The sequence below is a fragment of the Variovorax flavidus genome (assembly GCF_030317145.1).
Taxonomy (GTDB): domain Bacteria; phylum Pseudomonadota; class Gammaproteobacteria; order Burkholderiales; family Burkholderiaceae_C; genus Variovorax; species Variovorax flavidus.
Genome location: NZ_JASZYE010000018.1, coordinates 1 through 42,183, shown reverse-complemented (window position 1 = coordinate 42,183; position 42,183 = coordinate 1). Strand labels below are relative to the sequence as shown.

Here is a 42,183-nt window from a genome sequence, read left to right as displayed (position 1 = left end):
AGCGCCTTCTGGCTGTCCGTGTAGTAGGTCCGCGTTCGATACTTCATCTGCAACATCCTTCTGCCTACGGCAGTTTTCAGTGTGTTGCATCGACCGGTTGAATCCGCAGCCATTTACGGCTCTACGGCAATGCCTTGAAACTTCATGGCGGCCGCGAAGTTCGCGCGCATCTGAGCTTGCTTCTCCGGGGAATTGGTCAAGCGCAGGTTGTCCCAATGGGCGAAGGCGCCTCTTTCGATGCTCACCAACTGCCCTCCACCATACGAGCCATGTTCCACGTAGACCGTCACAGTTTGCGAGCCCTCTCTCTATAGCAAGGAGAACCTGTCGATGCTCTGCACCTCGAAGCCCTCGCTGCTTCGCACTCCTTGTTTGCCAATCCAAGTGAACATCTGGGCTCCATCGTCGAATGACTGGTTCTGGCCGACTGTAGCCTGTCGGCTAGCAGGCGCTTCAGGCCCGCTTACGTCATTTACCCTTGATCGCCAAGTGGCGGCCGTGCGAACGACAGGGGTCGAAGATGCCGGAGCTACCATTCGGACTGCACAGCATGGGAGCTCCTGGCCGCGACGAGTACGTACAGCATGGTCGCGCGGCTCATCGCTCTTGTGGCAGCGGAGCCAACGGTCAGGGGAGCTGTCACCCGCCTGTCGCCGAAAGCCCGACGACCTACCAGCGCACACGTACGCCGAGCGAGCCCTGCACCGAATTCTTGAGCCTGGCGTCCCCACCCGAAGCCCACAGCTTGCCAACCTCGCCGTACACGCTCACGCGTTCGTTTGTTGCCAGCGTGAAGCCACCGGCGAGTTCGGTGGAGGTGTGCCCGGTCGGGCTCTGGAGCTCAGTCAATGCGCTGGGCGTGCTGAAGCGTAGAACATCCGTCTGGTTGGAGGCCCAATAGACGTTCACGCGACCGTAGGGCTGCAGCATCCCGGCGCCGGTTGCGATCTGTCCTTTCAAGCGCACGCCAGCGCGCGCGAGCCAGTTGCTGTCGGCGTCCTGCACGATCCGCGTGAAGGCGACCCCCAGGTCGTCAATGTCGAGCTTCTGGTAGGCGATCTGCAACTGCGGTTCAATGCTCCAAGTGCCCCCGAGCGGAAAAGACTTCCCGCCTTCCAGCGAGTTGATCAGGCTGGTGCCTTTTCCATTCAACCGCAGGCCACCCAACGGCTGAAGCGTGTACCGATGGCGCCCTGCCTGCAGCACCGCATCTGCATACCACCCGTCCTGGTTCGTGTACGTGCCGTAAGCGGCGAAGAACTGATTGCGCAGATCATTGCTTCCCACAGAAAGTCCTTGAATGCCGCGTGCGAAGCCGCTGACGTCTACGTCACCGTCAAGCTGTCCGACGTATAGGCCGACGCGCCAGTTCGGATTGGCCCAGACATCCGTACCCGCTTGGACGCCATTCAGGCGACCGTCGCTGGTCGGACTGACGGTGCCCTCTTGGCGGATGTTCATGTCCGTCGTGATCACCCGCGCCCAGGCGCGACGATCCGAAAGGCCTGGGTCTGCCGATACCGGCCCAGAACCCTTTACGTCGTCGTCGCCGATGCGCTGATGCAGATTACCGATCATCGCCACGGCGCTTTGCCGCATCTGGCTCGGCAGTGCAGCCAGCAAAGGAGCTTCGACGCGGTAAGTCGGGATCGGGAGCGGGACGAACCCTGGATTGGGTGAAGGAGGCGTCGGTCCTGGCGTTGGGCCGGGAGAAGGCGACGGTTCGGGAGGCGGCTGGATGGTCGAGCGGAGGTACCAGTTCTCGCCGGCGCCCGAAGCGTCAGCCGGATAGAGCTTGTATTCGAACGCACCAGCATCCACGTGTCCCCCGTAGGCAGTAAACGCGTTGCGAGTGGTCTGTGCGGTCGTATTCGCGCCATTGATGCCGGTCACTACCTCGACGCCGTTGCCGACCGTAATGCCGCCGAGTCCGGCGACGTTGGTGAACTGCAGGTTCGTCACTCCACTCGCCACCGCCGCCGCCCCATCAAGCACCAGCCGATCCGCGACGCCACCAGGACCCACACCGACCGCCACCACCCCGCCGCTACCCACCACCGGGCCTGCGATGGTCAGCGTGTTGCCCGTCCCGGCGCCGACCGACACGGTGCCGGCGTTGTTCAGGCCGGCGATGCGTTGCGGCAAACCGGCGAGATCCAGCGCGGCGCCGCTGGCGATGCTATGCGCTGAGCCGCTGCTGAAAGTATTCGCCGCCCCGGCGCGCAACGTCCCGGCGGCTACGGTCGTCGCGCCACTGTACGTATTGGCCGCCGTGAGTGTGAGCACGCCGGCCCCGTCCTTGCTCAATGCACCGGTACCAGAAATCTGACCATTGATCGTTTCGCTGAATGCGCCGGTGTCGATCACGGGGTCATTCCTGCCCGTCAATTCGATGTTGTTTGCAAGCGCCAGGCCGTCGACCGTGAAGCCGAGCGTGGTGCCATCGTCCATGCGTAGCGCGCCGCTTCCGAGCGCGCCGGCATTGCCGATGTCCAGCCGGCCTCCTTTAAGCGCAGTGCCGCCGGTGTAGGTGTTCGCACTGGGCAGCGTCAACGTCCCCGCACCTGACTTGGCTAGGATGCCGTCACCCGACAGCAGGCCAGTCCAGGTCACGCCGAGGCCGTTGCTGTCGATGGTCGAGGTCGTTCCGGCCACGAGCGTCGCGTTGACGTCGGTAGACAGTGCCGTTCCGAAAGCCTGGATCGTTCCACCACCCAGGTTGAATGCGTAGGCGCCGGTTGTGCTCTCGAAATTGCGCCGCAATGAACTGCCACCCACCTGCAGGGTACCTCCGTTCAAGTTGTATGTACCGCCACCGCTTCCCGCGAGATAGAGGTTGGCATTGTTCGCGATCGTCAGGGTGCCGCCGGTTTGCTGAATCGTGCCTGTGCCTTGGGCCGCGGCAGTCGCCAGGTGATTGCCGATGATGAGATCGGCACCGTTCACTGTGACCTGCCCAGTGCCGCCGATGTTCAAGGTACCGGTGCTTGGCGTCAGCACTCCAGCGCTCTCGTTGCGACCGATCACCATCTGCCCCGGCCCATTGAACGCGAGCGAACCGCCGGTGATGTTGTAGACGCCGGTGCCACCTTGATTGCCGATGCTGAAGGCAGCGCAGTGAGCTATGTCACCGCAGAAATTGATGGCGACGTTGCCGCCAGTCTGGTTGACGGTCCCAGTGCCGCCGAACGATCCCAGCGTCAGGCTCTGGCCTAGCGTGAGGCTGCCGCCGCTGACGTTGAGAGAGCCGACATTGGTCGCCGGATCTGCGCCGAGGCCTAGCACCAGCGAGCCCGCATTCGTAGCTCCGCTTGTCTGAGCAAGCGCACCCCCGCCGCCGACGATCAGTTCGCCGCCGGCTGCAGCGCTTCCAAAGGTCGCGTTGTCGATCGTGAGCGTGCCGGTGCCGGCCTTGATGAAAGTGCCGTGCGGGGTATCCCACGCGTTTCCGATGAACGACACAGTTCCAGAGTAGCTTTGGTGGCCATTGTCGGCACCGACCACCAACGTTCGTGTACCGGCATTGACGGCGCCCGCGCCAGTAAGGCTCGGAAGACCCACTCCAGGAATACCGAGGCCCGGAATCGGTGTCGTGACCGCCGCTAAGTCGAAAGTGGCTCCGCTGGCCACGTTCACAGGCCCTACGACCAGTCCGCCCGGCCCGAGTGCCAAGGTCCCGGCGGCAATGTTGGTCAGGCCCGCGTAGGTGTTGATGGCGCCCAGGTTCAAGGTGCCTGCGCCGGCCTTGATCAAGCCGCCGCTGCCCGATAACACCCCGGACCAAGTCGCGCCGAGACCAGCGGTGTCGATGGTCGAGTTCGTGCCAACGGCCAGCGTCGCATTGACGTCGGTGACCAGCGGGCTGCCGATGACCTGGATGGTTCCGCCGCCCAGGTTGAACGCATAGGTGCCGGCGCCGCTAAGGTAGTTGTGTCCGAGGGAGGCGCCGCCAATCTGCAGCACCCCGCCGTTCAGGTTGTACGTCGCTGTGCCACTGCCCGCAAGATAGAAGCTGGCGGAGTTGTCGATGGTCAGCGTGCCGCCGGTCTGATTGATTGTTCCGCTTGCTGGACCAACTCCGGGGGTAACGACGTTGTTGCCGACGACCACGGTTCCGCCACCGTTTACGAGCATCTGCCCACCAGCGATGTTCAAGATCCCGCTGGTGGCGCCTTGGTTGACGTTCCGACCGAGCACGACGAAGCCGGGACCCGTGAAGCTCAACATGCCGTTGGACAAGTTGTAGACCCCGGTGCCCCCCTGATTTCCGATGTTGAAGCCTATGCAGCGGGCTACGTCACCACAGCCCGGTGCGAGTGCCACGGTGCCACCGCTTTGCGTCGCAGTGCCGCTGCCTCCGAAGGAGCCCATGGTCAAGGTCGTATCGATATTGAGCGTGCCGCCACTCACATTCAACGCTCCCGCGTTGCCGGTCGTCAGACCAAGAACGAGGACAGCGACGCGAGTCTCCTGGCCGGCCTGCGCGATCGCGATCGCGCCGCCGTTCACGACGAACTCGCCCTCTTGTACCGGGTTCACCCGGCCGATGGTGGCGCGGTCGATGGTCAATGTGCCGCTGCCTGCCTTGACGAACAGGCCGTGGGCCGCAGCCGACGAGATGCCGTCGAGTGCAATCTGCCCGGAGAAGCTCGTGGAGGTTCCGTCACCACCGACGACCACGGCGTTGGTCCCTTGGACGATGGTGCCGGAGCCCGACAGGTTCTGGAGCACGAAGACTGCGGGATTGGGCGCGACGCCCGTCGCGGCGGCGAGATTGAAGAGTCCGCCAGCGCCGATGTTGAGCCCGAAGCCGGTGATTTGGCCTGTACCCGATGCCGTCAGCGTGCCATTGCCACCGTTACCGAGTTGAATGATCGGAGCGGGCGGACCCGCTGGCGTGGCGTTGAGGTTACCGCCGGTAATGACATTGACAATGCCAGCGCCCGAAGGGCTGCCAATGTTCACGACGCTCTCGTCCCTGGGAGCGGAGACGTTGACCGTCGATCCGTCCGTGACATTCAGTTGAGCGCCCGCAGGCATTGGAGCAAGGAGTTCGACGCCACACAGCACCGCGATAGCCGTGCTGATTCGTCGGCGCCTTAGTCGCGGAAGGCTGGTGCGCGCGAGCGCTGCCTGGTTGAAGGAGGTGACGACGGCGGAGGTCGAGAGCATGTTGCGTTCCTTCTTTTTCGATGACACGCACTGCTTATTGCATCGCTGCGAGCAGATGCGTGCCGGTTGGGTGACGCGCTAACGGAGCTCTGGGCTGCTTCGACTGCAATTGAAAGTCAGTTCGGAGTCAGCCAGCTTGATGACGGCGGAGCATCCTCCTGTCTACTGCCGGTGGCAAGCGCGGCCATGGGGCAAGGTCCCCGTTGATGTTTCAAATTGAAAGCGCCACGCTTAAGGCTGCGAACTTGTGGTCCAAAGACCTACAAGGCATTCTTGGTCCCTAGCCCTTTTTTTGCCCAGGTCGGGGCGCTCGATCACGTCGCTGCAGAAGCGCGCGCTCTGGTTGTTGTCTCCTTGTGATCATTGGCGGGTACGCCGGACGGAACTCCTGTCGCAGTCCAAGGCGGTCGAGGGGGCGACGGGCACGAGGCCGTGGCACTCGGTGCTCACGGGGGTGCCCTCGGCCGTGGGGGTCATGTCATGCTCCTTGAAGAAGATCGCCATCTCGGCGAGGAAGGCATCGGCGATCCGACGCGCGCAATCAGTCATGGCGCGAGCTCCCCGTGGGCCATCAGTGCATGGCCGCTGTTACCAGCGTTTCGCTAGCAGCGGGAAGGCGGCCGGTCTTGCGCAGGCCACGCGCGGCCAACCAGAAAAGCAACCCCGACGCAAGGCCATGATGTCCAACACCGGAAGCACGGTGGTCGGTGGCATTGCCGAGCCGCCCTGGGCGAGCCGGTCGCTCGCGAAGCCGAGCGCAAAGTTGCCGATCGCGCTCGCGAACAGGTTGATCAGGAACATGTTGAAGCCCGCGACGGTCGAGCGCATGCGAACCGGCACCAGTCCCTGGATCACCGCGTTCGCCGGACCATATAGCGCCAACGGAAGGAAGAAGCCGGCACACATCCCGATGTAGAAGAGCACTGAGCCCGCGGGCGCGAAACGATAGGCGACCACGAGGGGGCCGCACACGACCACCAGCACCGCCATGAAGACCGCGTGGCCGCCATCCAGCCTTCGCGCGAAGCGGTCGCCGAGCATGCCACCGGCCACCGGCCACCGAGCCGAGCGTGCCGAAGGCAATCTGCAGGATGTCGATGGTATCGATCGCACTCACTGGGTATGACGATCCGGATCGCGTTCGAGCCTCGCTGCCGCACCATCACGCGGCGAAGGCGCCAGATTTGATCATCTGCTGACTAGCTCCAGGCAGGGCAAGGCTCGTTCGCGAGTCGCTCGTGCGCGGTGGTGCGCCCATTGGACCGCTTTGTGGGTGCGACCGGCCATAGGAGATCGGTGCACGACAGGCCGATCATGGCCGCGATGCGAAGGCCTCCCAAAGTTCGGCAAGTCCGCAAAGGGCACGTACGCGACTAACGGTGTGCACGCCTGATGACTGCTTAGGGACTGTTCCCGATAAGGCGTGTTCTGCCCCTGAACTTCCGCTCGTGGCTATTGCAGACGTAGCCCTTTGCCGCTCCGGGCCCCTTGCCCCAATCACCGTCCTGGCGATCGCGCCGAACGCGTTACTGTCGTCTCAGCATCAAACCCGCGCTCGAACTGAGCTCACTCCCCCGGCAGACAAATCCAGTGCCACCGCACCACGGGGTGACCGCAGTAACTCACGGCCACCCGCTGAATCTGGGAGATGTCCCCAGAGGCGTCACCGGCAGCAGCCCATCGCTGGTCCATCCAAACCACGGCCTCAAAGAGATCGTCCAGATCACCCGTTAAGTCATATCGATTCAGCAAGGCGTCAGTCAGCTCGCGGCTCGAAATCCCGTCACCGAGGGCAGCTTCGTCGCGCAGGACATCGAGTCGCGGCTGTCCCGTACGAACGTATGAGTATGCAGACACCGTCTTTGCGTGATGACCTGTCAGCGCAGGTTTCGACTGCGGGTTTTCGATCGCAAACGTCAAGACGGCACCCGAAAGCAGCGCTCCCGCGAGGAAGGAGCCAATGAGCCGGATTGTTCCCGAACGCCCCTCTGCAGCAGCGGCTGCGAAATGGGCTTTGAACCACGGGCTGACCATAGGAGCGTCCCAGCCTCAAGTATCACGATGAAGCGCTCGACGCTTTGCGCAAGCCAAGGAAAATGACCGCCCCGACAACTGTCAGGACGCCAGCCCCCTGATGCAACGTCACGTGCTGGTCGAGGATCAGCGCGCCGAGGCCCATCGCCATCACAGGCTCAACGCTCATGATGGGCGAATTGGCCGCAACGCCAAGCCGCGGAAGCACGGTGAACAGCATCGTGATTGCACTCCCGTAGAGAATGGTCAGTGCCGCCAATCCATACCAGCCCGAAGTCGAGCCTGGCCAGGCCGGCCCTCCTCCGATCCAGACCGCAGGCAGGGCGACGGAACTAACGACCAGCAAGGTGCACGCACTGCGAAAGCGTCCGTCTAGTTCGACGACCTCATGCTGCGTCAATGTCAGGGCCAGGGCGAACAACACCGAGGCAGCAAGCGCCAACACGGTGCCATACCCATGTAATAGAGAAGCCCCGAACGAATCGCGCAGGGTCCGTCCCGCCGACACGTCCAGGGCCAGAGCCAAGCCGATCAGGACGATCGGCATGACGATCAACACCGTTCGACCACAACGCTGGCGATACAAGCCCCAGGAGGCCAACCCGATCCATATCGGGTAAGTGTTGAAGACAAGCACCGCCATTCCTACCGAAAGCACCTGCACCGCCGAATACAGGCAAATGCCTTGCAGGCCAAGAAGGAGGCCGATCGCGCCAAGCATCCACCCCTGCCGCGAGTTCGGCGTCGCTCGAATCCGACCCACCGCGCACAGAACGAACAAGAGGCAAGCGGTGACCCCACTACGGACCGCGAGCGCGGTGTAGATGCTCGTGCCACTGTCGAACGCAATCCGTGCAGCGACGACACTGCCGGCAAGCATGCCGGCCAGCAACAAGAGCGCCGCGAAGGAAAGCGGGGCCAACGCAGTTGGGATCATGCCGGGCCGAATTCGTGGGCCGCCTGGCACTTTGCCGGTGCAGCCGGACAAGCCGAGGCAATGGGCGTCCCCTCCAGCGTCAGCGGAGCGACCTGCACGCCCGATGGCAGACTTCCATCCGCCACCAATGCCGCAAGCGTTCCTGCAAGCAGGACCAGCCACGCTGCTGTCACGCTGACAGCCAACGTGAAGCTGCGATGCGCGAAGGATCGGTCTTCTGCCAACCCACCTGGACGAATCGTTGGATGCGAGGATTGCATGGTGCCCCCGAACTATGCGCAACCAAAGAGTGCGCGAACCGGATCGTAGAGATCGAGCCGTCGGGGGACATACCCCAATCAGGGTATTTGATGAACGAAGTTGGCGCCGCCTTAGTGAACCCTTGCATGCGGGAGACTGCGTCACCAACGCGTCGAATCGTCGCGCGGCGCTATCGAGGTTGGCAGCCGAAGGGAGATCCGTGTCCCGCCCTCGATCCCCGGCCCCACACTCAGTGTGCCCCCGAGTCGATCAGCACGCCTGCGCATGCCCGCAAGGCCGCGGCCGGCGACGGTGGCGCCGGGCACGCCCGCAGCGAGCCCGGAGCCGTTGTCGGCGACCTCGATCAGCACATGACGGCCGGCCGGCGCCGCCGTGATTGTGATGGCGCTTGCGCAAGCGTGGCGCACCGCATTGTTCAGCGCTTCCTGGACCACGCGCAGCACCGCCAGCGCACCCTGCGGCGTCAAGCCGTCGAGTGACGGCAAAGGCTCGACTTTCCAGTGCAGTTGGATCTCCAGCGCAGCCAGCCGAGGGGTAAGGCGCTCGCGCAGGTTGCCAAGCAGCGCGAGAAGGTCATTGCCAGCCAGGTCCAGCGAATCGACAATGAAGCGAAGGTCCTGCAGGGCATCCTCGATGTTGTGAACCAGCACCTGGGGATCTCCGTCCCTCTTTTGCGCCAGGCGCAGGGCCGTGGTCAATTGAGCGCCCAGGCCATCGTGCATGTCGGTCAGAAGTCGCGCACGCTCTTCAACAATGGCCGCCTGCTGCTCTCGCGCGGCCTGCTCACGGTCGCGCACGAATCGCTCAACGAAGAAGAAAAGCAGCACGCAGAACATCGGCAACGAATCGCTCGGCGTCAGCATGAAGGGATCCCTGGGCAGAACGCCCGCCACCAAGCCGAGGAACTGGACGAAGCCCAGAAACCAGATCAGCTCTGCACCCGCCAGCGCGAACGCGCGCCAACTGCGTTCCTGCCATGCCCAACGCCACAGCATCGCAGTCGCGACGAGCCGCAACACGGCGAAGGGCAGCGAAATCACGGTCACCGCCAGGATCGACCCCGGGATCAAAGCGACCGCGACAAGAGCCGCCAGCGTGAGCAAAGCGGTCGCGCGCAGCACATGCGGGAACCAGTGCCACGTGCTGCGACTGACGCGCCAAATCAGATCGAGCAGCGCCCAGGTGAAGCAATTCACCAGAAAGGAGATGAGAAGAAGGTGCTCGTCCGCGGTCAGTGGCAGATCGGGGAAGAGATAGACGACGAGAAGGGCCGTCCATAGCGCTGTCACGAGCACGAAACGCCAATTCTCGAAGTGTCCCTGGCGCCATGAAATGATGCATGCGAAAAGCAACGTCGCCACCATCAGGGTGAGCAACGCCTGGGGAATGACCCGCTGCGGGATCTCGCGCACGAGCCAAGCCGTGTGCAACGACGCGAATGGTCCCACACGGATCACCGACAGTCGCCCGCCCGCGACCGGATTTCCCTGAACGCGCACAAGCAACTCGTTCTCTCCTTTTCGAAAGAGTCCCGAAGGTAACAGCATGAGGTGTGACTGGTTGGTCATCTGGCTGCCGATGTGGCCACCAGGCTGCAGAAACCGGGTGGCCGGATTTAGAACCGATCCATTGAAGATGAACTGGCCCGTGACCGCCACGGTAGCCACAAACAGTGCGGTGGCGTGCGACGGCGGTTCATCAAGCATGAAGCGCACGCGGTACCAAACCATGCCGTCCAGCTTCGGATGAGAGCGATGCCAGACATCCGGAAGGACCGTTGTCTCCCAGGCGCCGGCAGGGGTTTTGTCGGCGTCGCTGACCACTGAGTCGGCGCGGTCGAAGCGCAGGTCGACTACGCCCATGCCGGGCGCATCGGCGCGCGCGAGCCATGCGACGGACGTGCCCCCTGCGATCAGGACTCCGCACGCAATGACGCAGCTACGCAGCGGGCCCCACGCCGCCGAGAATCCCATGAGGACGCCGCCTCTCTGTGAATGGAATGGCGTGGAGCGTGACAGCCCGTCTAAAAATGGTCAACCATCGCCGGAGTCAACCTCCCCAGTCTGGAGGAGGTGTCCGGATCCCGAGATCGCTCGCATCAGGGTCACCACGGCAGGCTGACGAAAACCAGCGGTCAACACAGTCAGTCCGTCGACCATCACTTCGCACGTGCGACCCGCATGAAAGGAGACGTCTTCGTGCCGGCCTTCCTGCGTCATCCAGATGCACCCTCGCTCGACGCGAACGACGGTGCCACGTGCCATGCGCAATCGTGTTGGCGCATACGGCAAGACAATCATTCTCGAAGCGGTCGATAGTAGGGCCATAGCGCGTCCTCGATGACGACCGAAGGTACGCATCGCGCTAGCCCAGCGCATGCCTGAATCACGGTATTCGCAGGCCGTCGACTACCTTCCAACGTCAGCGCAGTTGGCCAGTCGCTCTGGCGCGGTTTACCGCCTGGGTCCTGTTGTTCACGGCTAGCTTGTCGTAGATGTTCTTTACGTGCGTGCTCACGGTATGACGTGACAGCGACAGAAGTTCCGCCGTCTCGGGCACAGAGTGGCCAATGGCGATATACGACAGAATCTCGATTTCCCGCTCGGTCAGCGCGTCCAGGGTATGAGTTGGGCGAGGGCTCCGTCCCGTTGTTGCGTTTGGCGGATACGACGCAAGGGCAAGTCGCTTGAGCAAGTGCCGCGCAATGGCCGCTGAAAGGGGTGCTTCGCCCGCATTCACCTGAAAGATCGCCTTTTCCAACTCCTGCCGAGAGGTCTCTTTCAACAGATACCCGCTCGCGCCAGCCTCCAGCGCCTGCACAACGTGTGCCTCATCGCCGAACACCGTCATTACCAACACCCGAACGCGGGGCGAGATTTCCAGCAGCTCGCGAATCAGCTGGATGCCACTTCCATCGGGGAGCCCCAGATCGATCACGGCCACATCTGGAGGGCCCAGCTTCGCCATGGAGGCCCTCGCACTTGCCAAGCTGGTCGCCGTGCCTGCCAGACCCAATTTTTGAGAAGTGCGCACCATCTCGACGAACTCGGCGAGCAGGAACTCATCGTCTTCGACAATTAGGACGGAAATGACCTGACCCGACTCTGTCATGAGGCGACCCGATAGATGCGGACGCGAAGAGTCTAACGTCGCAAGGGCTCACTCAATTCCAGGCCGACGGGCTGTCGGCGCCATCTACCCAACTTTGTGGATCCAAAGTCCCGAACGCACTCGCACTCGCACTCGCACTCAGCTCGACAGCTTGGACTCTGCTCGAGGTTGTCCAAAAGTATCCTTCCAAACGTTGGTGATACAGGCATGGCAAGTCGAGATACGCTACGCGCGCTACTGCAGGTCTTCCCTCTTTGGTGCGGCGAACCCCAACACCTCCCATATGCATGATGAGCGCGCCCGCGTGAACGTTGAACGCAGTAGGCAACGCATCGCTCCGCGGGCCTGTACGACCCAACCAGGAGCACGATCATGGATTCCGTGGAACTGGCCCAGCGGTATTTCTCAGCTTGGAACCTGCGTGATGCGGGAGCCGTGCTCGAAACGTTTGCCCCGGGTGGTACGTACTGCGACCCCGTTACGGCGGGTCCGGTTGCGGGTGAAGCGTTTCGGTCCTACATGGAGCAGCTTTGGTCGGCGTTTCCCGACTTGAGCTTCGAACCGGGGCGCATGGACGCGGCATCTGACGGCGTCGTGTGCGCCGCGTGGACCATGCTGGGGACCAACACCGGGTCGCTGCTGGGCCTCCCGCCGACGGGGAAGCCCGCATTCCTGCCTGGACTCGATGTGGTTCAGACTTCCCCGGACGGAGTCAAGAGCGTGGTCGGCTATTTCGACTCAGCCACCTTGCAGCGGCAAATGGGGTGGCAAATCATCGTTCAGCCAAAGGAACTGGGGCCGATAACCTTGGGCAAGGGCACCACGGTGCGTCGCAGCCTCCTGGCCGATGCCCAGACCTTGACCGTCACCGAAATTGTCGCGCGTGACGACGAAAATACGGTCTTCGTCAACGAGCTATCGCGTCACGTTTTGGCTGAACTCATGGCGGGCGATGCCATGCAGACATTCACCAGCGTAGTTGGTGGCCACCGTTTGACAACGATTGTCACCTGGGCGTCTCCTGAGGAAATGAAGTCTGCAATGCATAGCGGCCCGCATGCTCAGGCGATGTCCAAGTTCTTTGCAACGCCCGGGATCGAGGGAGCCGCTATCGATGTCTTCACGCGGCTCCAGCACGGCAAGCAATACCGGCGCTGCCACGCTTGCCAAAAGATGGTGGCCCTGGCAGGGTCCACTGGCCGATGTGGCTGCGGGGAAGCTGTGCAGGCGGTCACCTAAGGGCCCGACTGCCATGTCGGTCGAGTTGGCGCCCGTCGTCTGCACGGAACTGGAGAATTCTGCCGTATCGGCGAGCGCGAGGAGTGCATGCGCACGAATGTGCTGAGCCGTTATCGGACCGTGTCTCGTTGTCGTTGCTGATTGCCGCGCTGGCGAGCGTCTCCGTTTCGTGGTTTCTGTTCTTCTTGCCAACCTTTGGGTTGTTGATTGCAGGAATTTTCGGACTGATGCTGCCAACAAAGGATTTCTACATTGAGCGAAACGCGCGCCGCCGCGCGCCTCAGGAGTCACCTAGCCGTCGAGGCGACTTGTCAGTGGAACGGCATTCGGACAGCGTTGACCTGAAAACTCAGGCCGAGTTGGTATTTTCGGCCCTAGGCGTTACGGTATTCGAAGAGCGGTTCAGCCCGAACTATCCTCCCGATGGTCACTACTTCATGGGCTTCGCGCTGAACGCCGCTATTGAGGTGTGTGAAGCCGAGGAAGAGGGTGCGAACCAGTATCCCTATTGGGTGATAGTAGGTAGCCCTGAGCGTAGGAACGGCCTTGGCCTCTTGCCGTCAGACCCATCGGTGTTGGCTTCAATCCTCACATCGGCCGGCATGCATTCGCGACCTTTGCGCTGAGCGTTCTTTGGGCCGAGGCTCCGTCAAGCGCAAGAGGCTACAGTTGGCCAGGAGGTCGAGTCGCCGCCCATGAACAGCGCGATACCCACGATCCCTCGTCGCCGATCACTGCGATTTCTGCAGATCCGCCGTTCTCCAGTACGGCAGCGAGACGAACGCGGTCGTCGGAAAGTACACGGGGGTGATCGTGGCGCCGGGCTCGTACAGCAGGCGGCCGAGAGGGAGCTCGACGGGTTCGATTTGCGGAGCCAGCGCTGAAGCTCCGCCACCGGTACTGCGGAGAGCAGACCGCTCTTCTTGACGTCCTCGAAATCGACCATCGGATTCTGTGCCTCAAGTCGTGCGGCGCCTGGACGGCGCCAGCTATCTCCAGAATCGATTTCGTGTGTTTGATACCGTACTTAGGCTCGTGGTTTCTCCAGCGCGCATGACGTCGGTGGATGTCTACCACGCCGAAAGCGCCTACGCCGATAAGGCTTCAGGACTCACGGACGGCTCTTGCTCTTCGTCCCTAGCGTGTGACCTACAGGGGACTTGATATGGCCATTTCCGTTTTTCTCGTCGAAGACAACCCGCAGATCAGAGCCAACCTCATCCCTGCCCTCCAAGAACTGGGCTCCGCAAGCGTCATCGCCGTCGCCGAAGCCGAAGAGGAAGCTATCAACTGGCTGGCGCTTCACAAGGGGAAGTGGGATCTAGCCGTCGTTGATTTTTTCCTGAAGGAGGGCACCGGCATCGGCGTCGTGCGGTGGTGCGACGGTCGCGGGGCAAACCAGCGCGTGGTCGTCCTCACCAACTATCCAACGCAAGCAACACGCGCGGCGTTCAAGGATGCTGGGGCGGATCTGGTGTTCGACAAGTCAACAGAGCTGGAAGCGTTCTTCGATTACTGCCTGAGCAGGCAACCAGGATAGAGCACACATTCAATTCAACGCGATCTCCTCCTAGTCCTGCTACCGCCAGGCGCGACTCCTCCCGCCATCACCTACAGGCTTTCGCCATACACCTTGCCACCTCCATTCGATCCGTGGCTAACAAGTTCTGTCACCGCTGACGTCGCTTTGGCCACGCATGCGCGCTCGGAAACGCTTGCCAGCCTTCGTGCGCAGCGTTTGGCTAGCCTGCTGAGTTCAGCGGCCCGCGGGTCGGCGCACTACCGCAAGGTGTTTGCAGGCCGAAATCCGATGCATTCACGCCTCGCTGATCTGCCGATCGCGCGCAAGGCTGAACTGATGCAGCGGTTTGACGACTGGGTCACCGATCCGACGCTTCGCCTCGACGCGCTGCGCCGCTTCGTGTCCGACCGCTTGTGCATCGCCGCCCCTTTTTTGGACCGCTACGTGGTGTGGGAGAGTTCAGGCAGCAGCGGCGAGCCCGCCGTTTTCGCGCAGGATCCCAAGGCGATGGCGGTGTACGACACACTCGGGTTCTGGCGCGGGCCCGGGCTGAGGCGGACGGCCAACCCGTTGTCCGTTGGGGAGCGAGTCGCCTTCGTCGGCGCCACGGGCGGACACTTCGCGAGTTGGGTGTCAATGGAGCGCCTGCACCGATTGAATCCGGCGCTGGCCGGCAGCCTGCACGGCATCTCGTTCCTGCAGCGCGCTAGCGACCTGGTCGCACAGCAGAACGCGCTGGCGCCGACCGTGGTTGCTACCTACCCCAGCGTCGCAGTGCTGCTCGCGGAGGAACGGCTTGCCGGACGGCTCAGCGCGGTCCCGCGCGAGCTTTCGACGGGTGGTGAAGATCTGTCGGCGTCTACCCGCGCGTATGTGCAACTGGCACTGAACTGCCGTGTGACCATCAGCTACGGGGCCTCGGAGTTCTTACCTCTGGCCTTCGAATGCCGTTGCGGCAGCGTACATCTGAACAGCGACTGGGCGATCCTCGAATCCGTCGACAAGCGTGGCCGAGGAGTACCGGCGGGGGAGGTCGGCGCGACCTAACCTTGCCAATCATGTGCAGCCACTGATTCGCTACGACCTTGGCGACCGCGTGACGTTGCAGGCTGCGGTCTGTGCGTGCGGTTCTCATCATCCGGTGATCGATGTGCAGGGTCGCAACGACGAAATGCTGCAATTAGGCGGACCAGGCGCGCGGACGGTGCGTATCTCCCCGCTGGCCGTCAGTACGGTGCTAGAAGACGACGCGGGTCTGTTCGACTTTCAGCTGGAGCAACAGGGCCCCTGCGGTCTTCTGCTTCGCACAAGCATGCACGGCAAGACGGCCGATTCGAGCCTGCAGGGGGCACGAGTGGCGCTCGCGCACTTTCTGATAGGGCAAGGTGCGCACGGCGTCCACATCAAATGCCGCAGCGGCGAGGCAAGCGGCGCGGGCGCAGCGGAAAGGTGCAGCGGATTGTTTCCTTGTGAGTACCCCGGGGAGTTCACCAGAGATCTCCTTCAGATCCCAGTGTTCAGTACTTGCCAACGCCTTTGCGCTCAACGCAACAAGTTGCGTGCTTGGGTTTCGAAGAAGCGCAGCATCTCCTCGCCGGCATGCGGTCCCAGCGGATCGGCAAAAGACCCGGCCAGGCTACCGCCCGACCATGCGTGCGCCGCGTCGTGCAGGGTCCAATGTTCGCCACGCACGCCAGAGCATTGCTTAACGTAGTTGCGCCGGGTGAACCGCCGTCCATCGGAGCCGGTCTGCTCGCAGGATTCGAAGGCGCAGTCGGCTCCCAACGATGCTTCGATGACCCGAGTTCCATTGACGTGGTGCACCACGTCATCCCTGTCGTCGTGGAAAACGATCGTCGGCATTTCGCGCGCGGCGCTCACTTCGTACGGGGCGCCTCGCAGCGCCGCCAAGCCGGAGGACAAATCGACCCCAGCACGCGCTGCCAGACCCGAGTGCACACCGACAGCAGCGAACACTTCAGGAAAAAAATCACCCAGCAGCGCAGCCATTGCACCGCCGGCTGACAGGCCGGCGACGTAGATGCGATCTGGATCGATTCTTTGCTCATTCGAAATCTGCAGGGTGAGTGCAACGATGCGCGCAGGATCGCCCTGGCTGCGCGTTTGATGGGCCCGATCGAACCAATTCCAGCATTGGAGCGCGTTAGCACTGGTAGGTTGCGCCGGATAAAGCACAACGAATCCATATCGCTCAGCCGCCGAGTTCATCGCCGTGCCGGCCGCAAAGTCGCCTGGATTCATGGCCCGCGCCGTGGAGCATCACGACCATCGGCGCCGCGCGGCGCGTCGCACTGGCCGGCACGCACAGGCTGTAGTCGTCATGGACGGTCGTCATCGGCACGGACGGACTTGTTGCGGGTCCTGGCGATGCCGACGGGAAGAATGTGACTCCAGCCTCAGACACCATCTGGAACCAGGAGAGAAACGGATTGAATGTCATGAACGGGATTGTCTTCGCCATGTAGTCGTCAAGGCACTCTGGCAGTAGCGTGACCTGCTGACGGTCCTCGCCTTCGATGAATCGCTTCATGGGCCACCACCTCGTTCAGACGGGTTGGCTCAATATAGGCGACCATCTGAGATGTTTCCACACACCCTCGGCCCACTGCAGTCATAGCAGTTGTTCCGAAGCGGACGCTTGATCGTGATGATGTCAGGGCTTCTAGGATCCCGGTGATAGCCCTGACGGTCGTAGCGCACACAAGCCGAGCGCACCTCTCGACGTTGCCGTCGAGCCAATTCCTCGCGACGGTCGAGACTGGCTAGCGAATCGCGTTGAGCTGGCCGGCCGAACGGAAGCGGGCTCGGAGGAGGGCCGTGGCCCACCAGGTCAAGGCTACGTTGGCGAAGAGGCCGACGATGACGATGACTGCCGCACGATCTGCAAACCCTTGGCCAGGGTCCAACAGCAGTAGCGCGAGGGACCATGGCAGAGCGCAAAGGATTGCGGCCATGAGCATGATGCTGTGTTCACCTGGTCGCAATGTGGCAGCGGCCAAGGCGGCCGCGATGGCGGACCATGCGCCGGGCAACCACCATGCGTGGCGATACAAGATGGGTAGAAGGCGGGTTCTCATGGCAGAAATTGTGCGTTGAACGTGGCAGTGGCACTTGAGCACACGCAAGGGCCATGCATGATCATGGTCCAGCACCACCTGAGTCAAATCGAAGTCGGCCGGCCGAGAGATTCCGCTGGCGGCGGAGGCCAACACGATGCCGCGGATTCTCTCGTTGCTCAGTTGTGCGATGGGGCCCGGGCGGAGCGCAACGTCGCAGCAACCAGATCGATTCCGGCGCGCATGCACGACTCCTCGAGCTCCGCGATCAGGCGATCAATCTGACCGAGGAACGCGACCTTGTTCAGCGGTGGCGCTTGAATACATAGGTCCCATGCAAGATCAGCCACCTGCTTTTCCCCCGCGCATCTGGCCCATGAACGAACTTCGCAATAGCAGATGGCTGCCAAGTTCGCTAGGTCAGCTTCTCGGCGAGCGTAAGCGATCTCCGCGCCGAGATCTTCAAGGCGCAGCCGCAGAGTGGGGGTAAGGCCAGGCGTTTTCATGCTGCAATGCAACATTGCCAGCCGGAGGTGGCATCGTCAAGCTCGAGATTAGGGTGCCCGCCTCATATCAGGCCGGCCTCCGAAGCGATGGCAGCGAGAGCGAGCTGGCGCAGAGGTCAAGCGATTTGGGCCCTTCGCAGAGGGGCGTTTGGCGCACAGCGGGCATAGAAATGCTGGCGAGCGAGCAAAGCCGGCCGCCTTCACCCAAGTTGCTCGGCAAGCCCGACGATGATTCCTTCAGGCCCACGAATATAGGCAAGCCGGTACGATTTCTCGTATTGCATCTGGCCAATGAGTTCTGCGTCGTAGGCCGGCATCTGCGCGAGGACAGCATCGATGTCGTCGACGGCAAACATGATGCGACGAAGACCCAGAGCGTTCACCGGCGCGTCCACGGGCCCGAACCTGACTGCGCTCGGCGTGTGGAATTTGTCCAGTCCAACTCCTGCCCATCAGGAGTCCGTAGCATCGCGATGGTGGCTCGGACGTTTCCAAGCCCTATCAAGCTGCCGACAGAAGGCCCTTCCACGGTGGTTTGCCCCTCAAGCTCGAACCCCAACTCTACAAAGAACGCCTTCACCTTTTCGAGATCGTCGACAACGATCAGGACGTTGTCCATTCGATTGATTGTCATGTCCTTCGATCTGGCGGCGCTGGCGTGAGACATGCCTGCGCTCAGCAAGAACTATTGAGGCGTGCCCGTTTTCTCCTTGGGATTCGTCGGCACATCGGGCCGCTCGCCCTTCACGCCCGCTTGGGGTTTTAGGTCACCCTTGCTCGGCTTCACCTCTGCTCGGCTCATCGCACCCGTCGGCTGCGGGGCGTTTGGCTGGTTGTTAGTCATGGTCGAAGGTTCGCCCTTTGGAACCGTGGTATTCGCCGGACTGCGGTTTTCTGAGCGAGCTTCGGATTTCACTTCTTCACGTGCAGGATTGCTTCCGTCGGGACGCTGCGTCCGATTCGCGACGCCGGCAGGCGTTTTCGTGCTGGCCTGTCCTCCCTTTGCAGGATCAGTTGCAGCAGGCTGCGCTGTGGTCTGAGCAAGAACGCTGCTCGAGAGGCTGAGGATGCCGACGAGCGCAACTGTGGTGAAAATCTTTCTCTGCTTCATGGCGGTCTCCCAAGCGAGTGTTGCCCCCAATTGAGGGCGTTACCAATTTTGGAGAGGTGTTGCGTCCAGACTGTCAGGTTCCGGCCCCGCAGATGTAGGTCTGCACGTCTGCCTCCGAGGTCTGCGGGAGAGCTTCCTAATGCATATCCCCACGCAATTCGCCGCGGCCAGAAAGCTCTTCGCTAATGCTTGAATCCTCTTCCTCGACCGCACTACTCTGAATTTTGCGCCGGCGTCAACACCTAGGGTCGTCCTTGAACGGACTTTCGACTGTTGGGCTCACCCAGCCGAGAAGCAGACGTCGCCCGCAACGGCTCCTTCCAGCTAGTCAAGCATCCTTCGCGGAAGCTTGATGGTGAAGACACAGCCCGTGCCAGGTACGTCCCGAACGGTCAAAACGCCTCCATCCGCCTCGACGCTTCGTCGCGCAATGGAAAGACCGAGTCCCAACCCGCTCTTGTTCTCCCCGACTTGAACAAAGGGCTTGAAGATGCGCGAGGCAGCGTTTGGAGGAAGACCTCCGCAGTGGTCCTTGACGTCGACCAAGACATAGTCGCCTTCGGTATGGGCGCTCAGTGTGACCTCGGTGTGAGCATGGGTGAACTTCAAGGCATTCTGAAGCAAGTTCACCAAAGCCGCCAGGAGCCGTTCCCGATTGCCGGAGATGCCCAGCGTGGCGTCGACGTCGGGGACCAAGAAGGTGCAGCCCTTAGCGCTCGCGTCGAGCGAGGCGACGTTCCTGGCCTCCGCGACGAACAACGCGACCGAAAAGGCTGCCTCCTGAGGCGCTTCGGCCGTGCCCTTGACCTGGAACAGCGACACGTTGAGCAGGGTCGCCAACGAAGTCAGGCTCCTTTTCAGCACGGCGCCGGTTGCGCCGCCGACGGGAACCCTTCCCGACTCCAGGGCCGTGAATGCAAGCGTTGCAGTGTGCAAATAGTTCCGCAGCTCGTGCACCAGCACGCCCAGGCGCTCGTTCTCATCGGCGGTCTGTTGAAGTGCGACGCTGGCGTCCCGCCAGATGCCGAACTCGGTGACCGCGTCGGCAATCGCGTTGTCGAGGCAACGGTTCAGCGTGCGAAATTCGTCGACGGAGAATGGGGCGTCGAGTTCAACGGCGAGGTCTGTGATGGCCTGGCAAAGATCGCCGTAGTCGTGCACCACCTGGTCGACGGAAAAGCCGAGCTCCAAAAGCTCCTTACCGTGCGCAGCGGCGCTCAGGCCCATCTCGGACAAGGCAGCTGCGTCGCCGCCAGCGGCACCTGAAATCCTGAAGCTCTCGTCGACCTCGCCGTTTTCCTGCGCTTCCAGCGTTCTCATCAACTGGTCCAGAAAAATCGGAACGCCGTTGGCAAGCTGCGCCGGCGTGGCTGCTCGCCTGGGCCGCTGTGCAACCTTGGCCTTGCACCGTTCAATGAGTTCGTCGCGGTGGTTGTAGAGGAATCTATGCATATGGTCCTCCATGAGTAACGCCGGCTTCAGCAAAGTCGAAATGTTCAGTGGAGAGACTCGGCGCCCCCGGCGCGCTTCGGCGCGGCTCGGCTCGGCCATGAACTCACATCATGCGCTCTGTGCGCGATGTCGGACGCGAACCGGCCGGGAACCCTGTCCGTCGGGGCTGGCATAGCCCCTCTTCAATAGTGGATTCTGCTTCTCCCTTCCGAACTGCGGTGTGACCCGCCGCTCGGCGAACGCAGTTTCGTGCGCCGATGTCGACGGCAGGTATGTCTTGGGCTGCCATCGCCGGGCTTCCCGAGCGCCAGAGCAGCGAATGCAGCGAATGCAGCCTTGGCCTATTGTCGAAGCCCCTTCGCAAGCGCACGATGGGGCCATGGGCGGCACTCAGAACGACCACAGCAGCACGCCTGGCGTCACACCGGAGCGCGCACTCGAGCTCCTCTGGCAGCAGGCCCCCGATTTCGCATTCGTGCTGCTGGACGCGGCCGGACGCATCACCGGTTGGCGAGGCGCGGCCGAGGCGATGCTCGGCCATGGGGAGGACGAGGTGATTGGCCAGCCGCTCGACATCATCTTCGTGCCTGAGGACTTGGCATTGGGCCTCGCGGACATGGAACGGACCGTCGCGCTCGCCATGGGCCATTCCGAAGACGACCGGTGGCACGTTCGCAAAGACGGCACGCGCATCTGGGTTGCGGGCAGCCTTGTTGCCCTACATGAGGGCGACCGGCACGTCGGCTATGCGAAGACCATGTGCGACCGCACCAACCTGCGCGCCCAGATGGAAACGACCGAAAATCGTCTTGACCACGCCCACGACGCCTTGCGGGGCCGGGACGTTTTCTTCGGCCGGCTGACGCACGAGGTTCGCAACGCGCTCGGCCCCATCCGCAGCGTCACCGACGTGGTGGAGCGGCGTGGCCTGGTCACCGCCGAACTGACGATGCCGCTCAACGTCGTCAAGCGCCAGGTCGCCCAGATGGAAAGGATGATGGAGGATCTGGCCGAGGTGGCCCGCTTCGGGGCGGGCAAGCTGCAACTCGTGAAGTCCACCTTCGATCTCGGCGTCGACCTGCGGGAGATCGCGGCAGTCGTCACGCCCGATGCGAAGGCCAAGCTGCAGACGCTCGAGGTGCTGACGCCTCCGGCGCCCATCCGGCTGCACGCTGACAAGGCGCGGGTGCATCAGATCGTGTTCAACCTGCTGCACAACGCCGTCAAGTACACGCCGCGCGGCGGGCGGATCTGGCTGCACTGCACGGTCGAGATCGATCAGGCCGTGATCAAGGTGAGCGACGACGGCCAGGGGATCCCGTCCGACCTGCTACCGGTCATCTTCGAGCTGTTCACGCAGGAAAACCCGCACCAGGCCCAAGGCGGCTTCGGCGTCGGTCTCTCTCTAGTCAAGGATCTGGTCGATGCCCATCAGGGCTTCGTCGAGGTGCGCTCCGACGGCAAGGGCCGCGGCAGCGAGTTCACCGTGCGCCTTCCGCTGCGCGCGCCCTCGATGGAAGACGCTTCGGGGCCCTGAAGCGCTGCCGGGACGCCTACCGCGCGGCGGACGGCCACAAACTCGACGCCACCCGTCGAGGATCAAGGAATCTGCGCGAGCCGACCGACATCGAGCCAATGCCTCTGCACGACAGCGAGCGCCAGCCCTGAGCACGGTGCCACCACGAGTGCGGCACTGGGCTCCAACGCGCCATCCACCACCCTCGCCCTGGTCTCGTTGGTCTTGAACTCAGGACCATGGCCGGCGCCGTCACGGCAACGGTAGTGATCGCGGCGCTCTATTCGGCCGCGACATCCCGGGCCAGCAGCCCAGCGCATGCAGGAATTCGGTAGTGCGTTGTGGGCCGCAGCCGACGAACTCGCCGCCATAGGCGATGCGTCTCCCCTGCTGAAGTCGTCCAACGTAGGGACCTGGGGCAATGTGGCCGACATGTCGGCGAGCCGCGGACGAAGGTCTCAATAAGCGCGGTTGGCCTGGACGGTGCATGCGCGGACAGAGAGCGCTACGTCCGGAACGCCGTTGCCCGTGACCAACACCATTGCGTGTGTTTGGGCCACCCCAATCTCAATGCCCGCGAGCGGTATGCCTAGAACGGGTGGTGAACGGCTGCTTTGGAGGAAGGCGTACAGCCGGTTTGGGCCCGAAGCGCCTGGTAGCCGACAGGCTACAGTCGGCCAGGAGCCGCTATCCACCAACGACGGCTTTTCCGCCCCGCCATCGCTTGAACCCACCGACTACCGCCCCGGCCCTTTCGCTGCCGCATCTTCCAGCTTCCGTAAAACGTCATCCACATTGAAGCTCGACGGCTTCTGGCGAGGCGGAAAGTCCTTGAAGGTGCTCAACCACTTCGCGACGACGGCCTGCGCTGGCACGATGAAGAACAGCTGGTTGGAAGTCTCGAACGGCTTTGCGCTTTCGTCCGCCCTCTCGAAAGGGTCTGACCGCAGGTTGTAAGCCCGGGGGATGCGGTAGTTCGTGAATTCCTTGGTCCAAACGTCCAGGCCGGTCGCCATCTGCTGGAGGAAGTTCAGCTTGATGTTCTTCAGCCGGATGCCGCACAGCTGTCCATCGTCGTTCCAGTAGATAAATTCCTGGCGCGGCCACTCTTTCGTCTCTCCCTTGAAGGCCGGCATGAGGTTGTAGCCGTCGAGGTGGACGTGGAAAGACTTCTCGCCGAACTTCGAACCCTTGAGGCACTTCTCCTTGACGTCGGGATCGCCAGCCGCTGCTGCGAAAGTCACCAGCAGATCCTCGTGGGCGCAGATGTCGTTGACGATCGTGCCCGGCTTGATGACGCCGGGCCAGCGCATCACCATCGGGACGCGAAAGGCGCCTTCCCAGTTCGTGGCTTTCTCGCCGCGAAATGGCGTCTGCCCTCCATCAGGGTAGGTCATCACCTCGGCGCCGTTGTCGGTCGTGAAGATCACGATCGTGTTCTCGGCGATGCCGAGTTCATCAACCTTGTCGATCAACTGGCCGACGAAGCCGTCGAGCTCTACCATCCCGTCTGGGTACAAACCGAGGCCGGTCACGCCCTGTGACGCAGGCTTCAGGTGAGTCCAGACATGCATCCGCGTCGTGTTGACGTAGCAAAAGAATGGCTTCCTGGCCCTTGCATGGCGATCCATGAAGTCGAGAGCGGCGCCAACGAATTCCTCGTCCACCGTTTCCATGCGCTTCCTGGTCAGAGGCCCTGTGTCTTCGATGGTCTGCTTGCCGACAGGTCCCCATCGCGGCTGGTCGGTCAAGTCGTCCTTGTCAGTCGCCTTGGACTTCAAGACACCTCGCGGGCCGAACATCGCCTTGAAGCGAGGATCCTTCGGATACTGCGGATCCTCTGGCTCTTCCTCGGCGTTGAGGTGGTAGAGATTGCCGAAGAACTCGTCGAAGCCGTGGACGGTGGGCAAGAACTTGTTCTTGTCGCCAAGGTGGTTCTTGCCGAACTGCCCCGAGACGTAGCCGAGTGGACCAAGCACTTCGGCGATCGTCGGATCTTCCGGTTGAAGGCCGATGTCTGCACCGGGGAGCCCGACCTTCGTCAGCCCGGGTCGAATGGGGCACTGCCCCGTGATGAATGCGCACCGCCCTGCCGTGCAACTCTGCTGGCCATACCAGTCGGTAAACATCGCGCCTTCGTTGCCTATGCGGTCGATGTTGGGCGTCCTGTAGCCCATCATCCCCCGGTGGTAGATGCTCGGATTCATCCATCCGATGTCGTCGCCCATGATTACCAGAATGTTCGGCTTGTCGGCCATTGAGGACTCCTTACGAAGGTGGGCTTGTCGGCTCAGCAAACAATCTACGAATCTAACCCGCCCTGTCCGTAGAAGCCATTGCACCAAGGTGCAAGGGGACGACTGCTTTAGGGTGCTGGATCTGCATTAGCCAAGACCTGCAAAGGGCCCTACCTTGCCGGTCATCATCGACCGTTGTACGTCGGCTCCGCGGCAGCGTTTGCTGCCCTTCCCGGGCGCTCGGCGAATTCACGCTGTGCCGCCGACTGCGGTCATTCAGGCGCCCAATGCGATCTCAGAACCTATGACCGGTTCCAAGGCTTTTCAGACATAGCCGGGCTCACACCCCTTCATCGACTGGGCCATCGCGTTACTGGAACCCAATCGAGCGGCCGCCATTCGCGCCGGGCGGAGTGGTAATCGGGGCTCATGGAAATGACTCAACTTTAGCCGCGCCCGCACGCCGCCTCGATCTAGTCGAGCGCGTCCCGCGCCACTTGCACTGCCGCCTCGAGATCACGCGACCTCTCGTCCCACAACCCGGAGCCAGGCGCTCCATGCCGAGCGACATGCGCTCAAACGCGATTTCAAACTTGGCCCTGGCCTGTAACTCTGGACCTCATTGCTGTTCATCGAACTCCTAACCCAAGCCGGCGGCCGGGTACTGAGGGTCTGGGCCACGTCCCGTGCGCCGGTTCCGCTTCCCCCCGGACGTACGTCCTGCTCGCGCGTCGGCCGCGCGGACCGCTCATGCGACGACCCTCGCGCCGGGGCTAGCTGTATGCGCCTGCCTCGACCATCTAAATGCTCAGTGTCAGGGCGCCCAGAACGGCCTGGTCCGCTTGAACTTGAATTTCAGAATGGAGGAGGCACAGCCTGGGTCTCCACCATGGCTCGGACCTTGCGCGCCAGCGCCGCAATGTCGAAGGGCTTGGTTACCACCTCCATGCCATGCTCGAGCATGCCGTTGCCCACCGCCGCGTTTTCCGCATAGCCGGTGATGAATAGCACCTTCAGCGCGGGCCGCGTCACGCGGGCAGCATCCGCGACCTGCCGACCATTCAAGCCGCCGGGCAAGCCAACGTCGGTCAGCAGCAAATCGATGCGCGTGCCGGACTGCAACATGCGAAGCCCGCCCAGCCCGTCCTGGGACGACAGCACACGATAGCCGGCCTCCTCGAGTTCTTCGACGATCAGCATCCGGATCGTCGCCTCGTCCTCGATGACCAGGACGGTTTCGCCCTCACCCGGGCTCGACGCCTCTTCGGGCAGCAGCACCGGCTCGGATTCGGCTTCGCCGACATGGCGCGGCAGGTAGAGGCACATCGTCGTGCCCTGACCCAGTTCCGAATAGACCCGCACTTGCCCACCCGACTGCCTAACGAAGCCGTACACCATCGACAGGCCCAGCCCGGTGCCCTGCCCCATCGGCTTGGTCGTGTAAAACGGCTCAAAAGCACGCGCGATCGTGGCAGCCGACATCCCCGTCCCTGTATCGGTCACGCAAATCGAGATGTACTGCCCGGGCGCCAGATCGTGTTCGGCCGCAGAGCGCGCGTCGAGCCACTTGTTGGCGGTTTCGATCGTCAGTCTGCCGCCATGAGGCGCCATCGCATCGCGCGCGTTGATGCAAAGGTTTAGCAAGGCGCTTTCGAGTTGCGCGCCATCGACTTTCGTGGACCAAAGCCCGCCCGCACCCACGACCTCCACCTCGACGCTCGGGCCCATCGTCCGGCGAACCAGGTCCTCCATGCCGCCGATCAACCGATTCGCATTGAGGGCCTTCGGATCGAGCGTCTGCCTGCGTGAAAACGCGAGCAGCCGATGCGTGAGTGCCGCGGCGCGACGAACCGAATCGTGCGCCATGCCGATGTAACGCTCAGCGTCGTCGAACTTGCCGGCGCCGAGGCGACGCGAGAGCACCTGCAGGCTAGTGCTCATGGCGCCGAGCAGGTTGTTGAAGTCGTGGGCAATGCCACCGGTCAACTGGCCGATGGCCTCCATCTTTTGCGACTGGCGCAGTGCCGCTTCGGCGGCCAACAGTTCGCGCGTGCGCTCCTGCACCTTGGCCTCCAGCGTTTCGTTGGCCTCGCGCAGCAACAGCACCCCGTTCGCGCGCTCCGCCGCGGAGCGTGTGCGCTCCGCGATTTCGCGCACAAAGGCGAGTTCATCCGAGGACCAATGACGGACGCTCGCATCGTTCACGTAGAGCACCGCGACCAGCCGGCCTTGCTCCACCACCGGCACGTTGACAAACGATCGGGCGCTGCGCCCCTCCAGCGCACCGGACGCCTGCGATGTTCGGTCGTCCAGCCGGACATCCACGATGCTGATGAACTCCTTGCGCTTCAGGCTCTCGATGAAAGAGCCGTAGTGGCGCAGCGGCGTATCGCCCGCTAGGCTTTCCACGCCCGGCGCCGTCCAGTCGCGGTCAACGTGCAGTGTGTCGGTTGCGACGTTGATCGTTCCATAGCCCACGCGGCTGACCCGAAGGGTTTCGCCCAGAAGTCGCGCCGCGGCATAGGTGATCTCATCGGGGTCGTCGATGTCGCGCAGGCGCTCGGGAAAGTCGGCCAAGGCGTCACGCAGGCCGCGTGCGACCTGGCGTGCGGTTTCGTCCCGTGCAATCTTGAGGAAGCCGCCCGCGCCGCCGTCTATCGGCGCCGGCAGGGGCCGCAACGAGCCACTCATGAACACTCGCGTCCCGTCCTTGCGCAGATGCCAGCGCTCAGCGTTGGCGCAGCCTTCGCGAACCGCGGTGGCAAATTCCAGGCTGGGCACATCGTCGCGTCGATCTTCGACGGTATAGAGAACCGACACCGCGCGCCCAACGATCTCCTGCACCGGCCAGCCGAAGATCTCCTCGGCGCCGGATGACCAGTCCGTGATGACGCCGTTGGCGTCGGTGGCGAAAATCGCATGGTCCCTGGCGCCGTCGACGACGAGCGCGAGGCGCATATCGCTCGCACGTTGCGCGACTTGCGCCGCCATCCGGTCGGTGACATCTACGCCCTCGACGAAGATACCCGTCACAGCGCCCGCCACGTCGCGGATGGGCTGAAAGACAAAATCGACATAGCGTTCACGCACTTGGCCACTTTCCGGCGTCTGTACGGCGAATTTCGCGCCGTTGGCCGCATACACCTCCCCGGTCCGGAACACCTTGTCGAGCAAGTCGACATAGCCCTGCTCGGCCGCATCTGGCAACGCCTGCGCCACAGTGCGCCCGACCAACTGGCGATTTCCCACGAACTGCATGTACGCCGGGTTCGCCAGTTCGAAGTGATGCGATGGCCCTGACAGCATGGCCATGAAGCTCGGTGCCTGCTCGAACAGTTGCGCCAGTCGTTCCTTCTCTCGCTCCAGGTGCCGCTCTGCCATCACCTTGCCCGTGTTCTCCACAACGATTGCCATCACGCCGACCGGAATTCCAGCTTCGTCCAGCATCGGCGAATAGTCCAGGTCCATCCAGGTAGGGGCCGTCTTCCCCTGCCGCTGCAGCATCAGCTCCTGGTCGCGGTAGCTGAGCGTGCCGCCGGCAAGCACGACTTTCATGACGTTGTCGATGAAATCGGAGGCCTCGTCCCAGCCGTCGTGTACGCTGGAGCCCAGCAGGCGTGGATGGCGTTCGCCTGCGAAGACGGCATACGCATTGTTGTAGATCATGACGCCATCTCTGCCCCAGAGCATCACCATGGGAACGAGCGATCGAAGCATCAGCGACGTAGCCGTTTTCATGTGCGCTGGCCATTGATCAATCGGCCCGACTCCGGTGCGCCCCCAATCCAACGACCCTATCAGCTGTGCAATTTCGCCGCCTCCGGTCAGAAACGGCAGTGGCGCTGGGTCGCTTCGCATTTCGTCCTCGATCAAGGGCTGGGTTGCGGATACTACCGGTCGGTTTGCAGACCCCGGCAAGGGGCTCTTGCGTTGCGAGTGACTTCTACATTTGATTCGTGCGCAGTGCGGAAGCGCAAACCCTTCCCATCCGTAGGACGGAGGCGTGTCTACGGCACTTCGTTCTGTGAAGCGCCGGCACTCGAGGTTGTCTTGATGAATTGGCGAAGGCGAATGGACTCCGTATTCGCCCTGTAGGAAACCGCCTACGTGTACCGCACGAAGGTCGCAGCGGCCAACATCGTGTCGGATCAGCTATGACGCACGCATTAGGGCCGAGCACCGCATCATCACACTGGGACCGGATGGATGCGGTGGAGCTGGAAGGGCTGCGACGCCAGTGGCAACTCTGGCGTCGAGAGGGTTTGCACTGCCGCCGGAGTGAAACGTTCGAGAGGAACTGTGACCGCTGCAACCTCGCTACCGCCGAGTCGATCGACGTCGGATGTCTGGACCGCCACGGCCGTTTCCGTATCCGCCTGCCTCATCTCGGCAAACAGCGACCACGCTGTCATAAATAGCGCCGCAATGATCGGGCCGAGAACGAACCCATTGATCCCGAAGATCGCCATACCTCCAATGGTGGACATTAGGACGATGTAGTCTGGCATCTGCGTTTCCTTGCCCACCAGCAGGGGTCGCAGCAAGTTGTCGATCAAGCCGATTACAACGACACAAAAGGCGATGAGACCAATGCCCTTGAGCACTGACCCGATGGCGAGCAGGTAAAGGGCCACCGGCAGCCAGACCAGGGCCGCACCAATGGCGGGCAACAGCGAAAGGAACGCCATGAGCACCCCCCAGACCAGCGCGCCCTGCACACCAAGGAACCAAAAGGCCACGCCACCAAGCCCCCCCTGCACGAGCGCCACGGCCACATTTCCCTTGATCGTCGCGCGAGTCACGGTCGTGAACTTGTTCAACAAATAGTGCGTGTGTGGCTTGGCCAATGGGAACGCATCGCGTACGGTCTTGGATAGCTCCGCGCCGTCGCGCAGCATGAAAAAGAGCAGATAGAGCATCACCCCAAAGCTCACCACAAACTCGAAGGTGTTCTGTCCGACGCTAAGCGCCCGGGCTGCGATCAACTGACTGCCTTGGGCTGCCAGGCCTTCGATACGCTGCTGGATGCCGGTCATGTCCCCGAGGCCGAAGCGGTTCATCAGATTCGTCAGCCAACGTGGGAAGGCGGCAACGATCTGCTCGAAATAGGCGGCGAAGTTCAACTGCCCCGATTGGATCTTGTCGCTCAGCACCATGATGTCCTGCACCAGGGAAGCGCCGATAGCGGCGAGGGGCAACATGACAACCACCGTACACAGCAGTAGTGTCAGCAACGCCGCGAGCGACCTGCGTCGGCCCATCGCTTTGCTCAGCCTCCTGTACAACGGACTGAAAAGGATGGCCAAGGCAATCGCCCACATCACTGCGCCGAAGAACGGTTGCAGGATCCAGAGAAATCCGAGGGTCACCCCTGCAAGCAGGACGAAGAAGACGGTGCGCTGCACACTGGCGGTGTTCATCGAAGAAATCCGATCGAAAGTGATAGGCAGGCGACGAGGCTCACGCCAAGCCGCGGATCAAACGAGGATGCGGCCGTGCGTACGTATGAGCTGTGGGACAGTGCGCCGACACGCGCAAGAGGAAGTCGCTATGACTCCGGCGCACGCCACACCTCATCTAACCAAATCGGAACGGTGCCGGCCATTGCGTGGAGCGTCCCGGAGTGGTTACCGCCGCACGCGCCAGTGATCACGAAGTGGGCAATCGGTGCCGGCAGTGGCGCGCGAACGTCATCGGGAGGCCCGCGCTGAACAGCGCTCAGGTGCGGTGACTTCCCGGTCCAGACTTCGTAACTGCGCCGTCTTGGAACCTCGGGTTGCTCTGCATGGTGCGGTACGAGAGAGCCCAAATGCACGCCAGGACGAGCGGAAACATGAAAAACGCTTTTACCAAGTAGTGGGCGAAAGACCCCAGAATTCCTTGTTCTAGGCTGTCATGGTCCCAAGCTACAAGGATCAATGCGAGGCAAGCAGTGATGAACAAGGCGACCGCTAGCGCGTAAGCGAAGGACCTCCAGACCAGTGCGCGCACCTTTTGGCCCTTTGTGGCTGATGCAGCCTGAAGAAAGCCACTCTTGTCTCTGCGCGCTAGAGTCTTTGGGCGTCCCTCCAGATCCTTCTCGACCTTCGCCCTCTCGATGAGCCGCGCACGCTCCTCAATATCTTGGATCGCATCTGACATCGCTTGTTCCTTCACGACAGCGTTCACCGAGCGCGGACATGCCCGAAGATCATCCTACGCGCCGCCATCGCTATTCACCATCAACCCGCTGAGTAACCCTTCTGATCGCCACCCTCCCGCAATTCGGCCGCAGCGATTGCGCGGCAGCAACGATCCCATCCAACGGTTCCCGATATGGCGACCTCAGCGTGTGGTTGCGCCTGGACCCGCGATGGAAAAAGCTTCGCGATGAAGACAGGTTCGCCGCCATGATCGAACGTTGAAGTTTCCAACATGACCCGGAGGGATTGGTTACGCCAACCGGGGGACACCGCATTCGGGAGGCCTGCGCCGAAAAGCGTTCCAAGGGCAATTGCTACTGCCGGATGCCGGAAGCGTACGATGGCCTTTCCTCGTACAAGCTCCCGAAATCAGGCTCCGACGTTCGAGCGCCATTCGTCCCAGCGAGACACCGCGCTACTCGCACACGCCAAGGATCTCGACCGAAAAACCGGGCGAAGCCGAGGCCAGCAAGTGGCGAAGGTCATCCGTACGACTTCTGCAGGGGAAAAGATGAAATCGATCGTACATCTCGCATTCGTCGCGCTGCTGCTCGTTGTGGCGTTCCACGCTGGCGCAACTGGGACGAACAGGCTGTGCAACGGGCGACAGACGGACGTCGTCTTTGCCGTCATCCATGAAAGGTCGGACGACTCGGCTTCGCGATGCGACCTTCAGGGATCGCGATGCTACGTGTCGCTCCAAGGCTGGTACACCATGAAGCCGGGCGCATGCATGGATGTCGACGTGGGAAATCGATGGGAATCCTATCTGTCTATCTTCGTCAAGGATGCAGCGGCCGGACAGTACAGGCCAGAAATCTTCCCAGTCAACGATTGGTTCTATAAGGACAGTGACGTGAAGAACTCCGGGGTCGTCAACGTCACTGCGTGCATGCCTGTCGGGCCATTCAAGAAAAAGCAACCTGGTGCGCTCGCGCTCGTTCTGAATTCAGCAGTCGCATGCGATCCCGGCGAGGCTCTGCATCCGGTCAACTTCGTCATCCGTGGCGGTCCGGAAACCTACGTCATGGTTACTTTGAACTAGAGAACTGTATCAATCGGATTGGTCACCACGTCGCACTCGGTTCTTTAGCGTGAAGCACTTCTTCGCGCTTCTTCAAGGAGCACCGGCGTATCTCCGTCGATCTTCAAACAAGAGGGCGGCGCGCGATCCGCCACCGGTGACCGCTGCCGGCATCCCGAGGGAGAGGATCTAGAGGTGACGGCGTGTTCGCGGGACACGGCGCACCTGTCGAGTGTTGCTTCGGTGCTTACCGATCCGGCAATGGAGAACTTACCGGCGGGCCTGTGGACGAGCCTAGCGAGTTGGCTCCTTTCTCTACCGCCCCTGACTCAACCGACGTACCCCATGATCTGTCAGGTATTCGAAACCTTTTCGATCGGCTGCCACCAAGCCGTTAGACCTCAGCCGGTGTGATACGACGACGGTCGGTTCATTGGGAGCGCTCTTGCCATTCTCGCTTGCTAGCCTCTGCAGCCTGTTCCACTGGTCGTTGTTGAGTTGGATTTTCTTCGCCATATCGTGTATTGAATCCGATGGGGACGCCGTTGTCGATTCTCAAAGGCACGAAGTTGGGCAACTTTGCGTTCGATCAAGTGACCGACCTCGATATGGTCGTCAAGTTGAGTGCCGTGAAGGCGCTTGGAATCGATCTCACAAAGATGCTGCTGGGTAGCGCGCTGGAAACCTTGTAGCGAATCGCGCGCAATGGGTCTGTACGCCACCGCACACAAGTCGGGCACACCCCGAATGTCTGGCTCCATGCCGGAGACTCTCGCGCCGTAGCGGGCGGACAGCATGCCTGCTCGGGTCATCCGCGGTCGCCAGCGTCGAGCCGCGCGCGATCAATTCGAACGCGGCCGCGCGCGGAGGAGCTCGACAGCGTTTCGAAGTTCCTGCGCGTCAGGGTCCGACGACTGGCAGTCGCTGACGAACGCCGCAACAATGACGGGCTCTCACCCCTATTGCCGGAGGCACGCATGACCGATACGAGTTTCGAGCACCACGGGCATCAAGTCGAGATCAAGGCCTGGCAGGCGGAAACCCGTTGGGCATGGTCGTTCCAGATCGACGACAGGTTGCCGGTCGAGAACGTTCAAACCGGCGCGCGGTCGGAGGAATCGGCGCTGATCGAGGCAAGGCACGAAGCCATCGCGGCGATCAAGGCGCTCCACGGTCAGTAGCCCGCGTGCATGCGCCGTAGGCCCGCCAGAACCGAGACAGTCACCGGCATCGAGGAACCTCCCATGACAGGAGGGCGCCGAAGCAACCTCTACCAGCGCCGGATGACCGTCCTTGCATCGTGAGGCGATTCAGGATGCGTGTCTGTGCGCCGCCGCACGCAGTGCCTGCAGGCCGTGTGCGATAGCGAACATCGAATTCGCTCATGTGCCTATACTGACCCAGGCTCGCGCTCACGAGCGCCCCCCAAGGTCATCCCGACGCCAGCATTCCGGAGGAAGCAATGGCCATTCGGCCCGAACCAAGAAAGAACCACCTGCTTGGGGCGCTGCCCGATGCCGAATGGCAGCGCTGGCTACCGCAACTGGAAGCGGTCGAGATGCCGCTGGGCCATGTGCTCTATGAGTCGGGCACCACGCTGAGCCACGTCTATTTTCCGACAACCTCCATCGTCTCCCTGCTGTACGTCATGGAGAACGGCGCTTCCGCGGAGATTGCCGTGGTCGGCAACGAAGGCATCGTGGGCATCTCGCTATTCATGGGCGGGGAGTCCACACCCAGCCGCGCCGTCGTGCAAAGCGCAGGCCATGGCTTCCGGCTCAAGGCAGAGGTGATCAAGGAGGAATTCAAGCGAGCTCCTGTCCTGCATCTCCTGCTGCGATACACCCAGGCGCTGATCACGCAGATGGCGCAAACCGCGGTTTGCAACCGGCACCACTCTCTGGATCAGCAACTGTGCCGCTGGCTGCTACTGAGCCTGGACCGGCTGCAGGGCAATGAACTCGTGATGACGCAGGAACTGATCGGCAACATGCTCGGCGTGCGTCGCGAAGGCGTGACCGAAGGTGCGCTCAAGCTGCAAAGGGCTGGGCTGATCAGCTATGCGCGTGGGCACATCTCGGTGCTGGACCGGCAAGGGCTGGAGCAACGCGCCTGCGAGTGCTATGCGGTGGTCAAGAAGGAATACGACAGGCTCCTTCCGGCCAGGCTGGCAATCTAGGCGCTACGCAAAGCCTCAGCTGGAACCTGCCGGGTTCACCATCTTCGTGACATCCGCGACCTGCTGGGACATGCGGGCCTGTGCTTCGGCAGCCATCCCCATGAGGCTCTCGGCGTGCTCTCGCGCGAAGGTCGAATAGTTGTCCGTGAGACTGCGGATCAGCTCGGCCTGGGCCCCGGAGGCGGCTGCCCCTCCAAAGGTCTTTTGTGCCAGCTCCATGTACTTTTGCGCGCTGGTGTTGACCAGGTCGACCATTTCCTGCGACTGTGCAAATTGCATGATGAGTTCCGCATTCGCGGAGGAAAGCTTGACGAAGGGCTGAGTGAGGTTTTGCATGGGGACCTTTCCGGCGGGTGAGGATCAAAGCTCACTTGTAGGGCGCGCCCGGACCGCCGTCTGTGCGGTGGCAGACAGTCGCACTGAGCAATTGCGCGCAAAGTGCATCCTCCCGCCTCTCACGGAGCATGCTTGGCCGCCATCGAGAACCACCTCATCGAACTGCTCCCACACGACGACCGACGGCGTCTGCTGGACAGCTGCGAACCGATCCAACTGGTACTGGCCGAAGTGATCCACGAGCCAGGGGTTGCGACCCGGCACGCCTACTTTCCCGTCGACGGGTTCATTTCACTGGTTGCACGCGTCGACGAACATCCTGGGCTGGAAGTCGGCATGGTGGGTCGTGAGGGGATGCTGGGCTCCAACCTCGCGCTCGGCGTTGAGATTGCGCCGCTGCGCGCGCTGGTGCAAGGCGCTGGCGCGGCGTGGCGCATCACCGCTGCCGACTTCCAGCGCGAACTGGCACGCAACGCGCCACTGCAGCGGGTGCTGGCCCGGTACATCCAGGTTTCGATGTCACAGTTGGCCGCCTCGGCGGCCTGCCTGCGCTTTCACCAGATCGGACCACGCCTCGCGCGTTGGCTCCTGATGAGCCAGGACCGCGCGCATGCCGACAGCTTTCACGTCACGCATGAGTTTCTCGCCTACATGCTGGGCGTGCGCCGCGTAGGCATCACGCTGGCCGCCGGTGGGCTGCAGCGCAGCGGGTTGATCGAGTACAACCGCGGCACCCTCAAGGTGCTCGATCGTCCAGGGCTCGAAGCGACGGCCTGCGCCTGCTATGCCGCGGACGAGAAAAGCTATGCGGGATTGCTTTGACCCACGGTCTGTGCGCTGCCGAACCGACAAGCGGCGGTGCGCGATGTACAACGGAACATTGGGCTCAGCCCCTGTTCGAGCAAAACGCCATGGAATACGACTGCGACTCCACACGACTCTCCTATCATGGCTGGGAAATTCGCAGCCATCTCACCCACGCATCCTTCGACGGCACCGTGGCGGCCGGGGCGATGCTGTACTTGGGAGAGGCATGCCGATGCCACATCATCTCGTGCAGGCAATTCGCCAACGGCGCCGATGCCATCCATGCCATTGAAACGAAGGCCTCGCTCTGGATCGATGACCGCGAAAGCAATCCCAGGACCTCCCATGTCGAACCCTCCCTTCTTTCATGAGGCCTCGGGCTCCGTCCATTTCTGGGTGACCATCGATGGCACGCTCGTCGGTGCGAGCATCGGCAAGGAAACGCTGCACTACTGCTATCGGTCGACCGCTATTGACGACCAGCCGCTGGAGACCTACCAATTGCACGCGCAGGAGCTCGATGCGGCCGTGCGCCGGCGCGTCGCGGGCGGCTCGGTCGAGCCGGTGATGTTGCGCGACTACGACCTGCACGAGGCCGTGGGCAAAGGCATTGAATAGGCCTGCGGGCCGCCATCGTTCCGCCTATAGCAAGCTTCTCAGCTTCACGAAGGCCAGGCCGGCCAAGACGGCATCGTCGAGCGCGTCGTGCGCCGCGCGAAGAGGCAGCCCCAGGTCATTCATCATGGTAGCGAAACGCAGATCGATCGTGCCGCCGCGCAAGTGCGCAGGGAGCTGCCGATTCCTGTAGTCGTAGTACATGGCCGACACCTCGATCTTCGGCTGCGGGAGCCGCAGGCCGAGCAAGGGCCAGATCTCGCGGTTGAGCATCGCGACGTCGAACTCCAGGTAGTAGCCCACCAGCGGGCGGCTGCCGATGAATTCCATCAGCCGGCGCATGGCCTGCGCTGCGTCGATGCCGAGGGCGACGTCCTGCTCGCGCAGCTGATGCACCCGCACGTTCTCGGCCGTCATTGACCGCTCGGGCCGCACCAGCAGTTCGAGCCGCTCGCTGGTCAGCAGCCTGTTGCCCACGATTCGCACCGCGGCGATCGAGATGATGCGGTCGTGGCGCACGTCCAAGCCGGTGGTCTCGCAGTCGACCGTCACCCACTCGCCGTCGGGCGGCGCGTCGTACATGAACGCGAAGTGAGGGTCGGCCAGGTGATAGAGCAACCATCTGCGCCGCAACGCACCCACCCACCGCGGCTTCACGCGCGCTCCAGTTGGAACTGGTGTCGCACGAGTTCCTTGAAGCGCTTGACCACCGCGAGCGCATCCTTCAAAAGATCGCGCTCGAGACTGCTCAACCGTTCGACCTGCACGCTGCCGCTGAACCCATGCCCGGCATCCGATTCGGCCAGACCGGCTTTCAGCTTGAGGCCCATCAGGAAGTGGAGACTGTCGCCGAGGTCGCCGGCCAACTCAACCGGGATTCGACCGTTGGCCACCAATGCGTCGAGCCGCGCGATGGTGCCCGTGGCCTGCACGTGGTCGCGCAGTGCCAAGCTGCGCACGCCGTGCACGATGGGAAAGATCCCGGCCCGTTTCAGATCGAGCGATTGCGGCTCGTGCTCGCCGAACAGCAGCAGGCGGCTCCACCACCCACCGGGCGCGTCGGGGAACAGGTCGATGGGCGCAGCGAAGCGGCTGAGCAGCGCATCGTTGGCAGCCACGAAGGGACCGATCTCGGCGCGCACAGCGCCGAGCAGCGAAGCGTCGCCTGCAACGGCATGGGCGTCGATGAAGGTCGCCAGGGCGATCAGCCCCTCTGGATCAGGCCGGAGCAGCCACCGACGGACCCGGATGCAGAAATCGCTCACGCGGTGCCGCCAGGCCGGATTGCTGACCATGATCCCGCCCGGGCATTCGGGATAGCCGAAGTTACGCAGCGCCGCTGAAAAGCGCAGGCATGCCGATTCCACGACGGCGTCAGCAACCGTCGTGTCGTCCCGCAGCACCAGTCCGTTGTCCTGGTCGGTCTTGAGCAGTTGCTCGCCGCGTCCTTCGCTGCCCATCACGAACAGGCAACTGTCGGCCAGCAACTCGGGCGGCGCGATCAGTTGCCAGGTGCGCTCGAACAGCTTGGCGTTCAATGCCTGTACCAGCTTGCCGATCTGGCCGACGCGCGTCCCGCTGCGGTAGAGCAGCGCGATGAAACCCGTGATCTTTCCGGCTTCGGACCGGAGTTCGTCGAGGCTCTGTGCCCGCACGATCCGCACCGTAATGAGGTACGAATGATTCGACAGGAAGCTCAACAGGTCGAGTTGCTCTAGCAAGCCGACGATGCGCGACCCGTCGGCCACCACCAGCCGGTGCACCTGATGACGGATCATCAGCGCCAGCGCATCGAACAGCGGTGCGTCCGGCGCGATGCTCACCAACGAAAAGGTCGCGAGCTCGCGCACGGGGCGCCGGTCCAGCGGCTGGCCGTCGACGACTGCGCGCTGCAGTGCGGTGTTGGTGAAGATGCCGAGCCGATCGCCGTCGCGGACCAGCACGCTGCTGGAATGCTCGGCTTGCATCAGGCGGGCGACGGTCACGATGTCGGCGGCGCCTTCGACCACGTGCGCAGGCCGCAGGAAGGCCTCCTCGACGCGCGACATCGTCAGCGCATGCATCTCGCGCTGCTCGTGGCGTTGCGCCAACGCACCCAGTTTGTTCGACAGGTCGGAGAACAGCAGCGCGCCGAAGGTTGCGTTGCGGGCGATCAGGGCATTGACGGCGGCCTTCGCCAGGAGGTACGTCACCACCTCCTCTGCAGCGACGAAGCGGCTGCTGGCGAGGCCCGCCATGAGCGAGCGGCCGTCGAAGCAATCGTTGGGGCCATAGCCTGCCACTGCCTCCCCCGCGTCGAACTGCGAGACGTGGCCCTTGATGATGATGAACAGATGCGAAGGCTCGACCCCCGGCTCCAGGATCGCCTCCCCCTCGCGAAAGTAGGCGATGTCGACGCTATCCCGGACTATCTTCTGCTCGGCCTCGTCCAGGCAGTCGAAGGGCGAGGCCGAAAAGTCGAAGGCATTGGGCATGGGCGCGGGATGCGATGAATCTCAGTGTCCAGACGCGCCCTCCGCGCCGATGCCCGTCTCCGAACGCACCTGCTGCGCCAGGAACCCCGCCCGGTCTTTGGCCGCACGCGGGCTCTTGTCCAGAACCGAGAACAGCCAGATTCCCAAGAAGCCGATGGTCATGGAGAACAGCGCCGGCGACTGGTAGGGGAACAGCGCCGAACCCTTGGGGTTGCCCAGCGTGGCCTCCCAGACCGCCGGCGACACCACCGTCAGCACCACCGAGGAGAGGAGCCCGAGAAAGCCCCCTATAACCGCGCCGCGCGTAGTGCAGTCTTTCCACAGCACCGACATCAGCAGGACTGGGAAGTTGGCGGAAGCGGCGATCGCGAACGCCAAGCTCACCATGAACGCAATGTTCTGCTTCTCGAACACGATCCCGAGCACCACTGCGACGACGCCCAGCGCGACGGTCGTGATGCGCGACACCTTCAGCTCGGCCACGCTGTCGGCCTTGCCCTTCTTGACCACCGTGGCGTAGAGGTCGTGCGACACCGCCGACGCACCGGACAAGGTGAGGCCCGCCACCACCGCCAGGATCGTCGCGAAGGCCACTGCCGAGATGAAGCCGAGGAACACGTTCCCGCCTACGGCCTTCGCCAGATGGACCGCCGCCATGTTGCCGCCGCCGATCAGCCCGCCCTTGGCGTCGAGGAACTGCGGATCGGTCAGCACGAAGGTGATGGCGCCGAAGCCGATGATGAAGGTCAGGACGTAGAAATAGCCGATCCAGGTGGTCGCCCACAGCACCGACTTGCGCGCCTCCTTGGCATTGGGCACCGTGAAAAAACGCATCAGGATGTGCGGCAGACCGGCCGTGCCGAACATCAGCGCCATGCCGAAGCTGATCGCCGAGATCGGATCCTTGATGAAGCCACCCGGACCCATGATCGAGAAGCCTTCCGCCGCCGCGGCCTCGGGCGGCTTGCCTGCGGCGGTCGCGATGGCGGTCTTCACTTCGACTGCCTTGGCGAACATCGACTCTGGGCTGAAACCGAAGTTCCACAGCACCATGAAGGCCATGAAGGTGGCCCCCGCCAGCAGCAGGCAGGCCTTGATGATCTGTACCCAGGTGGTCGCTGTCATGCCGCCGAACAGCACATACACCATCATCAGCGCGCCGACGATCACCACCGCGATCCAATACTCCAGCCCGAACAGCAACTTGATGAGCTGCCCCGCGCCCACCATCTGCGCGATCAGGTAGAAGGCCACGACCACCAGGGTGCCCGACGCCGCGAACACGCGCACCGGCGTCTGCTCGAAGCGAAAGGCCGCGACGTCGGCAAAGGTGAACTTGCCCAGGTTGCGCAGCCGCTCGGCCAGCAGGAAGGTCACCACGGGCCAGCCGACGAGGAAGCCGATCGAATAGATCAGGCCGTCGAAGCCGCCGACCATCACCGCCGCGGAGATCCCGAGGAAGGAGGCAGCCGACATGTAGTCCCCCGCGATCGCCATGCCGTTCTGGAAACCGGTGATGCCGCCCCCGGCGGTGTAGAAGTCGGCCGCGCTCTTGGTCTTGGCCGCGGCCCACTTGGTGATGAAGAGCGTGCCGACGACAAAGGCGGCAAACATGCCGATGGCCGTCCAATTTGTGGCCTGCTTTTCCATCTGGCCGAGATCGGCGCCGGCAGCCTGCACGCCGCCGGCCGCCGCCAGCAGGACCATCAGGCCCAGCGCCTTTGCAAAGGGGGAACGGCTCATTTCAGGACCGCCTTTGCAATCTCGTCGGTCAGCCTGTCGTATTCGCCATTGGCGCGATGGACGTAGATGCCAGTAATGACGATGGTGAATACGATGACCGCAAGCCCGATCGGCATGCCGATCGTCGTGACGCCGCTGCCGAGGCGGGTGGCCAGGAAGGGCTTGTCGAAGGCCACCAGCAGGATGAAGCCGTAGTACACGACCATCATCGCCGCGGCCAGCCACCAGCCGAAGCGCGAGCGCTTCGATTTCAGCGCCTGGTAGTTCGGGTCGCGCAGGATTCTCGAAGTCAGATCGTCGTCCACGTTCAATTCCTTTCCATGAGCTGCTCGAGCACGGCTGGGTTCTCCAGCGTCGAAATGTCCTGCGTGATCGCCTCGTCCTTGGCTATCGAGCGCAGCAGCCGTCGCATGATCTTTCCGCTGCGCGTCTTCGGCAGGTTGTCGCCGAAACGGATGTCCCTCGGCTTGGCGATGGGGCCGATTTCCTTGGCCACCCAGTTGCGCAACTCCGTCGCGATCTTTCTGGCTTCGTCGCCGGTAGGCCGCGGGCCTTTCAGGACGACGAAGGCGCAGATCGTCTCGCCCGTCGTTTCGTCCGGCCGCCCCACGACAGCGGCCTCGGCCACCAGCGCCGTGCAGGACACGAGCGCCGATTCGATTTCCATGGTCCCCATGCGGTGGCCCGACACGTTGAGCACGTCGTCGATGCGGCCTGTGATGGTGAAGTAGCCGGTCTCGGCGTCACGAATCGATCCGTCGCCCGCCAGGTAGTAGCCCTTGAGTTCCGGCGGGAAGTAGCTGACCTTGAAGCGCTCGGGATCGCCCCAGATGTTGCGGATCATGCCCGGCCATGGCTTCTTCACCACCAGGAGTCCGCCTTGGCCGTTGGGCACGTCGTTGCCGGTCTCGTCGACGACCGCGGCCGCGATGCCCGGGAAAGGCAGCGTGCATGATCCGGGCACCAGCGGTGTCGCGCCGGGCAAGGGCGTGATCATGTGGCCGCCGGTTTCGGTCTGCCAGAAGGTATCGACGATCGGGCAGCGGCCACCGCCGACGTGCTGGTGGTACCACTCCCAGGCAGCCGGATTGATAGGCTCGCCGACTGAGCCGAGGATGCGCAGGCTGGTCAGGTCGTAGCTTCTGGGATGCACCGCCTCGTTGGCCTCGGCCGCCTTGATCAGCGAGCGGATGGCGGTAGGCGCGGTGTAGAACACGCTGACCTTGTGGTCTTGGATCATCTTCCAGAATCGGCCCGCATCCGGGTAGGTGGGAACGCCTTCGAACACAACCTGCGTGGCGCCGATCGCCAGTGGGCCATAGGTGATGTAGGTGTGGCCCGTAACCCAGCCGATGTCGGCTGTGCACCAGAACACATCCTCGTCCCTCAGGTCGAAGGTCCAGGTCGTGCTCACTGCCGCCTGCACCAGGTAGCCACCCGTCGAGTGCTGTACGCCCTTGGGCTTGCCGGTAGAGCCCGAGGTGTAGAGCAGGAACAGGGGGTGCTCGGCACCCACCCATTCGGGCTCGCAGGTGTCGCCCTGCTTTTCCGTCTCCTCGTGCATCCAGTGGTCCCGCGAAGCGTCCCAGGCGATCTGGCCGCCGGTGCGCCGGTAGACGATCACGTCCTTGATCGACTCGCAGCCGCCGAGCGCCATCGCTTCCTCGACGATCGCCTTGAGCGGCAGCTGCTTGCCGCCCCGCAATTGCTCGTCTGCCGTGATCACCATGACTGCACCTGCCCCCGCGATGCGATCGCGAAGGCTTTGCGCCGAGAAGCCGCCGAACACCACCGAGTGCGTGGCGCCGATGCGCGCGCAAGCCTGCATGGCAACCACGCCCTCGACGCTCATCGACATGTAAATGACGACACGGTCGCCCTTCTTCACGCCCCGGGCCTTCAACGTATTGGCCAGGCGGCAGGTCCGTGCCAGGAGGTTGCTGTAGGTGACACGGCTGACCCGGCCATCGTCGGCCTCGAAGAGGATGGCCACCTTGTCGCCCCGACCGCGTTCGACATGGCGGTCCAGGCAGTTGTAGGACACATTCAGCGTGCCGTCCTCGAACCATTTGAAGAATGGCGCGCCGCTTTCGTCGAGCGACTTCGTGAAAGGCGTCTTCCAGCTCACGTACTCGCGGGCCAAACGTGCCCAGTAGGCGCCGTGGTCGGCGTCGGCCTCGCCCACAAGCTTGTGGTAGGCGGGCATGCCGGACACGTACGCGCCCTTCATGACGGCATCTGGTACCGGATAACTAGTCGCTTTTTCGCTCATTGCATCTCCTTGCGCAGAAGGGCTTGGTTCAATCAATCAAGCGCTGAAGGTCCGCACGCCAACAGTCCTACCCTGCGCGCACCCCGTGCTTGAGTCTGTGCGGTAGCACACAGACGGGGAACTTCCTCGGCGCGCGAAGCGCGACTGAGCGCATGCTCACGAACAATGGCGCGTGTGGAGAGCCAGAAAGGGCCCCCATGTGTAATGATCAAGGTCCGCTTTCCGCATAAACGGACACTCGACTGGGATACTTGAAGGACTGTTGAGGGCCGAGGGTGTGTGGAAACTCCATTGATGGTCGCCTATATTGAGCCAACCCGTCTGAACGAGGTGGTGGCCCATGAAGCGATTCATCGAAGGCGAGGACCGTCAGCAG

36 protein-coding genes and 1 pseudogene are annotated in these 42,183 nt (G+C 62.7%); 13 read left to right on the top strand and 24 right to left on the bottom strand.

Annotated elements, in window-relative coordinates; genetic code table 11:
- Positions 1–669 precede the first annotated feature (669 nt).
- The 8 genes from QTH90_RS30985 to QTH90_RS30955 form a co-directional block, all read right to left on the bottom strand.
- Positions 670–5,172, bottom strand: a complete 4,503-nt coding sequence (locus QTH90_RS30985) for an autotransporter domain-containing protein (protein ID WP_286668428.1) — start codon at positions 5,170–5,172, stop codon at positions 670–672.
- A 360-nt stretch (positions 5,173–5,532) separates the two neighbouring features.
- A complete protein-coding gene (locus tag QTH90_RS30980; RefSeq protein WP_286668427.1) occupies positions 5,533–5,721 on the bottom strand; it encodes a hypothetical protein in 189 nt (62 codons plus the stop codon).
- A 39-nt stretch (positions 5,722–5,760) separates the two neighbouring features.
- Positions 5,761–6,213, bottom strand: coding sequence for an MFS transporter (locus QTH90_RS30975; protein WP_286668426.1), 453 nt, complete (start codon positions 6,211–6,213; stop codon positions 5,761–5,763).
- Between the two features lie 525 nt (positions 6,214–6,738).
- On the bottom strand, positions 6,739–7,206 hold the full coding sequence (locus QTH90_RS30970) for a hypothetical protein (RefSeq protein WP_286668425.1): 468 nt from the start codon (positions 7,204–7,206) through the stop codon (positions 6,739–6,741).
- A gap of 22 nt (positions 7,207–7,228) precedes the next feature.
- On the bottom strand, positions 7,229–8,143 hold the full coding sequence (locus QTH90_RS30965; protein WP_286668424.1) for a DMT family transporter: 915 nt from the start codon (positions 8,141–8,143) through the stop codon (positions 7,229–7,231).
- Between the two features lie 401 nt (positions 8,144–8,544).
- Positions 8,545–10,377, bottom strand: coding sequence for a sensor histidine kinase (locus tag QTH90_RS30960; RefSeq protein WP_286668423.1), 1,833 nt, complete (start codon positions 10,375–10,377; stop codon positions 8,545–8,547).
- A gap of 60 nt (positions 10,378–10,437) precedes the next feature.
- The gene (locus QTH90_RS31600; protein WP_353506655.1) at positions 10,438–10,704 is read right to left on the bottom strand and encodes a DUF2917 domain-containing protein; all 267 of its coding nucleotides are present in this window, start codon (positions 10,702–10,704) and stop codon (positions 10,438–10,440) included.
- A gap of 121 nt (positions 10,705–10,825) precedes the next feature.
- Positions 10,826–11,515, bottom strand: a complete 690-nt coding sequence (locus QTH90_RS30955; RefSeq protein ID WP_286668422.1) for a response regulator — start codon at positions 11,513–11,515, stop codon at positions 10,826–10,828.
- 372 nt (positions 11,516–11,887) lie between these two features.
- On the opposite strand from QTH90_RS30955, the gene QTH90_RS30950 reads away from it, so the two are divergent.
- From QTH90_RS30950 to QTH90_RS30935, 4 genes are all read left to right on the top strand, one after another.
- The gene (locus tag QTH90_RS30950) at positions 11,888–12,754 is read left to right on the top strand and encodes an ester cyclase (protein WP_286668421.1); all 867 of its coding nucleotides are present in this window, start codon (positions 11,888–11,890) and stop codon (positions 12,752–12,754) included.
- A gap of 128 nt (positions 12,755–12,882) precedes the next feature.
- The gene (locus QTH90_RS30945) at positions 12,883–13,380 is read left to right on the top strand and encodes a hypothetical protein (RefSeq protein WP_286668420.1); all 498 of its coding nucleotides are present in this window, start codon (positions 12,883–12,885) and stop codon (positions 13,378–13,380) included.
- 539 nt (positions 13,381–13,919) lie between these two features.
- Positions 13,920–14,294 (top strand): response regulator, encoded by a 375-nt coding sequence (locus tag QTH90_RS30940; protein ID WP_286668419.1) that lies wholly within the window; start codon positions 13,920–13,922, stop codon positions 14,292–14,294.
- A gap of 270 nt (positions 14,295–14,564) precedes the next feature.
- Complete coding sequence (locus QTH90_RS30935; RefSeq protein ID WP_286668418.1) at positions 14,565–15,323, top strand: phenylacetate--CoA ligase family protein; 759 nt, start codon at positions 14,565–14,567, stop codon at positions 15,321–15,323.
- 190 nt (positions 15,324–15,513) lie between these two features.
- Here the strand turns inward: QTH90_RS30935 and QTH90_RS30930 are convergent, their stop codons facing one another.
- Genes QTH90_RS30930 through QTH90_RS30920 form a run of 3 tightly spaced genes read right to left on the bottom strand, consistent with a single transcriptional unit; the run spans position 15,514 to position 16,827 of the window.
- Positions 15,514–15,822 (bottom strand): hypothetical protein, encoded by a 309-nt coding sequence (locus QTH90_RS30930; RefSeq protein WP_286668417.1) that lies wholly within the window; start codon positions 15,820–15,822, stop codon positions 15,514–15,516.
- Positions 15,819–16,538 (bottom strand): extracellular catalytic domain type 1 short-chain-length polyhydroxyalkanoate depolymerase, encoded by a 720-nt coding sequence (locus QTH90_RS30925; protein ID WP_286668416.1) that lies wholly within the window; start codon positions 16,536–16,538, stop codon positions 15,819–15,821. Before QTH90_RS30925 ends, QTH90_RS30930 begins: the two co-directional genes overlap by 4 nt.
- Entirely contained in the window at positions 16,489–16,827 is a 339-nt protein-coding gene (locus tag QTH90_RS30920) for a hypothetical protein (RefSeq protein ID WP_286668432.1), read from the bottom strand. Before QTH90_RS30920 ends, QTH90_RS30925 begins: the two co-directional genes overlap by 50 nt.
- A 422-nt stretch (positions 16,828–17,249) precedes the next feature.
- Here QTH90_RS30920 and QTH90_RS30915 point away from each other — a divergent pair, with 422 nt between their 5' ends.
- Complete coding sequence (locus QTH90_RS30915; protein WP_286668415.1) at positions 17,250–17,393, top strand: hypothetical protein; 144 nt, start codon at positions 17,250–17,252, stop codon at positions 17,391–17,393.
- A gap of 139 nt (positions 17,394–17,532) precedes the next feature.
- On the opposite strand, the gene QTH90_RS30910 is transcribed toward QTH90_RS30915, so the two are convergent.
- From QTH90_RS30910 to QTH90_RS30895, 4 genes and pseudogenes are all read right to left on the bottom strand, one after another.
- A complete protein-coding gene (locus QTH90_RS30910) occupies positions 17,533–17,859 on the bottom strand; it encodes a hypothetical protein (protein ID WP_286668414.1) in 327 nt (108 codons plus the stop codon).
- A gap of 200 nt (positions 17,860–18,059) precedes the next feature.
- Positions 18,060–18,493, bottom strand: a pseudogene (locus QTH90_RS30905) (VOC family protein).
- A gap of 51 nt (positions 18,494–18,544) precedes the next feature.
- Positions 18,545–18,970: a serine/threonine protein kinase gene (locus tag QTH90_RS30900; RefSeq protein ID WP_286668413.1), complete on the bottom strand. Its 426-nt coding sequence runs from the start codon at positions 18,968–18,970 to the stop codon at positions 18,545–18,547.
- Between the two features lie 324 nt (positions 18,971–19,294).
- Positions 19,295–20,422: a sensor histidine kinase gene (locus QTH90_RS30895; RefSeq protein ID WP_286668431.1), complete on the bottom strand. Its 1,128-nt coding sequence runs from the start codon at positions 20,420–20,422 to the stop codon at positions 19,295–19,297.
- A gap of 379 nt (positions 20,423–20,801) precedes the next feature.
- On the opposite strand from QTH90_RS30895, the gene QTH90_RS30890 reads away from it, so the two are divergent.
- Positions 20,802–21,959 (top strand): PAS domain-containing sensor histidine kinase, encoded by a 1,158-nt coding sequence (locus tag QTH90_RS30890; protein WP_286668412.1) that lies wholly within the window; start codon positions 20,802–20,804, stop codon positions 21,957–21,959.
- A 716-nt stretch (positions 21,960–22,675) separates the two neighbouring features.
- Here the strand turns inward: QTH90_RS30890 and QTH90_RS30885 are convergent.
- The 3 genes from QTH90_RS30885 to QTH90_RS30875 form a co-directional block, all read right to left on the bottom strand.
- Complete coding sequence (locus QTH90_RS30885) at positions 22,676–24,280, bottom strand: arylsulfatase (protein WP_286668430.1); 1,605 nt, start codon at positions 24,278–24,280, stop codon at positions 22,676–22,678.
- Between the two features lie 750 nt (positions 24,281–25,030).
- Entirely contained in the window at positions 25,031–28,048 is a 3,018-nt protein-coding gene (locus QTH90_RS30880; protein WP_286668411.1) for a PAS domain S-box protein, read from the bottom strand.
- A gap of 314 nt (positions 28,049–28,362) precedes the next feature.
- On the bottom strand, positions 28,363–29,595 hold the full coding sequence (locus QTH90_RS30875) for an AI-2E family transporter (protein WP_286668410.1): 1,233 nt from the start codon (positions 29,593–29,595) through the stop codon (positions 28,363–28,365).
- Positions 29,596–30,868: 1,273 nt separating this feature from the next.
- On the opposite strand from QTH90_RS30875, the gene QTH90_RS30870 reads away from it, so the two are divergent.
- The 4 genes from QTH90_RS30870 (at position 30,869) to QTH90_RS30855 (ending at position 33,560) form a co-directional block, all read left to right on the top strand.
- Positions 30,869–31,402 carry a hypothetical protein gene (locus tag QTH90_RS30870; RefSeq protein ID WP_286668409.1) on the top strand — a complete coding sequence of 178 codons (534 nt, stop codon included), beginning with the start codon at positions 30,869–30,871 and terminating at the stop codon, positions 31,400–31,402.
- Between the two features lie 524 nt (positions 31,403–31,926).
- Positions 31,927–32,073: a hypothetical protein gene (locus tag QTH90_RS30865; RefSeq protein WP_286668408.1), complete on the top strand. Its 147-nt coding sequence runs from the start codon at positions 31,927–31,929 to the stop codon at positions 32,071–32,073.
- A 285-nt stretch (positions 32,074–32,358) separates the two neighbouring features.
- Positions 32,359–32,562 carry a hypothetical protein gene (locus tag QTH90_RS30860; protein WP_286668407.1) on the top strand — a complete coding sequence of 68 codons (204 nt, stop codon included), beginning with the start codon at positions 32,359–32,361 and terminating at the stop codon, positions 32,560–32,562.
- Between the two features lie 281 nt (positions 32,563–32,843).
- On the top strand, positions 32,844–33,560 hold the full coding sequence (locus tag QTH90_RS30855) for a Crp/Fnr family transcriptional regulator (RefSeq protein ID WP_286668406.1): 717 nt from the start codon (positions 32,844–32,846) through the stop codon (positions 33,558–33,560).
- 15 nt (positions 33,561–33,575) lie between these two features.
- Here QTH90_RS30855 and QTH90_RS30850 read toward each other — a convergent pair whose 3' ends face one another.
- Positions 33,576–33,896, bottom strand: coding sequence for a hypothetical protein (locus QTH90_RS30850; protein ID WP_286668405.1), 321 nt, complete (start codon positions 33,894–33,896; stop codon positions 33,576–33,578).
- 132 nt (positions 33,897–34,028) lie between these two features.
- Here QTH90_RS30850 and QTH90_RS30845 point away from each other — a divergent pair, with 132 nt between their 5' ends.
- From QTH90_RS30845 to QTH90_RS30835, 3 genes are all read left to right on the top strand, one after another.
- Positions 34,029–34,718 (top strand): Crp/Fnr family transcriptional regulator, encoded by a 690-nt coding sequence (locus QTH90_RS30845; RefSeq protein WP_286668404.1) that lies wholly within the window; start codon positions 34,029–34,031, stop codon positions 34,716–34,718.
- An 89-nt stretch (positions 34,719–34,807) separates the two neighbouring features.
- Positions 34,808–35,074 (top strand): hypothetical protein, encoded by a 267-nt coding sequence (locus QTH90_RS30840; RefSeq protein ID WP_286668403.1) that lies wholly within the window; start codon positions 34,808–34,810, stop codon positions 35,072–35,074.
- The gene (locus QTH90_RS30835) at positions 35,049–35,321 is read left to right on the top strand and encodes a DUF1488 family protein (protein WP_286668402.1); all 273 of its coding nucleotides are present in this window, start codon (positions 35,049–35,051) and stop codon (positions 35,319–35,321) included. The genes QTH90_RS30840 and QTH90_RS30835 overlap by 26 nt, the downstream gene beginning before the upstream one ends.
- Before the next feature lie 24 nt (positions 35,322–35,345).
- Here QTH90_RS30835 and QTH90_RS30830 read toward each other — a convergent pair whose 3' ends face one another.
- Genes QTH90_RS30830 through acs form a run of 5 tightly spaced genes read right to left on the bottom strand, consistent with a single transcriptional unit; the run spans position 35,346 to position 41,807 of the window.
- A complete protein-coding gene (locus tag QTH90_RS30830) occupies positions 35,346–35,975 on the bottom strand; it encodes a 3'-5' exonuclease (protein WP_286668401.1) in 630 nt (209 codons plus the stop codon).
- Positions 35,972–37,792 carry a DUF294 nucleotidyltransferase-like domain-containing protein gene (locus tag QTH90_RS30825; RefSeq protein WP_286668400.1) on the bottom strand — a complete coding sequence of 607 codons (1,821 nt, stop codon included), beginning with the start codon at positions 37,790–37,792 and terminating at the stop codon, positions 35,972–35,974. The genes QTH90_RS30830 and QTH90_RS30825 overlap by 4 nt, the downstream gene beginning before the upstream one ends.
- A gap of 21 nt (positions 37,793–37,813) precedes the next feature.
- Entirely contained in the window at positions 37,814–39,535 is a 1,722-nt protein-coding gene (locus QTH90_RS30820; RefSeq protein ID WP_444814783.1) for a cation acetate symporter, read from the bottom strand.
- A complete protein-coding gene (locus QTH90_RS30815; protein WP_286668399.1) occupies positions 39,532–39,840 on the bottom strand; it encodes a DUF485 domain-containing protein in 309 nt (102 codons plus the stop codon). Before QTH90_RS30815 ends, QTH90_RS30820 begins: the two co-directional genes overlap by 4 nt.
- A 2-nt stretch (positions 39,841–39,842) precedes the next feature.
- The gene (gene acs, locus QTH90_RS30810) at positions 39,843–41,807 is read right to left on the bottom strand and encodes an acetate--CoA ligase (RefSeq protein WP_286668398.1); all 1,965 of its coding nucleotides are present in this window, start codon (positions 41,805–41,807) and stop codon (positions 39,843–39,845) included.
- Positions 41,808–42,183: the final 376 nt, after the last annotated feature.

What these genes read in the sequence shown, in the direction of transcription:
- QTH90_RS30985 (WP_286668428.1), bottom strand. Translation starts at nt 5,172, where the DNA reads ATGCTCTCGACCTCCGCCGTCGTCACCTCCTTCAACCAGGCAGCGCTC.
- QTH90_RS30980 (WP_286668427.1), bottom strand. Translation starts at nt 5,721, where the DNA reads ATGACTGATTGCGCGCGTCGGATCGCCGATGCCTTCCTCGCCGAGATG.
- QTH90_RS30975 (WP_286668426.1), bottom strand. Translation starts at nt 6,213, where the DNA reads ATGCTCGGCGACCGCTTCGCGCGAAGGCTGGATGGCGGCCACGCGGTC.
- QTH90_RS30970 (WP_286668425.1), bottom strand. Translation starts at nt 7,206, where the DNA reads ATGGTCAGCCCGTGGTTCAAAGCCCATTTCGCAGCCGCTGCTGCAGAG.
- QTH90_RS30965 (WP_286668424.1), bottom strand. Translation starts at nt 8,143, where the DNA reads ATGATCCCAACTGCGTTGGCCCCGCTTTCCTTCGCGGCGCTCTTGTTG.
- QTH90_RS30960 (WP_286668423.1), bottom strand. Translation starts at nt 10,377, where the DNA reads ATGGGATTCTCGGCGGCGTGGGGCCCGCTGCGTAGCTGCGTCATTGCG.
- QTH90_RS31600 (WP_353506655.1), bottom strand. Translation starts at nt 10,704, where the DNA reads ATGATTGTCTTGCCGTATGCGCCAACACGATTGCGCATGGCACGTGGC.
- QTH90_RS30955 (WP_286668422.1), bottom strand. Translation starts at nt 11,515, where the DNA reads ATGACAGAGTCGGGTCAGGTCATTTCCGTCCTAATTGTCGAAGACGAT.
- QTH90_RS30950 (WP_286668421.1), top strand. Translation starts at nt 11,888, where the DNA reads ATGGATTCCGTGGAACTGGCCCAGCGGTATTTCTCAGCTTGGAACCTG.
- QTH90_RS30940 (WP_286668419.1), top strand. Translation starts at nt 13,920, where the DNA reads ATGGCCATTTCCGTTTTTCTCGTCGAAGACAACCCGCAGATCAGAGCC.
- QTH90_RS30935 (WP_286668418.1), top strand. Translation starts at nt 14,565, where the DNA reads ATGCATTCACGCCTCGCTGATCTGCCGATCGCGCGCAAGGCTGAACTG.
- QTH90_RS30925 (WP_286668416.1), bottom strand. Translation starts at nt 16,538, where the DNA reads ATGAATCCAGGCGACTTTGCGGCCGGCACGGCGATGAACTCGGCGGCT.
- QTH90_RS30920 (WP_286668432.1), bottom strand. Translation starts at nt 16,827, where the DNA reads ATGAAGCGATTCATCGAAGGCGAGGACCGTCAGCAGGTCACGCTACTG.
- QTH90_RS30915 (WP_286668415.1), top strand. Translation starts at nt 17,250, where the DNA reads ATGAGCATGATGCTGTGTTCACCTGGTCGCAATGTGGCAGCGGCCAAG.
- QTH90_RS30910 (WP_286668414.1), bottom strand. Translation starts at nt 17,859, where the DNA reads ATGAAAACGCCTGGCCTTACCCCCACTCTGCGGCTGCGCCTTGAAGAT.
- QTH90_RS30900 (WP_286668413.1), bottom strand. Translation starts at nt 18,970, where the DNA reads ATGAAGCAGAGAAAGATTTTCACCACAGTTGCGCTCGTCGGCATCCTC.
- QTH90_RS30895 (WP_286668431.1), bottom strand. Translation starts at nt 20,422, where the DNA reads ATGCATAGATTCCTCTACAACCACCGCGACGAACTCATTGAACGGTGC.
- QTH90_RS30890 (WP_286668412.1), top strand. Translation starts at nt 20,802, where the DNA reads ATGGGCGGCACTCAGAACGACCACAGCAGCACGCCTGGCGTCACACCG.
- QTH90_RS30875 (WP_286668410.1), bottom strand. Translation starts at nt 29,595, where the DNA reads ATGAACACCGCCAGTGTGCAGCGCACCGTCTTCTTCGTCCTGCTTGCA.
- QTH90_RS30870 (WP_286668409.1), top strand. Translation starts at nt 30,869, where the DNA reads ATGAAATCGATCGTACATCTCGCATTCGTCGCGCTGCTGCTCGTTGTG.
- QTH90_RS30860 (WP_286668407.1), top strand. Translation starts at nt 32,359, where the DNA reads ATGACCGATACGAGTTTCGAGCACCACGGGCATCAAGTCGAGATCAAG.
- QTH90_RS30855 (WP_286668406.1), top strand. Translation starts at nt 32,844, where the DNA reads ATGGCCATTCGGCCCGAACCAAGAAAGAACCACCTGCTTGGGGCGCTG.
- QTH90_RS30850 (WP_286668405.1), bottom strand. Translation starts at nt 33,896, where the DNA reads ATGCAAAACCTCACTCAGCCCTTCGTCAAGCTTTCCTCCGCGAATGCG.
- QTH90_RS30840 (WP_286668403.1), top strand. Translation starts at nt 34,808, where the DNA reads ATGGAATACGACTGCGACTCCACACGACTCTCCTATCATGGCTGGGAA.
- QTH90_RS30835 (WP_286668402.1), top strand. Translation starts at nt 35,049, where the DNA reads ATGTCGAACCCTCCCTTCTTTCATGAGGCCTCGGGCTCCGTCCATTTC.
- QTH90_RS30825 (WP_286668400.1), bottom strand. Translation starts at nt 37,792, where the DNA reads ATGCCCAATGCCTTCGACTTTTCGGCCTCGCCCTTCGACTGCCTGGAC.
- QTH90_RS30820 (WP_444814783.1), bottom strand. Translation starts at nt 39,535, where the DNA reads ATGAGCCGTTCCCCCTTTGCAAAGGCGCTGGGCCTGATGGTCCTGCTG.
- acs (WP_286668398.1), bottom strand. Translation starts at nt 41,807, where the DNA reads ATGAGCGAAAAAGCGACTAGTTATCCGGTACCAGATGCCGTCATGAAG.